Below are 57671 nucleotides of genomic sequence, written 5' to 3'. Positions count from 1 at the left end.
TGTGTATTCTTTCAATGCTTTCGGATTGGCCCATACCAGTTCCGTGATCTGTTCTTCCAGTTGCGGCACCAGCGCCTGGGATTTCGGTGCCGTCATATTGAACCAGAAAGTTTCTTTGAGGATATGATGACCGGCATCATCGTAGGTATGATATGTGGTGGTGAGTGGAGTTCCCAGGGTAACATCGGCCAGCCCTGTTTCTTCCTGTACTTCACGTAAAGCGCTCTGTGCAGGCGTTTCACCCGGGTCCATCTTGCCTTTGGGCAGATCCCATTTACCACGGCGGAACATCATCAGCACGTCTTTATCTTCGTTCTGTACCAATCCTCCTGCTGCTTTAATAAGCATGAATTTGCGCCAGAAGGCTTTTTTGAGTTGATCGATATCGTCGTGGAAATAAATACCGGCATGCACTTTTTCCTGCTTCATTTCGTGGATCATGGAATTGACGCCCGGAGAGGAGAGCTCATCCATGTAAACGGCATCATCGTGATGGGCAAAGGGAGCGATCTCATCCGTGATGGTATCGGTCAGGAATAAAGGCTTGTCGTTAAAGTATATGATAATGTGCATAAATAATTTTCGCTTTTCCCTTTTCAAATTTCAATTTCGCCGCAACCAGGAATAAATCAATATTATGGCACCGAACAAAAAAGCAGTCGCTGAAAAGTTATTACAAATTAATGCTATTAAATTAAATCTCGAGCAACCATTTACCTGGGCTTCGGGCTGGAAGAGCCCGATCTATTGCGATAATCGCAAGGCGCTGAGCTTTCCTTATATCCGCGAATTTGTAAAATCTGAAATGTGTAATGTGGTATTTGAAGAGTTCCCTGATGGTGAGCTGATGGCTGGCGTAGCCACCGCCGGTATACCCTGGGGCGCTATGGCGGCAGACCAGCTGAAACTACCTTATATTTATGTTCGACCCAAACCTAAAGAGCATGGGCTGGGCAACCAGATCGAAGGATATTTCACACCCGGACAGAAGGTGGTGGTGATCGAAGACCTGGTTTCCACCGGCAAAAGTAGTCTCCAGGTAGTTGATGTATTGAAGAATGCCGGTCTGAACATCGTTGGTATGGTAAGCATCTTTACCTACGGATTCCCTGTTGCCTCAGAAGCGTTTGCAAAAGCAGGAGTGGATTACCGCTCTCTCACCGATTACCCTACGCTGATCGAACTGGCCATTGAAAAAGGAATAGTGAGCAGGGAGCAGGAAGGTATTTTGTTAAAATGGCGCGAAGACCCTGCGAACTGGCAGGGGAAATAAGTACATTTGGAGTAAATCGAATACTGTTATGAAGAAAATCCTTTTACTTATGGTGGCCGTTCTGGGGATCACTGCAATGGGGGTGGCCCAGCAGAAAAAGGGTAGCCAGACCGTGACCATTCAGACCCCCACCGTTCAATGTCAGATGTGTAAAGAGCGCATAGAGAAATATCTCCTGCGTGAAGAGGGCGTTCAAAAAGTGAACGTGGATTATAAACATAAGAGAACGAAGGTTACTTTCCTTGCAGAACGTCAGAATATCGAGAATATCAAGACTGCCATTGCCAATATCGGCTATGATGCGGATGATGTGAAGGCTGATGAAGAAGCATATAAGAAATTGCCTAAGTGCTGCCAGAAACCGGCAGACGGGGACGATAAAAAACAGTAATTAATTTTTTCAATAAGTGAAGGGCTGACCGATTAGGTTGGCCCTTTTTGTTTGCGGAATCAATACCGTTTCAATAGAATTTTTCATTGACTTTTTAGCGCGGAATATCGTTGCTACGGACGATTCCGCGAAGGAGAAGTGGCGCCGGGAAAGCCTGGCTATGAAAAAAATCTGCTGTAATGTCAGGTCGTTTTAGAACTGTCCCTGGCTGTTAGTAAATGAAATATGGACCTGCAGCAGGTAAATTTTCAATTTAAGATCTGCGTTTTTTGAGAGCCTGACGCCATAATTTCCTGCAGGAATTCAGCAGCAGCGGGAAGGGAAATCATTGAATTATGGACGCTCAGAGGGTTCATTTTTTTATTCTTTGAACCGCTTTACGTTGATGAGGATCTGAGGTTTTTCTTCCGGCAAATTCCGAAAAGATGGACAATATTACGGTAAGGGTCAGCTGATTTTCCGAACCATGAGCCCACAGGTTTTCTGTTAAATGAAGAAAATTCCAGGCCTCGATAATCCGGTGAGGCTCTCCGGATTAAGGAAAATTATCATTCAAATTAACCCGGACCTGGTTCATTCAACCCCACATTTTTGCTTCCCTGGGCTTCAATAAATAACCGAAGCCAGAGCCCACGGAATTGGAAAAAAACGGCCGGACCGGAAAAAAAATCCGGCGGATTACTGCCGGACCAGGTCATTTAAAATGGGCTCAAAATATCAAAATCCGAGCTTTTGTTTCCCTTCATATTTGATAGGGTAATTGATAAAAATTCCACTTCTTCCAATTTTTGCACTCCCTTCCAGCCGGATCATTACCTCCTCCGAACTAAGGTTCTGGAGCAGACTGATCCCGGTATTCGCCATGTCGACAGTCAACTTTACGGGCATCATAAAAGTGTCCAGCCTCGGAATTTTCAGGGTGCTGTCGAATGTGGATTTTCCGAAATACCGGTCATTCACGAAAACGTTCACTTCGGCATTTTTCAGGGTCAGGGGATAGCCGTTCGGATTGTAATATTCCACATCAACGGCAACCGTCGATTCCTTCCATCCCATCGTTAACACTTTCACATTCCGGATACCCAGATAATCGAGAGAGGTCGGTTTTGCACATCCGAGCCAACCCAACCAGAGGAGTGGGAGCAGGAGCAACCAGGGCGCTTTTTTCATGCAGGAAACTTTATGGACCACAAAGTACCGGATTAATTTTTTCTGCCAAAAAGGAGTTGTATTTTTAGGAATTTGTTTGCTAATTCTTTTAGAAAATGCAGGGTGACAAGCAGGTAACCAGCAGGAAATTGAGCAACTAAAAATTTTAGACTTATAATTTAATTGTAAGTAACTATTTATAAATATGATTATGAAAGTTATTGATGATTTAAATCAAATATAAAACCGGGTAAAAATCCCCATAATTACAAGATTTTCGAACGAGATTAAACAAAATTTGAAATACTAGAATAATAATGAAATTAATTGTTGATTGTCAATATTTTGCACCGGTTATCTTATGGCAGGTTTCTACAAATTTGAAGCATATCGTTTTTGATTCATATGATCGCTATCAAAAAATGAGTTTTCGTAACCGGGCGGTGGTGTTGGGCTCCAATGGTCCCATCCTTCTCAGTGTTCCCCTGGTGGATGGCCGGGAACAACGGAGGCCTATGAAGGAAGTCCGGATTGCCAATGACGCGGCCTGGCAATCGCAACATTTCAAGACCCTGAAAAGCTGTTATAACCGGAGTCCCTGGTTCCAGTATTTTGAACAGGAACTGGTTGAGTTATATGAGAAAAAATTTGAATGGCTGCTGGATTGGAACCTGGCCTGCTGGCAATGGGCGGCGGCAAAAATGGATGGGGATTTTACGATGGAACTGTCATCAGGCTACCAGGAAAATTATGACCCGGCCGAATGGCTCGACCTCCGGAATAAGGTGCTTCCTCAAACCATCAATCAGGCATTCCCGGACCCTGTAAAGTATAGCCAGGTTTTTGCAGACCGCCTCGGATTTGTTCCCAATTGCTCCGTGCTGGACCTCATTTTCTGTGAAGGAAAAAATGCCCGTTGGTTACTTTCGAGGTAATAGCTTCCCTCGCATATCCTCAAATTTGTATTTGATATTATTTATATATCCAGGGGCAGGGAGGTGGTCGCTTACTCGTTTCCTGATCACTTGCATGTCAAAAGTCCTGCTGCTGTGCGGCTTCTTTTTTATTCTTTTGCCTGGGGGCAGGACTTCACCTATAAAGGGGAAAGAGTTCTGGCTCGGCTACATGGTCATCAACAAATGTATACGGCCAGTTTGCCGGAGATGGACATTTATATTACTTCTGTTGTAGGCATCAGGGTGTTGGTGGAGATCCCTGCGATGGTTATCACTATCGGAACATTTGTGGTGAATGCCAATCAGGTAACCGTGGTACCTGAAGTAATCCATGATGCTTTCCTGGACCAGGAGGGTATCAGTAACAAAGGGATCCATATCCTGGCAGAAAATCCCGTTGTTGTATATGCTCATATCTATACAGCCCAGATCGCAGGTTCAGTTTGTGCCTTCCTGTCAGTACTAATGGTCGAGAATATTATTCCGTGAACTACACCCAGAGCTGGGGATTGGGTGCGGAACAGTGCTTTAAGTAGATGGCTGCAATTATACGGGAGTTGCTGACCGGTCCATCCGATCTGCAGGAACCCGAAGAATAGTTAAGAGGATTAATTAAATGTCTACAGACTTGTTATTGATCGCTTTTTTCAGCTCAGGTTTCGCGTTTTCCATCAGTCGCTCTTCTACGATCTTTCTGCGTAAAGCGTCCTGCTCAGCACGCTTTTTGGCACGGTCGCGCTGAAAGTTTTCCAGTTTTTTCTGCCATTCGGCCTGTGCTTTTGCATACATCGCGCGTACATCTTCGGCTGAATTGAGAGCGCCTTCACAGAGGCGTTTCATGGTGATCTCCATGAAAGCCTTGTGCAGTTCCTGGCGGATCTGGTTGGCATGGAGCTCGATGCCTTTTGCTTTCAGTTCGCTTTCCAGCCTGGTCAGGTCCACTTCATTCAATGCTGTCATTGCGCGGGTAATGGCTTCCCTGGCCTCGGCCTGCAGCCTGTTGGCCTCTGTATATATTTTTGGAGTGCAGCTGTCCTGCATGTATTGATACGCGAAACTGTTACGGGGAACATAAGGTTTGATCTCTGCACTGTTGGCGGGTTCGCAGAGAACGGTGGCCTGATTGGCAAGGGTGAAATCCCTGGCATCAAGACTTGCCTGGTTGCTTACCGCAGTGATCCGGATCTGGAATTGTACCTGGTGCTGTTGTGCTGCCAATTGGCGCTGATGTTCTTCAATCAGTCGCTGTTGTTCCGCCAGCTTGCGTTCCATCATACCAGCGATCTCGATACCAGCTGCGAGGCGGAGTAGCTCCTCTGCTTCGCTGGCAGTGAGAATATGAATTGATGGAAGAGGTCCGGGTGTTGCTGCGGGTTGAACGGAAGTGTAGTTTTTTTTCTGTTTTTTAGTTGTCACTACTTTTCCGGGCGTTTCTTTTTCTTCGGGAGCAGGCTCGTAACTGGCAAACTGGGGGGTGGCATCTGTACTGAACACTACGGGATAGATCTTTTTGACGATCACATTGCCCGGGTTGTACAAACCAACGAATCCGAACAGCAAAGCCGTGAGCAGGTATGCCACCATACGATGACTAACGGGAGTGCATACCTGTTCCTGGTGTAGGATGCGTTTTACGCGATGCAGGAGCGCCGGTGTTTTACTGCCGGTGGCGGCCACGGCCAGCGTTTGTTGTGTGGCGGAGCGTTGTTGCTCCAATACCAGCAGGGAAGTGGCGTACTGTGCGGGATCGTAGCGGAACTGCAGAACCAGGTCGTCGCAGCTGTTCTCGCGTTCGCGGCGGATGGCAGCGGAGATCCATTGAGCAAATGGATTGAAAAACAATACTACGTCTACACAAGCCATTAAGATATTGATGAGGTAATCGTTGCGTTTGATATGTTTCAGTTCATGCAGCAGGATAGCTTCAGTTTGCTGGATACTGAGATGGTTCACGATGGAGATGGGCAGCAGGATCACTGGTTTCCAGAAACCCAGTGTCATGGGCGCTTCTGCGGCGGCGGAGAGCCAGAGTGCTACTTTCTTGTTGATGCCCATACGGCCGGCAGCCTGCTGAAGGAAAACGCGCAGTTCGGGCGCGGCCTTCATCATATCAGCTTTGAGTAAACGCCGTGTATAATTGTATCGATAGTAGAAACGGATGAATAACCAGGCCGCTGCAAGCAGATAGCCGATAGACAGGAAGGGGAGGGCTGATTCGATATTCCTGGAAAGATTGCCGAAGAAACCGTGATCTATTACAGGAGCTGCTGCGCCCTGGTACCAGTTGTATACAACCGGCGCGGCAGCGGCTTCGTAAAAATTCATCACCAGTGAAACCAGGAACCAGAGTGAACCTCCGGCCAGGGATAAAAGGGCAATAGTATGCCGCTGGTGGGATTGATAACGTTTTCCATTAGCAGTCAGCACTACATATAACAACCACAGCAATCCCATTTGCCACAAGCTGTCTATTAATGACCATCCCAATGCTTTGAGGAAAGCGGATTGGTAAACTTGGTTCATCCTTCTATTGTTTTTTCAGGTTGTTGATCATTTGCTGGATGGATTCCAGTTCTTCGGGAGAGGCTTTGTGATTGCCCAGCGCCTGCATCACCATGGCAGTAGGCGATCCGCCGAAAAGCGTATCGATCATTTTGCCCACCAGGTGCTTCTGGGTTTTCTCCCGGCTCACTGTTGCCTGATAAATATGCGTTTTCACGCTGTCATCTCTCTTCACCAGTCCTTTCTCATGCATGATCTGCATCAGTTTGAGGGTGGTGGTATAACCCGCTTCTTTGTATTTCAGCAGTTCCTCATGTACTTCGCGGACACTGGCTGTTCCTTTTACCCACAGCACATTCAGTATCTCCAGTTCGCTCTCTGTGGGCTTGATGGTTTTTGTATTTGCCATAACCGATAGAATGATTTGCCTCAATTTACGACATGTTTCGTAATAAAAAGTTAAGAAGCTCCTACAATTTGTACCAATATGTGGATAAACCGGAGGGAAATTCTATGAATGGCGGTATATAAAGGCCAGGTGGAATGCGGTAGGAAGTAGTGAAAAAGTAGTCTGATAGTAGTGAGATTGTAGTGAAACAGTACTGAAAACAGGCTGGATAGTACTGAGATCGTAGTGAGACAGTAGTGAGCTGGTACTAAGCGGGCAAATACGGACCATGTAAAATGTAAAAGTCCCCGTATGGAAATACAGGGACTTTTGGTATTTGGTATGATATAGTGCTTAGTTGTGAACGACAAAGATAAAATCTTCCGGGGATATTTTCAAAGTTTATCCCTTAAAATTTTTCGGATTATTTTGCCGAATAAACAACGGCATTGTCTGCAGTAGCTACAACTCCGGCCTTTGCAGTGGTTGTGTTTTCCACTTTTTTGGCGGGAGCTTTCACTTCAGGAATGCCATATCCATGGATCTGCGCCAGGGTGGGAGCCACAACCAGTGAAACGATCGACATCAGTTTGATGAGGATGTTCATGGAAGGGCCGGAAGTGTCCTTGAAAGGATCACCTACGGTATCGCCTGTTACAGATGCTTTATGTGGTTCTGATTTCTTATAATAGATCTGCCCGTTGATCTCAACGCCTTTCTCGAAAGATTTCTTGGCGTTGTCCCATGCACCACCTGCATTGTTCTGGAACATGCCCATCAGTACACCACTCACGGTAGCGCCTGCGAGGAAACCACCGAGTGCTTCAGGACCGAAAGCAAAGCCCATGATCAATGGAGAGAGGATAGCAATAGCGCCGGGCAGCATCATCTTTTTAATGGATGCGTCTGTAGAGATCGCCACGCATTTGTCGTACTCTGGTTTACCCTTTCCTTCCATGATGCCGGGGATATCGCGGAACTGGCGACGAACTTCTTCCACCATACTCATGGCTGCTTCTCCAACCGCCCTGATGGCGAGTGCGGAGAAAATGAAGGGGATCATTGCTCCCACGAACAGTGAAGCCAGTACATCGGCTTTATAAATATTGATAGCGTCCCCGAGATCATAACCATTGTTCTTGATCACACCTACATAAGCGGCGAAGAGTGCAAGAGCGGTGAGGGCTGCAGAGGCGATGGCAAAACCCTTACCAGTAGCCGCAGTTGTATTACCTACTGCATCCAGTACATCGGTTTTTTCACGCACTTCTTTGGGAAGCTCGCTCATTTCAGCGATACCGCCTGCGTTGTCTGCAATAGGTCCGAAGGCGTCGATCGCCAGCTGCATCGCAGTGGTGGCCATCATACCGGCAGCAGCGATGGCAACGCCATACAGGCCTGCACAGGCATAAGAACCATAGATACCGCCTGCCAGCACGAGGATCGGCAGGAGTGTAGACTCCATGCCAACAGCCAGACCACCGATCACGTTGGTGGCATGTCCGGTGCCCGACTGACGAACGATACTCAGCACCGGGCGTTTACCCATTGCCGTATAGTATTCAGTGATGATGCTCATGAGTGTTCCTACTGCAAGACCTACACCGATAGCGCCGAGCACACCCCATTTGGTGAACTCATATCCGCGCAGGGTCATCGTTTCAGGAAGGAGCCAGTATACCAGTCCAACAGAAGCGAGGGCGGTGAGCACGATGGATCCCCAGTTACCCATATTGAGGGCTTTCTGAACAGCGTCTGTGCTGATACCGGCTGAATCGCTGATGCGAACGAACCAGGTTCCTACAATAGAGAAGAGGATACCGATACCGGCAATCAGCATCGGAAGAAGGATGGGGCTCAGTCCACCGAATGCATCCACTGCAATGGTTTCCTGTCCCAGTACCATCGTTGCCAGTACAGTAGCCACATAGGAACCGAAGAGGTCGGCGCCCATGCCGGCAACGTCGCCCACGTTATCGCCTACGTTATCGGCGATGGTGGCGGGGTTGCGGGGATCATCTTCCGGAATGCCTGCTTCCACTTTACCTACGAGGTCGGCGCCAACGTCGGCAGCCTTGGTGTAGATCCCTCCGCCCACGCGGGCGAAGAGGGCGATGGATTCAGCACCGAGGGAGAAACCTGTGAGTACTTCGATGGCTTTCACCATGTCTGCACTGTTCACGGAAGAACCATCGGGGACCAGCAGGGCCTTTACTATAATGAAGAGACCGCCGAGGCCGAGTACAGCCAGTCCGGCTACACCCAGTCCCATCACGGAACCTCCTGTGAAGGAAACGGAGAGGGCTTTCTTCAGGCTGGTGCGGGCGGCATTGGCAGTGCGGACGTTGGCCTTGGTGGCAACGCGCATACCGATGAAACCTGCAAGGGCGCTGAAAAATGCTCCGATAATAAATGCAATGGCGATTGACCAGTGTGAGTGCGGATTGGAACTGGCCATGAAGCCAAGGAGAAGGGCTACAATCACTACAAAGTAAGCCAGGATCTTCCATTCTGCTTTGAGAAAGGCCATGGCTCCGTCAGCGATATAGGTGGAGATCTCTTTCATCCGATCACTACCGGCGTCCTGTTGGGAAACCCATTTGAATTTGACCATAGTGTACAGGAGCCCGAGAACACCCATCGCGGGAACCAGATAAATCAGTTTATCCATAAGCAATTCAATTCGTAAGTTCTGATCTTAGTTTGTTTTAAGGAGGGCAAAAATAGGGGAAAACGGCTGTATTAACCTGTGCTCCCCTATTTTTTTTGGTAGTTTCATCATTGCTTCGTACTATCCGCCGCTGGTTTCTTTTTCTTGAGTAGGTTATCGAGTAATCCTTTACCCGTCTTTTCCAGGTCTTTCTTAATATCTTGTTTCTCCCCGGAAGTATCTTTCTTACCACTCAGTTGTTTGGCCAGTTCATCTTTCAATGCGGCAGCAGCTTTTTTCTTCGCGGATTCCAGGGAGTCCTTCGCCTGTTGTTTGGCTACGGCCAGTGCGCTGTCGGCGGCGCGTTTCTTTGCTTCCACAAACTCTTCGGCCTGTGCTTTCATGTCCTGCGCCAGGCTGCCACCTGAACCTTTGAGATCGGTTTTGATGGCGGGATTGGTAATGGAGCCGCCCAGGTTCACCTTGAAGCTGATGGTTTCGTTGATGTTCACGGGAATGCCTTTGGCATTGGCCTGCGAAGCCAGGTTGTTCACCAGTTCATTGGCCTGGCTGCCCAGTTTGGCGCGGGGCACTTTGAGGTTGATCACATAATCCAGGCTTTGATCAAGGCCGTGCATACCGCCGATCTCCATATCGATATCCTTCACCTTAACATTGAAAGGTTTCACCAGCACTTTGCCATTGGCGAACTCGAAATAATTCTTGATATCTTTTACGGAAATACTTTGCAGGTCGCTCAGGTTGAGGGTGCTGGCCAGTTTATCGAGCGGACCGAATTTGCTGAGGAAGCCCTGCAGCAAAAACAGTGTACCCTCGCCCGTTAGTGAGCTGAGGTCCGGCATCATATCGCCGCCAAGTTGCCCTTTCACACTCATCTTCGACGTGAGCTTCCCGGCAATGAACTTGCCGATGGGCATCAGTTTCTGAACGGTATTGTAAGCGAAGAAAGTTTTCTGAACGTCCAGGTTTTGCACATCATAAGTAAGGGCGATATCCGGTTTCTTTTTGTTCACGCGGGTGGAGTAGGAGCCGCTGAGGCCGATGGTGCCATCCAGCGCTTCCAGTTTCACATCCTTCATGTACACGGTTTCATCGGCCAGTTGCAGGGAGCCGCTGATATTTTTATAATCCACTTTGTCATAGTGGAGGCTGTTCACTTTTGTATTGAGCGAAAATTTGATATTCTTCGGAACGAGGAAGGGATCGCCGGCTGTTGCAGGCGCGGTTGCACTGTCTTTCTTCTCCTCCGCAGCAGGCGGGGCAGTGGTACCCATGAATTTGTTGAGATCCACTTTGTCTGCATTCACATTGAGCGTTCCGGCCAGCGGTTCATCTTTCAGCGCATATCCGATGAGGTTATCGAAGCTGCCATTGGCATTGAAATTCGTTTGCATGAAATTACCCGCCAGGTTGTTCACGGTAACGTTTTTCGGATTGAAGGTGAAGAGGCTGTTGGTGATGTTCACGCCATCGGGGTAATCCTTCGATTTATAGGAAATGTTTGTCGCTTGTACGGTGCCGTTAGTCTGGATGGCATCATACTGACTTTTATCGATCATCGATTTCTTCCCTTTGAATGCTATATTGGCGTTCACCTGTCCGGCTAAGGAAGTGCCTTGCTCGAAAGTGTAGAACTGCGCTACATTGGCGAGATTGAACCCGCCTTTGAGTGTACCGTCAAATGCAGGATCGGAGGCGGGCGTCTGCAATGATAATGTGAGGTCAGCCATATCTTTTCCCACTTCCACGTGAGCGGCAGGGATCTTCACAACAGTATGGTCTGGCACACCATCAGGGTTACTAACGTCGATGCGTGCACTGGTATTCTGGATCGGCGCAGGGAAGTCGGGTGATGAATAGAATAGTTTACTGATGTCTACAAAGCCCTGCGCGGAAAATTGTCCGGGTTTCTGTTGTGTCACTACGGCCATATTTCCTTTTGCTGCGATATCCGCATTCACGAGGCCCGCGAGTTTGGTGCCATCCGGCAGTTTCACAAATTGCGTGATGCCTGCGAGATCGAGTTTGCCTTTGGCGCCGGCATCGATGTATTGATCGGTGACAGGCTTCTTCAGCAGCAGGTGGAAATCGAAAGGATCAGAGCCGAATTCGATATGCGCTTTGGGGATCTCCACTACGGCATTATCGGTTATGCCATCGGGATTGTCCACTTTCACCTGCAGGTTGATATTCTGCACCGGCTTGGGCAGATCGGGATATTGGAAAAATCCGTTTTCCACCAGGAGGTTCAGGTTATAGGCCGGCATTTGTGCGCCGCTGTAGGTGCCTTTCACGAATCCATTGAGCAGGGCCTTGCCGCTGGTCTTCACTTTAGCGAAATCATTGGCGTATACAGCGGGGATGAGGCTGAGGATGCTCTTGAATTCCGTGCCGGGCGCATTGAAGGCGATGTCCATCTTATAGGTGCTGTCGTTCACCAGCTGGAAGAATCCTTTGGCGGCGATCTTGAGGTCGTTCAATGCGATCTCTTCTGTATTGAAAGTGTATTTGCTGTTCTTGCTGTCGATCTCGATATCGAGGTCGATATTGGTTTGCGTTTTGGCAAGGTAGGGGATGCCTCCATAGGTGAAAGTGACTGCGGAGGCGTTGGTGCCGGTGCTGAGCGTGAAGAGATCGGCGGTGAAGTCGCCGGAGCCTTCGTGGTTGAGGTGATTGATTTCGGCGCTCATTCCGCTGGTGGCATCAGCGTAGTGCACATATGCATCACTGATAGCATACTTCTTCAAATTCATTTTGAAGGAAGATGGCTCTTCAGGTGTTTCAGGAGTTGCAGTTGTGGTATCCGGCAGCATGATATCCCAGTTGGCCTTTCCTTCTTTATTCACGAGGGCATGGATCCTGGGTTGATCAATGTTCACGCGGGTAACTTTGATCTGGTCTCCAAACAAACTGAAAAGATCAACGGCTGCGGAGATCTCTTTGGCGCTGATCAATGTGTCTTTACCGAAGGGCTCGGGGCCTGTAACCTGCAGGTCAGACAACGCAACGGATGCGCTGGGGAAATGCCGGAAGAAACTCAGGCTGAGGTCTGTAAAATCCACTTTGGCAGCAACATTCTTGTTGATCTGCTCTTTAACGATTTTGGCAATCTTGTCTTTGAAAAGATAAGGCGCTGCAAAAAGTATGATGAGCAGCACCAACAGAATAATTCCTGTTACCTTGAAGATCTTTTTCAACATAGGCCATATTGGGTTTAAGTGGCATTAATTGTGAACGAAGATAATAATTTAAAAATACCACGTAATATTGCCAGCGTTGGTGAACTTATCTCAATTTTATTAATATGACACCCGAGCGTTACGAGCGATTGGTATCTGTATTGAACAAACGTCAAAATGATCTTTGCGTGGTGCTGGAGAACGTATTCGATCCACATAATATATCAGCCGTGATGCGCACTTGTGATGCGGTTGGGGTTCAGGAGATCTATGTGTTGAATACGAAGATCCCGCGTCATAAGAAATTTGGCGCCCGCAGCAGCAGCAGTGCGGCCAAATGGCTCACGGTACACCAGTTCACGGATGCAGCGGCCTGTTTTGCAGCCCTTCGATCAAAATATCAGAAGATATTAACTACGCACCTGAGCAGTGATGCAGTAGATTTGTATAGTATCGATTTTGCCGCAGGCAGTGTGGCGCTGGTATTTGGGAATGAGCACAGTGGGGTGAGCGATGAGATCCGCGCACTGGCCGATGGTAATTTTGTAATACCGCAGGTGGGGATCATCAGGTCATTGAATATTTCCGTGGCCTGTGCGGTGAGCCTGTATGAGGCAAAGCGGCAGAAAGTGCTGGCGGGCCATTATGATCAGCGGAGGTATAGCGGGGAGGAACTTAATAGCCTGCTGGAAGACTGGAAGCTGCAATTGCAGGAACCTGATGCAAATACATAGAGAGTGGGCAGTCGCTCGCCTCTGGCGAGTGACTTTTATTTAGTCGCCTCCGGCGACGCGGTGTTCGCCGGAGGCGAACAATTAGAAGTCACTCGCCAGAGGCGAGCGACTGGGCACCCTCCGATAAATTTGTAGCACCCTCCGATAAATTCGTGGGCACACGCTGATAAAACTCATTATTATGAAAAGGTCCATTTTTCTTTTTCTGTTATTGCTGACTGGAATTACCTGTTTCCCGCAATCCGTAAAGAAACTGAAGATCGATCAGCTCATTTCGTATATCGATAGCAGTGACCATCCACTGGTAGTGAGCTTCTGGGCCACCTGGTGTGCACCCTGTGTAGAAGAGGTCCCCTGGCTGCAGGCAGGAGTGGAAAAATATAAAAATGAAAAAGTAGAACTGGTGCTCGTGAGCCTCGATTTCGATTCAGAATATCCAGCCGGATTACAATCTTTCATCAAAAAGAAGAACTTCATCGCCACCTTCTTCTGGCTGGACGAAAGCAACGCAGATTATTTCTGTCCCAAAGTGGATGAGAAATGGAGTGGTGGCATCCCGGCCACGCTGTTCATCAACAAAACCACCGGTTACCGCAAATTCTTCGAACGCCAGTTGACAGACAGGCAGGTGGAACCTGAAATTCGCGCACTGGTAGCATCCGCAAAATAACCAGCAATACCCAAAATATTCTCCCGGTTCTTTTTATAACGCAGATCCCTGAGCGAAAAGAGTTTCTCTCCGGAATTGTTCATTCAGTTGCATGATCCTTCTATTCAAGGCAGTATTCCGCATATGCAGCATACCAGATGATCCTGCGCCGGGTTTAATCACTAATTTGCACCAACACTCCGCGATTCTATCTTCCTATTCAAAAACTTCTTTTTCTGTTTCAAGCCTTTGTCTGTTTACATCCGCGATCGAAAGATTTTTTCACAGTTAAACCTATAATCTTCTATGCTACATGTATGTCGATCCGCTGCCGCCTTTCTGGCGATAGGCGTCGGGCTCCTGTCTGTTTCCTGTAACAAAAAATCAGATGTGCAAAAGCTGCCGGGCGAAGCTGCAGCCAATTACTGGCCTGATCAACGGTATTGCAATATCGATTCCTTCAAACTATCCAATGGAAAGTATTACCGGTTCAATTACAATTATTATGGCAACCCTGTAAGCATCCTCACCAACAGCACCAGCACCGGCGACCCCAACTGGTTCTTTTATTATGACGAACAAAGAAGGATGAACAAGTATATCCGGCTATATGATAACGGTGTTACTTTTGAAACTTACAAAAAGTTCTTCTATGACGCCAGCAACAGGGTAACACATGATTCGGCCTATAATTTCGGAGAGCTCACCAACGGAGTGCCAACTTTCTGGATGTCTTACAGCAAAACTGATTACTATTATGATTCCCTTGGACGCATCAGCCGCACCAACACTATATTCCCCCAGTCACCTGGCGATACCATGAAACAAGTGTTCAATTACGATGTGAATGGTAACCTCATCAAGCCGGGCGTTGTGTACGATAACAGGAACAATATTCACAATACCAATAACTGGTGGAGATTGATCGATAAGGATTACAGCAAGAACAACCCTTACAGGGCATCTTCCTATATCGGTTACCTGCTGCCCAGGGATATCACTACCAGTTGGGAAAGCAATTACAGGTATTTCCTCGATATCGATCTGCCTTACGCAACCATAAAGTATATCTGCGGCAACTAGGCTCCGCGTCTATGACCACTGACCACAAAATGGAATTGTACAAAACTGAACAGCCCGGATCCTGTCAGGTCCGGGCTGTTTCCAAGATTTTAAAAACGGGGCTTAACCGAGTCGCTTGATAGTGCATCCCACGGATTTGGAAGTCTTCACACTCACTTCCTTTCCGCCACTGATCTCTGTAATGGCTTCCTGCAGGTGCTTGCGGCTAACGTTCTCTGCTTTACCAGGACTATCATCGATGGCGCCATGGTACACCAGCTTTCCTGATTTATCGAAGAGGAAACATTCAGGTGTTTTAGTGGCGCCGAAAGCATTGGCCAGTTCGCTGTTCTGATCAACTGCATAGTACCAGTTGAACCCTTCTTTGGCTGCATAGGCTTTCATGGCATCGAGTGATTCTGAAGCAGAACGGTTGGCTTCATTGGCATTGAGAAATATCACGCCCACATTTTTGTCCAGTGCAAATTTGCTTACTTCATTGGCGCGTGATGCGTTGTTGATCACCACAGGGCATGTATTGCAGCTGAACATCACCAGCAGTCCATTGGATTTGCGGGCATTGTTCAGTGAAATGTCTTTGCCGGATATATCTTTCATCACTATATCACCCTTAGGCATAGCCGAACCGATGGCGAGTGGTTCGTTGCCGGATCTGAATGCCAGCATCGCCAGTGCAGGCAGCATCAGGCTGAACAGGAGTTTTCTTTTCATGACAATTTATTTATGTGTACAAAGTTTACGAAAAAATCATGGAACGGGCACGCCGCTCGTCTCGTGTTTCGCCCTTTCATCCGCCAGCGCTTTGAGGGAGTGAATGCTTACATTTAACTCGTATCCGATCAATAGCACCAGGGCATTGATATAGATCAGTATCATAGCCACAATGATGGTGCCAATAGAGCCATAGAGAGCGTTATATTTTCCGAAATTGCTCACGAAGAAACTGAATCCCAGTGTTGCCAGCAGGCTGAGGAAAGTGGCCAGGATGGAACCGGGGGAGAATAGCTTCCAGCGTTTCTGGATAGCAGGTGCGTATTTGTAAATGAATGCGATGGCATAGAACACCAGGCCGATGATGAAGATCCATCGGAACCAGGCCAGCAAGGCCGCCCATTTGGCGCCAACGCCCAGCCATCTCAATACCACGCCCTGCATGGCCAGCAGGATCAGGCAGGCCACCAGCAGGCCAAGGATGATGAAGGTGAGTTTGATGGCCGTCCAGCGGCTCTTCAGGTCGCTACGCTTTTCGAAGCCCGCATAGTTCTTGTTGAAGCTGCGCATCAGTCCCATCATACCGTTACTGGCAAAGAAGATGAGCAGGAGGAAACCGAAGGAGATGAGGCCAACCCTGGATTGATTCAGGAAGCCATCCACAAAATCGATGATGCCCTGGTTGTATTCCTGTGCAGGGATCATATCTGTGATCAGGTTGTGTAACTGTGTGGCGATGGTATCTTTCGGAATAAAAGGAAGATTGGGGATCAGCGTAAAGATGAAAAGGCAGGTGGGCGGGATGGCCATGATGAAGTTGTAGGCCACGGCGGAGGCCCGCTCGGTAAGACCCTCTTTTTTCACTTCGGAAATAAAGAAAACGATCACATCATACAAAGGCACTTTGTCGAAGCCCGGCAAAATGATATGCTTGCTCTTTTCTGTGAGGAATTTCACAGGAGGCAGGTTGAGTAAGATGCGTTCAAGTTTGGTCATGCCGCTTTGCCGGTTTTATTTTTGAGTGCCGATATCTTCTTTGGCAGCTTTTCTTTTCGCCATCACAGAGTCAAGCGCTTTCTGGAATGCTTTGGCATTCACCAGGTGCTCTGTGTAGGTTTCGCTGAAAGTATGCCTGCCGGAAAAATCGCTCTTCGCTACAAAGAAAAGATAATCGGTAACAGGCTGGTCCAGTACTGCGTCTATAGTTACCAGTGAGGGCGTACAGATCGGCCCGGGAGGCAATCCTGTTACACGATAGGTGTTGTAAGGGCTCTCTGCCGTCAAATGTTTCAGGTAGATCCTGCGCAGCGTGAAATCGCCCAGCGCAAATTTAACTGTAGGATCGGCCTGCAGTTTCAGTCCTTTCTTATACCGGTTGTAATACACGCTGGCGATATTGCCTTTCTCTTCATTGGCGTTGGTCTCTTCCTCCACGATACTGGCCAGCGTATATACCTGGCCGGGAGTGAGTCCCAGTTTGCCGGCCTTTGCTTTTCTTTCATCGTTCCAAACCTTCCTGTATTCTGCAAAGAACTTTTTGAAGATGCCGGTAGGAGTGTTGTTCCAGAAGTAGGTATAGGTATTGGGATAGATGGCGGTCATGATACTGGTGGAATCGAAGCCATATAAATTCATGGAATCGGCATTGTTCATATAGTTCATCACGGAAGCGGAATCGCATTCGAACCTGCGGCCGATCAGGGCTGCCAGGTCCTGGCGTGTGCGCAGTTTGGTGATCACGAGATTTACGGGGCTCTGTTGTCCGTTGCGCAGCATGCGTACGATATTGAAGAGGCTCATGCCTTTGCGGACCTCGTAACGGCCCGGTTTGATTTTCTGGTCAAGGTCCATACGATGGCCCAGCCACTCGAAGGAGCCCGGGTTTTTGACCAGGTTGCTGTCGCGCAACGTTTTGATCAGTTCAGAAAATGTAGCCTGTCCTGTTCTGATGTACAGGTATTTGTGTTTGTTTTCAAAAGTGGTATTGGAGGTAAAGAATCGCATACCAATCACAGCTGCGGCAAGCAGCAGTACGATAAGCAATCCCAGTATCAGTTTTTTCCACATGATGTTCCGGATTGATGCTGTAAATTAAAAAACCCTGCTGATTTCAGCAGGGTATATTGAAAAACTTGTAATAAATATTAAGGCTGTGTTGCTGGCTGTTGCATTGGAACAGTGTTGGAAGGCTGTGCAGCAGGAGGCGGAGTAGCCGCTTTGGGAGCTGCAGTAGGAGGCGCTTCAACACCACCTTTGGAAGAACCGCCGGCAATGAAAAAAGAAGAGAACAGGCAGAGCAGGCCGATTGCAACAGCCATTACCCAGGTTCCTTTTTCCAGGACGTCAGTAGTCTGTTTCACACCCATGAACTGGTTGTTAAATCCTGCGATGTTACCTGCCAGGCCACCACCTTTGGGATTCTGGATCAGGATGAACAAGCTGATCACGGCGGTCAGGATAATGATCAGCACCAGGAATAAATACATCATATCACAAAGCTTTTAATTGTTGTATACGGTCTGCAAAATAAGGGCTTTTGACCGGATTCTGCAAACTTAATTTCTCGTAAATGGCAATGGCTTTCCGGTAGTTACCCTGTTTTACCCAAACTTCCGCCATCGCTTCAGTTACAATGTCTTTGCCCTCGATACTGGTGTCTGCAATGTTCTGAATGGTTTGCTGTGTGGTATCGTCCAGTGCGGCGCCATTGATGGCTGCCGGACCAACGCGCTTCATGCTGCGCAGCCACTCGGTAAAGCTCTTCAATTGCTGTCCCAGTTTATCTTTGGCCAGTTCTTCCAGTTTGAGTTTGATACCCTGGCTTGCGAAATAATCGATGGTATGATAGGGATCGAACCCGATCTCGTTAATAACCGGTGATGAAGCTCCTGCGGCTTCTGCCAGCGCCACGGCTGATGGCGTTCCTTCCCTGTTCTCTGTTTTCTGTTCCGCAGGCTTTTGTTCTGTTTCAGTTTTGTCTTCAGCAGGCTGGCCGGCAATAGCGGCTTTGTGCTCCACAGCAGGATCGGAAATATTCATGGAAGGCGTTGCATGAGAAGCCTTGTTCTCGATGGCAGTGATATCACTTGAAGCGGGTGCTGTATGCGCAACTACCACTTTCTCTTCATCCTGCTCGGGCTCGTCGGTCATGGTAATGGCGGCTTTCAATCCTTCGAGATTGGCCTCGGGATGTTCCTGCAACTGCCAGTAAAGCCATGCAGGATTGTTGAAATATAAGCTGGTGCGAAGCGCCTGGTCATGAAATGCATCCTGGTTATCGTGGCGCATTTTTTCTGCCAGCAGGAACTGGCCGATGATCGCATAGGGATAGTCGTTCGTGAACTGTTGCAGATCGGCTTCCGCTACATCGTGCAGACTGTTCTTCTGAAAAAAATGTTGAACGATGGATTGAATATGTTGTTGCATGAACAGGGCTTGTGTATTTCGCTGTTGATTGATGATGGGCTACCAGTTGGAGAAGATCTTGTTGAAGATCTCGTCTGTCATGTTCTGAATGATGCTTTCCGTCAACTGGGCTTCCGCACTCTGAAGGCTTTGTGTGGCCGGGAACTCGAAACTGCGTGATACCGGTGACTCAAAGTTCTTGGTAGGGTCCAGGTTATTCTTGAAGATTACTGTAACGGTTACGGTTAAACGGTTTGTAGCCGCTTGTTGCTGACTGATACCGGAAGTGGTTACGGAATAATCGCTGACATAACCTCCAATATCATAATGGGCATCATCGCCCTGCACCAGCGTGAGGCGGGTCTGGTTGTTCACTTTTTGCCTCAGTTTATCTGTCAGTTGCGGACTCAGTTGCGGGTTGATGTACCTTGCTTTATTCTCGATGAAATTCACTCTTGCCGTTTTTACATCCGGCGGAATACTAACATCCTTGAAAGAATAGCATCCGCTGAAAATAGCCAGTAGCAGGCATCCTGCTGCAAGAAGGTTTACCCGCAGGGCTTTCGATACATTACTCTTTGATATCATATTCTTTCAACTTACGGTAAAGGGTCCTTTCACTGATGCCCAGATCTGTGGCGGCATCTTTTCTTTTTCCCTTATGTTTTTTAAGCGCTTTGATGATCAGTTCCTTTTCCTTGTCCATGATGTTCAGGCTCTCTTCCACTTCTTCATGATGGTGAATATCATCATCGTGATGGATCATCACCGGTTGCATGGGCCCCTGCACGGCTGCAGGCTGGGAGTGGGGGATGAGGCCGGTGGTGCTCAGCACTTCCTTGTTTTTGAGTTCGTTGATGAGCGCCTGGTTCTGCGCCGCGGCCATGCCGGGGTTCTGCAGGATCTCCACGAACATTTTCTTGAGCTCGGTCACATCTTTCTTCATATCGAAGAAGAGTTTGTACAGGATCTCCCGCTCATTGGCAAACTCATGTCCGTTGGCGGAACCGCCGCCGGGCTGAGGGCTAACCAGTACGGGTAAGCGAGAAAAGTCCCTGTCAGGCAAAAAGCGTCTGATCTCTGCGCCGGTGACCATCTTATCATTTGCCAGCACGCTCATTTGCTCTGCAATATTCTTCAGTTCGCGCACATTGCCGGGCCAGGAGTAGTTAATTAACAACTCTTTCGCCTCATCGTCCAGCTGCAGGGGAGAAGCTTTGTACTTTTCTGCAAAATCAACGGCAAACCTGCGGAAGAGCAGGCCGATGTCCTCTTTCCTGTCTCTCAATGCCGGAACACGGATGGGCACGGTGCTCAACCTGTAATAAAGGTCTTCCCTGAATCTCCCTTTCTGCGTGAATTCCAGCAGGTCTTTATTGGTGGCGGCAATCACGCGCACATCTGTTTTCTGCACTTTGGAAGAGCCCACGCGGATGAACTCACCTGTTTCCAGTACGCGCAACAAACGTGCCTGAGTGCCCAGGGGCATTTCACCGATCTCATCGAGAAAGATAGTGCCGCCATTGACAGTTTCAAAATATCCTTTGCGGGAATCCACGGCTCCTGTGAAAGAGCCCTTTTCATGCCCGAACAATTCTGAATCGATGGTGCCTTCCGGTATCGCGCCACAGTTCACCGCAATAAAGGGATTGTGCTTCCGGGCGGATAATGCATGGATCACCTGCGAAAATGCTTCTTTACCAGTACCGCTTTCTCCATTGATGAGAACGGTTAGGTCTGTATTGGCTACCGTGGCTGCCACCTGCAATGCGTAATTCAGTGCGGGTGAGTTCCCGATAATACCAAACCGGTTTTTGATTGATTGGATATCCATATTCACAACTCGTTTAGCTCCTTTCTGACAATATTACTTATACGATCTCTCCCAGCAGCGTGGCTTTGGTGCAATCTGTGACTTTAACCATCACATAATCGCCTTTGTTCACTTTATGATCGCCTTTGGGAAAAACCAACATTTTGTTCTGACTGTTCCTGCCTTTCCAGTCGTTCCCACTTTTCTTACTGTCGCCTTCGATCAGCACCTTGAACGTTTTGCCCAGGTCGCGCTGATTGCTTTCATGACTGAGCTTATTTTGTAGATGCACGATCTCTTCCAGTCTTCTCTTCTTCACGTCTTCAGGAATATCATCTTCATAGCGGCGGGCAGCAAGGGTGCCGGGCCTTTCACTGTAAAAGAACATATAGCTCAGGTCATATTTGCTGTATTCCATCAGGCTCATGGTTTCCTGGTGCTCTTCTTCGGTTTCGGTACAGAAACCTGCAATGATATCGGAGCTGATGCCACAGTCCGGTATGATGGAACGGATCCTGTCTACTTTTGCAATATACCATTCGCGGGTATAGGTGCGGTTCATCAGCTGTAACACACGTGTGGAGCCGCTTTGAACGGGAAGATGTATGTACTTGCAGATGTTCTCGTACTTCGCCATGGTATGCAGCACTTCATCTGTGATATCTTTCGGATGTGAAGTCGAGAACCGAACGCGGAGCAGTGGACTGATCAGCGCCACTTTTTCCAGCAGCTGCGCAAAGTTTACCATCGTGTCGGTGGATTCATCCACCCAATAGTAACTGTCTACATTCTGTCCCAATAAGGTCACTTCTTTATATCCTTCATCAAATAATACCTGGCATTCGTTTACGATGCTGATGGCATCCCGGCTTCTTTCCCTTCCCCTGGTGAAAGGCACCACGCAGAAGGAGCACATATTGTTACAGCCGCGCATGATGCTTACGAATGCGGAAACACCGTCGCCGCCGAGGCGCACGGGCGCAATGTCTGCATAAGTTTCTTCGCGGCTGAGCAGCACGTTCACAGCTTTCTGCCCGCCTTCTGCTTCAGTGATCAGTGAAGGCAGTGTGCGATAGGCATCGGGGCCAACTACTATATCAACCAGTTTCTCTTCTTCGAGGAATTTCGATTTGAGACGCTCTGCCATACAGCCGAGTACGCCGATCAGCGCGCCGGGCCTGTTCAGCTTCACTTTGCGGAGATCGGTCAGGCGTTTGCGAACGGTTTGTTCGGCCTTCTCGCGGATAGAACAGGTATTGATGAGAATGAGATCGGCTTCCTCGTAATTACGGGTAGCGCCGAAGCCGCCTTCCTGCAGAATGGAAGCCACCACTTCGCTGTCCGCGAAATTCATCTGGCAACCATAACTTTCTATATAAAATCTCTTGCTGAATTGTTGCACACCAGCCTGTTCAGGGGCAAAGGCTTCTCCCTGGCGGCTCTCGTCATGTTTCTTCTGGGTAATGAAATCCAACATCGCATTCTGAAATTAAAGGGGCAAAGATAGGGAAAAGTCCTGTTAAATGACAGGATGACAGTTGTTTGTCTGTATACGGGTTTGCGTTATCTTTACGCGTGTATGCCCCTAATGAGACCATTCCTAATTGTTTGCTGCTGCCTGCTCCTGGTAACCTTATCTGCCTCCGGCCAGGATAAGCAGTCGAAATCCGCGCCCGGCCTGATCACCGGCAACGTGATAGATACCCTGCAGAAAGCTGTTGCCGATGCATCTGTATCACTCCGGCCGTTCAATGATTTGCTCCCCACTCGCAATACACGTACAGACCAGAACGGAAATTTCGAGTTTGAGCGCCTCCCTTTTGGTTATTATAAATTATCCATCAGTTATATTGGTTTCCGCCCGCTGACGCTTGACAGTATCTGGATCCGCGCCGAACGCTATGATTTCAATATGAGCGATCTCACGCTCAAACCCAATACAGATACAGCTTTGGAAGAAGTAGTTGTGTATGCAGAGAAGCCCCTGATCCAGAGCCGTGATGGCAATATCACTTTCAATGCCGGCGAATCCGCGCTCAGTGCGGGCTCCAACGCTGCCGAACTGCTGAAGAGCGTTCCCCTGGTAGCCAATGACCCCGATGGTAAACTGGTGGTGAGAGGCCGTGAACCTAAAATACTGATCGACGATAAGCCCGTTGAACTGAATGCACAACAACTGGCAGACCTGCTGGAAAGTCTTCCCGGCAGTATGATCGAGAAGATCGAAGTAATGACCAACCCGCCGCCGCAGTATGCCAATGAACAGGGCGGTGTGATCAATATCGTTACCAAAAAAGGTAAAGTGGGGATGGGAGCAAGGCTTACCCTTACCGCGGGTACACGCGGTGAATACGGCGCCAGCGGCAATATCAACTACAGGAAAAAAGGACTGGCGGTGAACCTCAATATGGGATTCGCCTACAATGAATTCGACGGGTACAGCCACTCCCTGCGCGAGAACTTCAGAAAGGATTCCACCAACTACTATGCAACAGCAGGCAAGAGTTTCAACAAAGGCATCCGTCCTAACGCCAGGCTCAATATTGATTATGAGCTCGACAAATGGAACTTCTTCAATATACAGGCAACGTATAGCCAGGCCATTACCCGGAATAAATCCGATAACGAATACACCAATATCAATCGCTTTCATGAAGTATACCGGATCAGCCAGCGATCTATCGCTACTGCAGGTAGCAGTATCAGTCCGGTGATCAATTTTACGTATACGCGTAAAGGTAAGAAGCCGGGAGAGTCGCTCCGCTTTATTGCAGGCACAAATACCGCCTGGAACAACAGCGACAGAACCTTCTACGAGATCCCGCTCAACCCGGACTATTCACAAAGGGGAAAAGACAGTACACAATTACAATACAACGAAACACACAACAAGGGGTATAATGCCAGGGTGAATTACGATAAGCAACTAGCCAATAAGAAAACCTCCATCAGTACCGGCGGTTCTTATATATATAGCTTGAATGATATCAATGTGGATGTTTATGGATTACGCAGTGTACCCGTGAAAGAGCTGATGCCGAATACCAATCTCAGCAACAGTTTCGATTTTCGTCAGCGCGTCAGCAATATCCGTGTGGCGGTAAAGCAGCGGCTTTCAGAAAGCCTGTCGGTAACCGGCGGCATCACATTGGAAAATACTGATCTGCGCTTCAAGTTGAAAGACGGAGCCAGTGCAGACAACAATTACTCCACCTGGTTGCCATTCTTCAGACTGAGCAAGAAATGGGAAGAAGTGCTGAGCGTGAACCTCAGCTACCGCAAGAGTATCAGAAGGCCCGGCATCAATCATATGAACCCTACGGTGGACATTGCCGATACCAACAATATCCGCTTCGGTAATCCGGACCTGCTGCCTTCCACTTCTCATAATTTCGACCTGGTATTCGGAAGATCAACAGACAAATACTTTCTCAACCTCAGCTTCGGTTACAATAAGGTGAGCGATATCTTTACACAGTTGCGATTGCCTGCGCCGAACGATACCAACAAAACCACCACCAGCTGGTACAATATCGATGGGAGAGAAGAGTATGAGATCAGCACCTGGAATGGATACACTTTCTCCAAAGCGCTCCGCCTGAACCTGAGCGCCAGCTATACTTTCAACAAGTACAGCAGCAGGAATACCAGCTTCATCAACGGTGGCACTTTCACATCCAATTTCAATGGTAATTTTGTGCCGACCGATAAGTGGAATATCACCACCGGTATTACATACAACCGCTTTGCAAATCCGCAGGGAACTGTGCGTAGTAATCTGCGAATGAATTTCGGTGTGCAGCGAAAACTGCTGAAGAAGAAACTGGTGTTAACTTTCAATATGATCGATCCGATCGCAAAGCAGGAATACCGCAGCTTCACCACAACGCCTGCTTACAATATCGAGTCGCTGAGCAGCACCAATACCCGCAATTACAGGATCACCATCGGGTATAACTTCACACAGCTGGGTAAGAAGAAGAAACCAGTTGCGAAGAAAGCCAGCAGCTAATTGAAAAAGTGATCGACCTTGATTCCGGTCAATTTTATGGAAGATTTTTCCTTTCTGCAGTAAAATGTAAGTGGAGGCTATTTTATATTTGTGTTCTCCTTTCAACAATTAGTGATCTGGTATTATTGAACCGCCTGATTGTGTTTACTTCAAAGCTATTTGTTACGCGTCTTTTTTATTTTCCGGTCGGCGTATATCTGGTTATGAACGAGGTTGATCATCTTTTTCTCGTCAACATCAAAGTATTCGGCAATGCTGATGATCTTGCCAATACGGATCCTGGTTACGTTGTTGATATAGCCTGTGAGCGTAGCGTGATTGGTGCGGAGATGATTAATGATAGGAGTGATATCATAGTAGTCGAATATCTCTTTGAAAAGCGTGATCTCGCCTTTGTCTATCATGGAACGGATCTGCTTTAATTGCTTTTCCTTGTTCATGACGCAAATAAACTGAGAGCAGCCGGATTGATTCATATATAAGTATGTTTAGTACTTTAAAAAAGAATCTTTGGTAATCAAGTAGTAGGATATTTACTTTTTTTAGAATGAAAATGTACTTATTTTAGTACGAATAATACTGATCATTTCTTCGTACGCAAGGATTCAGATTTGCGATAATAAACTACTACTGATTCCCTGACATAAATCATTTCAAACTTCGGTTTCCGCATCGCAGCGTTAGGTCTCACTAAAATCCGATTAGTGATGCTTAATTAGATTAATGGAAAAAAGAGGGCTCTCAACTGAGAGCCCCTCTTTAAAAAATCATCTTATTTTTTACGTACACTGTCTTTCATGTGGGTAAGGCATCCTGTACGCTGGTTGAGGTTTTGAGGCAGCAGGCATCCATTTCCATGAGATGACTGTGGCGGCCATTGGCTGATACTTTGGTTAGCAGACCGGCTCTCCGGTAATTGCTTTGAACCTTTAGTGGTATTCGTGAAATACTGGGGTGTGCCTATTGGAGGTACACCCTTTTTTTGCAGGGTGCTGCCTTCGCTTACCTCTGGCGAGAGACGTATATTTGCCAGGTTGCTAAATGATGTTGTGGCGAGTATTATCTTTAAGTACTAAAGTGTGGTTGATCCCGAACCCAAAAAAGTTTTTGATGAAAGTCTTTGCCTTACTGATTCCCATCGTATTGATTTTAGACAGGAGTTATGCCCAGGAACAGGAGCTGAGACTAATGCTTCCTATCGGGCATACAGCCCATATAAGTTCTATACAATTAAGCAGGGAGCAGGAATTTCTGTTAACCGGCGCCAACGACAATACCATCAAAGTTTGGGACGCCAAAACAGGAGCCATGCGGCTCAATATCCGCATGAATGGGCAGGTAGGTTCTGCAAGGCTCAGTCACAACGAGAATTGGATCTTAGGTGTTGCGCGGGAAGACTCTGTGAGGATATTCGACAGAAGAACCGGTAAACTTCGCCTCGCCAAAAAACTATCCTGGAGTCCCGGAGGCGCTGTTTTCTCCCAAAGCGATTCTTCCATTCTGGCTTTCAGTGTATCTAATGCCGAACTTTTTGATGCATTCACCGGCAAAACCCTGCTTACCATTCCTGCACGTAACGGCAATATGATAACGGCAATATTCAGCCCTGATGAAAAACTGGTCCTTACCTGTGGAACTCATGGAGGAGTGGAGCTATGGGATGTGAAAACTAAAAAGATACGTCACCGCCTTCAAGGAAAGATGGCATACGTTAATGGCGCCATCTTCAGCAATGACGGAAGCAAGGTGGCAGTAGCTTCTGATACGGCACTCACTATCTGGAATACGGCAACAGGAAAAGTGCACCTTAATCTTAAACATGCAGACGGAGCGGTAATGACGGCCGCGTTCACCCCCGATGATAAATATATTCTTTCCGGTAACTGGCGCAATGAAACCATCATCCGGGATGCTGCTACCGGACGCGAGATCCGGAAACTTGCGCATACAGCCGATCTTATTGCCATCAGCCCCGATGGTAAATCAGTTGCATTGGGTGGGGGAGATGATAATGGCGTAGCGGTATTTGATATGGCCACCGGTAAAAAGATCACACATGTTTATCCACGGGAATCCCTTTCACAAATAATCTTCAGCAATACCGGAAAGTCATTTGTAACGGGTACGATTATGGGGCATCTGGATGCTTTTGACGCGGCAAACGGCGACTGGTTGTTAACCTTTAACGGTTATGTACATGCGAATTGGACCAGTCGCTTCAGCCCGGATGGAAATACGCTCCTTACATGCCCATACGATGGAAGCCTTAAACTTTGGGACCGCAAAAAAGGGGAACTGAAAAAAACGGTCTGGAATATCAGGGGAGGCCCTGCGTTCAGCCCGGATGGCACTAAGATCATTGCCTCCTGCTGGGACAGTACAGCAAGGATCATTGATATGGCATCGGGTGAAACCTGGATGACCATGAATGGCCATAAGAGCCTGCTGATCGATGCCTGTTTCAGCAAAGATGGCTCCAAAGCCATCACCCGGGATTATAACGGCATTGTACAATTATGGGACCTGGTAAACCGGAAATCCATTTGGAGCATTGCAGCCGGCCCGGAAGTGCGGGAAGTAGATTTCAATCCGGATGGTACACAATTTTATCTCTACCATTTCCACGGAAAATCAATTGAAGTGCGAAGCACCAAGACTGGCGATGTATTGTACACCGTGCCCGTGGATAATTGTCAGATAGATCATTTTGAATTTACTCCGGATGGTAAACTGTTCTATACTTCTACCGGATGCAGCAGTTTTGTGGGAGATGCCCTTACCGGTAAGATACTGTATACGAAAAGCCAGGGATATGGGGGACAGGAAGGCAGGCTGGAGCCAACTGGTGAACGACTCCTGCTTGTCAACAGCAAAAACATTGAACTGTGGGACTGGCGGAAGGATAGCCTGATAACCAGGGAAGAACATCCTGGAGAGAAACTCGAGAAAGCTTATTACAGCCCGGATGGTAAAACTCTTGTGGTAATATCCGAAAACGGGTATATGCAGATCCGCGATGCAGGCAATCTTCAATTGATCACTACACTGGAGGCCCATCAAGGCGGAGTGCACATGGTTGATTTTTACACTGACGGAAACCTGATGGTTAGTTGTGGCGCAGATTTCATGAGTAAGCTATGGGACCTGAAAACCGGTAGCCTGATCTATACTTTTTTTGCGCTGGGCAATGAAGATTATTTGACCCTGCTGCCTTCCCATTATTACAGGTCTACACCTACTGCTTCGAGAATGCTTTACTATACCAGCAAGGACCAGGACTGGATATCCTTCGAGCAGCTCGATCTGAAATACAATCGGCCAGACCTGGTATTGAAGGCTGCAGGTTCTGCCAACCAAAAACTGATCACAATTTTTTATGAAGCCTACCTGCGACGGCTCAGACGCCAGGGATTCGATTCGCTTACACTCCAGCGTAAGGTAACATTGCCTGTATTCGATTTCGTAAATGGAAAGGAATTCATTACTACCAAACAATATCCCTCCAAAGTGGATTTACACATAAGGGTAGAAGATAAGCACCTGCCGCTGGACCGGTTTAATATCTGGATCAATGAAGTGCCGCTCTGGCATAACAATGGCATTCCCCTGAAGCACCTGAAATCAGGAATATTGGATACTACCATTACGGTGTCACTTTCAGAAGGATTTAACCTGGTTGAAGGTTCTGCAATGAATGCAGAAGGATTGGAAAGTCTACGCAAATCAGTTGTGATCAGCAAATTTCCCGGAGAACAGAAAACAAAGTCCCGCAAATGTTATTTTGTAGGCGTTGCCATAGAACGATTTGCCGATACCAGCAACAATCTGCTCTGGAGTGTAAAGGATATCAGGGCACTTGCCGGGGCGTTAAAAGAGAAGTATGGAAGCCGGCATATTGTTATAGACACGCTGTTTAATGAGAACGTGACGCTGTCCGCCATTCATCAACTTAAGAAGAAACTGCTAAAGGCCGATATCAACGATGTTGTGGTTGTTGCCTACTCGGGCCATGGACTGTTAAGCAACGATTTTGATTATTTTTTTCCTACGTATAATGTCGATTTCAGTATGCCTGAAAAAGGCGGTATTCCATATGACACCCTCGAATCCCTGGTCAATAATATTCCGCCGCGACAAAAACTGATGATCATCGATGCCTGTCATTCAGGTGAGGTAGACAAAGAAGATATGAACATGGGAGAGGAAGGTTCAATTGCTTACCTGCCTGAATCCTACCAGTCGAAAGGTACAGCCATGGCGCCCAAAACCGTGTTCGAACTGATGCAGGAAATATTTCCCGATGTGGGCAGGAGTTCAGGCACCACCATTCTTTCTGCCTCACGCGGTACACAAACAGCCAATGAATGGGACGAAATCAAACACAGCATCTTTACGTATTCCATACTTGAGTTGTTGCAACAACAACCACACGCCTCAGTTTGGCAGTTAAAGGAATATGTTTATCGCCGGGTAACAGAACTCACCAATGGTATACAAAGACCAACCACAAGACAAGAGATGAAGAATTCGGACTGGATGATCTGGTAGAATCAAATCTACAGGCAGGCTTTAGCCACCAACCGGAAGATGTTCATTTTATCATCCAGATCTGATGTATGTGTAAGCAGGATCAGTTCATCGACCCCATAGCCTTCTGCGAATTCCTGCAGTTGCCAGCAAATTGTTTTTGGTGAACCCCAGATGGCTTTTTGCCGGTTCTCTAGCACCTGAATTTCTTCTTCGTTGGTGAATGTATATTGCTGCGCAGTTCCGGGCAATACAGGCATTTGTTTCTTTCTCTCCGATCGCAGTAATCCGAAGTCGAGCTCCCGGAGTAATCGCTGCAGATTAGTTTCATCTTCAGCGCAGATCACAAAAACTGCGATACTGGTCTTAGCATTATTTGTTTCATTCGCGGAGAAATGATCTCGGTACAACTGTATATTGGATGGCCCATCGGCGGGGTTAATGAAATGCGCATAGGAGAGGGGCAGGCCCAGTTCCGCCGCCAGCCTTGAGGTAGTTGTGCCTGAACCCAGCAGCCAGCATTCAGGAAATGCTGTCAAATGTTCTGAAGCGTTCTTTTGCTGCCGGAGCAGCAACGATAATGACAAGATTTTCTGTTTGTAAATCCCGGCATCATATGTATGTGCGGGATTCAGCAATTGCCGTATTAGTGCTGATTCGCTGCCGCCCCTTCCAATCCCGAGGTCTATACGGCCGGGATACAGGGTTTGGAGCATATTGAAATTATTCGCTACCTGCTCTACCGGATGATTGGGAAGCAAGAGCCCCCCGGCGCCAATCCGTATTGAGCTCGTCTCCGCCGCCAGCCTGGCCATCAGGATTTCCGGTGAAGCGCAGGCAAATTGTGCAGAGTCATGATGCTCTGTAACCCAGAATCGGTGATAGCCCCATTGCTCCGCCAGTTTGGCGAGCTTGATACAATCCTGCAGGGTCTGGCTGGCCGTGCTACCTGGATGCACCAGTGTTTGGTCGAGAATGGACAATTGCATACTGCTTCTTACATTTTTTGCGCAACCGGCCCAGACCCGGGCAATCCGAAATCCTTCATGAACTGTGGACGGAAATTACCTTCAGTAGCTTTATTGTAAGTGAACAGGATAGCAGTTCTTCCCTTAGTTGAAAAATTAGGGGAAGACTGATGCGGTGCAAAGCCATCGAAGAAGATCACATCACCCGGCACTGTTTCCAGCTTATCGAATGCCAGCGCCTGCGCAGCCTGAACTTCGATGGGTTGCATATAATCACTCATGATGCCCTTTTTATGTTCACCGGGAGCGATCTCGAGGCAACCATTTTCTATGGTAGCATTTTCGCAGGAAATAAAAATGGAAATGATATTGCTCATATATTTCTGCCAGATTCCACTCATGTCCTGGTGCGGTAAAAATCCGCGACCGCCTGGTTGCTTGAAGTTGATCTTGTCTGTACACAAGATGGCTTCTTCACCGAAGAGGGCGGATACCACTGATAAAAAGAAAGAGGATTGGGCTGTTCCCATCAACACAGGACTGCATTCCAGGAAATTGGATATTTTGTGCATCACTTTCCGGTTGCTGCCATCCACTGCATTTTCAAAGGTGATCAGTTCAGGATTTTGCCTGCACAGGCGTTTGATCTCCTGTTTCAAAAGTTCCATTTCCACTTCCGTGAAAACATTGCGCAGAACAAAGAAACCATCCCTGTCGTATGCCCCACGTGCTGCCCGGAGCATTTCCGGAGATAGGCTATTGTTGTCCGGTATATTAATTTTATCCATAAAAAAATTCCTGACGATTAGTTTTTTTTATTTTGATCCCCGAAATGAAAATATACCATATTCCGGAACAACCCTTCAAGGGAAGAATAAATCAGGGGTGTTTGCCCGGCGACACTTCGCTTTTTTTCGATGGCCTGCATGCGCCGGTATCCGCTGGTATACACTATCGTGATGCCGGGGCCGCCGGAGAAAGAAAGTATGGAGGCAAGGTCAAAGACCTGCACAAACTCCGGGAATCTTTACCATTTTTGTCTATTAGATATCCTCAGTTCGTAATTGTGCTGAGAAATCTGCTGTCTTCTCCATCGCTTGCTGCCACTTATTTTCCGCTCAAAGAGCAGTTTGCGGAAAAAGCATTTCTACCTTTCCTGCATATGGCTGGCACCGTTTCGCAAAAAGGAGGCAGCATCGGCTATCATCTCGACAATTACCATGTTTTCATCCTGCAGGTGGAAGGCCGCAGAACCTGGAATGTCTGGGACAAGAATGTATTAACGCAGCAAGAAAAAGCTTTCTATATCAGGGAAGATCCTGAAGAACCCATACTGCCACTTCATCAGCAAAGGCCGCCCGATCATATATTCACACTCGAACCGGGCGAATTCATTTTTATTCCGGCACTCTTCCCGCATGAAGGGACCAGTTGTATGGAAGATGGATTGTCTGTAAGCCTTTCTTACGTTTACACTGCACTCTCAGGTTTCAAACTGCTGAGACCGGCACTGTCCCGTGCGGCTGCTGCAGCGTTGCGTCATGTAGATGAACGTACCGCACCGCTGTATGAGATCATGAATCAGGTCCCATTGCAGGAAGAGGACTACAGGTTCTGGCTGGCTACTACCCTTGAAAAGATCGGCCAATCACTGCCGGCAGATATTCAGCCATTACTGTTTAAACAACTGCCCCAATTAACGGATCACTGGCTGAACGTTTTCACCGATCAGACCGGAACCAATCCAGCACGTTTTTCCAGCAACACTGAGTGAAGAGGAAACGGATTCAACGAAATGGTATTCCGGAGCACCGGTACAAAACGCGCCCTGCCGGATACATTGTTTTCAGACAATATCTTCTCTACAAATGTCCGGATGATCCTGAAAGAGAGACTGGTGCCGGGACATTTAGTGAAGCTGCGTCCGAAAGGAATAAATGCCCAGGGTTCTATTTTTCCTCCCGCCAGGAATCGCGCAGGCTGATAGCTGTCCGGCTGCTCCCAACATTGCGGGAACCGATGCGTCAGAAGGGGAGAGATATGCAAAAGATCGCCTGCCTGGAAAGACTGCCCGCATACAGAAAAATCCTCCAACACGCTGCGATGAAAAAGCCAGTTAGGCGGATAAAGTCGCAACGACTCCAATATTACCGCATACAGGTAGCCGTGAGTTACCGGGTTTGGTTTTTCGGGCCATCTGCCCAGTTCCCGGCAGAATTCCTCTTCATGGGCTGCGAGATTGGAGATGGTCCAGCCAATAGCATTACTGATATTCTTACAGGAGAAATGAATGATGCCAATCAGGCTGTCTACTTCTTCCTTGAACCTGCCGTATAATTCAATATCCGTAAGACCTGTGGGCAGGTCCTTTCCGATCTGCTTATACATTTCCAGGGCGAACTGCCGTTGATCCGTTACTGCCTGTGCAAAGAAGATACGTTCCGGTAAACCAGGTGTTCTGTTATCGTTGATTTCCGACTTGTACCATTCCACCCGGTCGCAGGCTGTGATGAACTGCTCCAGGGATGAATGCGGAATGTTCGCACCGTAACCCGATAGCATGATGGAGAGAACTGCGAGGTTGAGTTTTCGTTCATCGATTGTATGCTCTCCATCACTACTGTAAATACCAGCAACCAGAAGGCGGGGATCTAAGTTTTGTACATGCTCTTTTTTCAGTGAGTGGAGCGCCAGTGGAATTCCTGTCTCCTGTATGCTTTCCATCAACTGGCGCCAATAGAAAATTTTCGAAGGCCGGGTAACCCGTTGCGCTTCTTCCAGTAGCACAGCTCTGATAGCATTGGGGCTGCAAATAATGAATTCCCTTCTGTTGCCCGCAGATATATCGATAACAGGGGATGAACCAGATGCCAGCCGGAGGATACCGGCTGGTGATAAAATCGGTACGCTCATGAGAACTTCTCTGAGTGAATAATGAATTAGTCGCCACTGTACCAGCACTGGGTGGGCTTGTTGGTGCCCATCATACTCTGGCCTCCGGCAATATCGTCGAGGTCATCATCACTCATGGCATCGAGGCCGAAAGCCTGCGCCTGGGCGCTGATCTCTTCAACGCTGAAATTGAAACCGAGAGAAGCAGCAAACTCAGCAATCGCTTCCGGAGTCTGGAGATGAGTAAAACGGTCTTTCAGACCCTGGTCTTTTTCGAGTTCAGTCATGAACTCTCTGAATTGTGAATGGCTCATAGTGTTGTATGGGTTTTAGATAAATAAATCAGTAATTATAAATATCGTTTGTGATCTTGAGTCCTCTTTGCTTCAGGTCTATCAGATCATAATAATGATTGCGGATATCGTTGCAGTTGGGGAACTCGGCCTGCAGTGTTTTGTCTATATCATATAATTCGCCATAATCTCCTTTCTGGAAACAAAACCGGTGAATCTTGCAGGACTTGCAGGCATTCAGGTCATAATCGTATTGCTGACGGAATTCTTTAAGACCTTTGAAAGCATCCACTCCGTTCTCCCATATATTACCGGCACAGAACTCAGGTTTATGGAGATTGTCGTTATAATACACGTTACCATCGAATTTCAAAACGTAGTAAGACATAGGCACTGCCGAGGGAGTTCTTGTGTAGAGTGTATTCAGGATCTTGCCGTACCGGCTTGGACGCAGGAGATAGGCAAGATAAGGTTTACGTTCAAGGATCTCCGTTAGGATCCGGCCCAGTTCGCGGTAGCCAAAATAATCGATTTTCTCGTCTGTTTTCGGCGTGGAATCCGGAGGTGGCACATCGGCCAGGGCGCCGGTATAACGGATCACATTGTAGTTCCAGCCATAAAGGCCGAGACTGTGACAGAGCTCCAGCATTTCTTCCACATAGATCACATTCTCCTCGGTGATCACTGATTTTACGGAAACAGGAACGCCGATGGAAAGCAGGTATTTTATATTCTCTATCACTTTGTGAAAAGTGTTCTTCTGACGGTATCTTTCATGGATCTCGGCCCGCGGGCCATCCAGCGAAATACGGATATGGGCCGTTTTATTATTTTCAAAGATTTCCCGGATGAGCTTATTCTCGCGGATCTTCTGGTGAACGCCATTGGAGGTGAGCCAGATCCGGAAGCCTTTATCATGAATATATTTAAACCAGTGCTCGATCCCTTCCTTTACAAAAACTTCGCCGCCGGTAAATTGGAATGTTTTCTGGTTACGGGATTTCTGGTCAAAATGATCGGCCACCATTTTGAAATCCTCGAAGGAGATCTCCCTGATCTTCGAAAAATTATAGCCCCGGAAACAGTAGTCACAAACGATGTTGCAGCGGTTCGTTACACAGATCAGCAACTGGTCGAATTCTGTAGCGCCGAAGTCATAGCCCAATACTTTAGAACCTTTGGGTGTGATCTGCTGCTTTACTGGTCTGTCTCTTTTTTGCACATACCATTCCAGGTAATCGGGCAACAGGTAATACCGGTGGTCATTATATTCCAGGGTATTCACCCTGACGGCATCGCTGGTTTGGCAGTAATCATCGAATAAGCCCATAAGCAATTTATATAGTGTGTCAAGTTAATAAAAATCTGATGCCTGTATGTACATCAGTATATATTTATTACTCAAATAGCAATCAAGACTATTTAGTGTTCCTGCAATGCTCGGCAAGATACGCGTCGATATAGTTCTTGTATTGGTTGATCTCTTTAATATTGTCTGCTGTCTTACTCAGTTCCAAATTGTATTTTTCAACGGCTTTGTTGAGTGCCGACATCTGCTTATTCACCTCACCTTTTACCTCCTGGTAATCGCTCCAGTTGTTAATATTATCTCTGAAATTCTTGATCGCCCCCAGCAAGCTCCCCAGTCTCCCCAGGTCTGTAACCGCATGGGTAAGGATGGTAGTATGTACATCTTCAGAATACAGCGCGTCCAGCGCTTTATCGCCTTTTTTGATGGCTTCGTACACGGCCACTTTCGACACATATTTTACGCCGGCATCTTTGGCCGTTTTCAGGAGATGGCCTTGTGGAGAGGAAATATTGATCAGGTCCTCGATGGTGTTGGCGGTCATTTTCAAGGTAAGCCTAACAATTTGCCAGTTGCTGGTGGCTACTTTGGAGGTCTTGAGCAAAGTATCTTTTAGCTTTTTGATATCGGAAATCGTTTCCGCTTTTATTTTGTATTTATTACGTTGCCTGTCCCACTGGGCCACCAGTTTATTGTCGCGGTACCGGACCAGCTGTTTACAATCAATTGTCTTATTCTTATCTGCGTTCGTATTTGCATTGGCCCCTTTCCTGATAGAAACCAGTTCCAGTTTGATATTGCTGATGCGCGACCTGAACTTATCGCTGTATTGTTTATCGCCTTTGCATTTAGTGGTGAATGAATGTCCGTCGAACCAGGGACTGCCACCCGCTTTTGCTTTAGGGTTCACCGTGAGTGAAAAATTATAGGTGGATTTGTTGCCGCAGAAATCGGAATAGGTGGCCAGGAACTTCACATACAGTTTGGTGTCTGAAAGATTTTGCACCAGAACGGATGTGCCTTCCGAGCCCATTGACCAGCCGGTTGAACCGATAAAAGCGGTAATGCGCTTATCACCGGTCCCGCTCAGTTCCCACTTGAGGAATTTTCCGGTAAAGGATTGTGCAGCAACAATTGTAACGATAAAGAAAGATAAGAATGCTGCGAAAAAAGAGCGTAACAGTATTCCTGGTAAGCGGGTAGGCATCGTTATGGAGATATATGGTTTAACGCTCATAAATATATAATTGTTACTACCGGTTCATTTCAATTGACGCCTTGCAAAATTTTGAAAAGGACCTTCCGTAGTCATCAGGTCAGACGGACTGCCGGACTGGATAATCTTTCCGTTGCTGATAAAATACACCCGGTCTGCGGCCATGATGGTTTCCAGCCGGTGTGCGATCACTAATTTGGTGGCCCGGGTATTTTGAAGTGTTTGGGTAATAATGGCCTGTGAAATATTGTCCAGTGCACTGGTGGCCTCATCGAAGAGGATGATCCGCGGGTTCCCCATCAGTGCCCTGGCTATGAGCAGCCGTTGCTGCTGCCCGCCTGAAAAGCTACCACCGCCATCCGACACTACGGTGTGCAGCCCCATTGGTAATGCTTCTATCTCCTTATCCATTCCTACTTTAGCCAATGCCTCCCACACCGCCGTATAACCGGAATGGCCGCCGGAAATATTTTCATAGATACTTCCACCTGTGAGTGTACTGTTTTGCAGTACTACTCCCATATTACGACGGACGGCTTTTATGTTGAGTTGCCTGAGATCCTGTTCATCAAAATAAATGGAACCTGTTCCAGGCGTTTCAAAACCCAGGAGCAGACGGAATATGGTGGATTTGCCGGATCCGGAAGCTCCACAGAAAGCAACCATTTCTCCTTCGTTGATAACAAAGGACATCTCATCCAAAACCGGAGGCCCATCCTCGCCATATGAATAGGATACCTGGTTGAATTCAATGTGTCCGTCGAGCTTGAGTTGTTCATGGTGGCCAGGCTCTTTTTCTCCGGCTGTTCTTAGTATAGGTTCCAGTCTCCTGAACAGGGTCACTGCTTTCAAAATGCCACTGACGCTGGAACCCAGTGCAATAACGTTGGCGGCCAGTAATCCGAAGGCGGTGATAAATCCTGCAAAATCTCCCGGTCGTATGTTGTTGATCACCTGCCCGGAGAAACCATAGATCAGCAGTAGGGCGAGGCTTGGAAAAAGATAGTTCAACAATTGTATCTGTTGCTCTGCCTGCAGGGTATCCCGGGCCATTTTTCTTTCTTTAGTATAATGACCGCTCCATTGCCGCAGTACAAACAATTCTTTGCCGGCTGTTTTGATTTTGGATATGCCGGAGATGAACTGATAGATGCGGGCATTGAGGGCAGTCTTTGCCAGAAGATGCCTGCTATTGGTAAGATTCTCCCTCCTGTAAAAAACGAATAAAACGATGAGGTAGATCAGGAGGGAGGCCAGTGCCAGCAGACCCAGTCTGGTGGAGTAAAAGAACATCAGTCCGAGGTTGAACAGTAGTTGAAGGCTGCTGAAAAATGCCGTCACTACACTGCTGCTGACCATCACGCGGATCTTACCGAAGGCGAGTGATTGTTGCACCAGTTCTCCGGCACTTGTTTTTGCAAAAAAGCTGGCGGGCAGGTTCAATATCTTATTGAAGAATGCAACTTGTAGTTTGAGGTCTACCCTGGTTTCGAAGCGAAGCAGCACCAGGTTGCGGTAGATAGAGAAACAAAAAATAAGCAAACCCACCAGTAGCATTAAAATACATAACTGTACCAGCATGCTGTTGTTGGCAGAAGGGATCACGTTTCCGATCAGCGAACTGAATGCCAGGGGAAGTATCAGGTTAAGGCCACTGATGACCACCGAGCTACCGATAAAGGCCAGCAATTCTTTTCTTCTTCCTGAAAATGAAAACTGCAGCAGTGAACGGTTGGATATGTGCTCATCGCCGAGCAGGGGATAAAAAACAAAAGCTGCTTCACTGAGCGCGCTTGCGATGCCTGCATCGATTTGCTGCCGCTGGCCTGTTTCCGGATCCGCCATCCAATAAGTGCCTTGCTCCTGCAGGAGTGCACATACTTTTCCATCTTTGTTGAAGCCTACCATCGATCCCAGGTCGGATGCCCACCAGTTACCCTGCAGTCTTACCTTTCTTGCCAGTACATCCGACTGGCGGGCGATGGCCTGCAGTTGACGTGTTATGGTTTGTGCGCCATTACCGGCAATGGGTTGAAAATGCAGGCCCTGTTCCGCACCGGCCAGGTTCATGCATTGCAGCAGCAGTCCATTCCGGAGGGCATTGCCATTCCCGTTCTCTTTACCGAGAACGGAAAGCAGGTCTGATTCAATATGTGCTACAAAAGATGGCCCGGCCATATTATGTTATTATTCGGTTTCTTTCAAAAATTGCTGGTAGAGAGCACTCTCTTTCAACAATTCTTCATGAGTACCGCGGTGTTCTATAATGCCACGGTTCAAAACAATGATCTGGTCGCAGTCCCTGATAGTACTCAGTCTGTGTGCAATGATCACTAACGTAATGCCTAGCGCTTTTATATTCTGACAAATTCTGAATTCCGTTTCCGGGTCCAGGGCGCTCGTTGCTTCGTCCAGTACCAGTATGCGTGGCTTCCTGATCAGTGCCCTGGCTATTTCCATCCGCTGCCGTTCGCCACCACTGAAGTTTTTACCTCCTTCATGGAGCTGACTGAAATAGCCGCCTGGTCTCCTGGAGATCACATCATGAATTTCTGCCAGGCGGCAGGCATGAATAATTTGCTCCATGGCGATACTTTCATCCCAGAAGGTCAATACGTCTTTAACTGTGCCTGCGAATAATTCTATCTCCTGGTCCACCATACTTATGGATGCTGTACGCAATGCTTTCGGTAACTGGTCCAGTCCTTTACCATCGAACTGTACTTTACCTTTCCAGGGTTCGTACAGACCGGTGATCAGTTTTGCAAGGGTAGACTTACCGGATCCCGACAGCCCAATAAAAGCAAAACTTTGCCTGCATGGTATCTCCAGGGAAATATCATGGATGATGGGCGGCGCCATCTGGTTATAACCGAAACTGAGTGACTGCAGGCTGATATTACCAGACAGTTGATTTGTAGCTGCGGAACCTGCGAGCTGGCGGGTGTTTTCTTTCGCCGGATAATTCAGGATATCGTACAGGCTCCTGAAATAAGAGCCTAACATCGACAGTTCACTGCTGGAATCTGCTACTCTTTGTACGGGTATAAAAAATTGCTGGAACAGCACCGTGAAAGTGAGCAGCAGACCTACGGAAAGATCACCTTTCATCACTTCATATCCACCGATCAGCAGGATCAGGCCAAGGTTAACGAGTGAAAGCAGACCCGGTAGTGCACGACTAACAGTGGTGTGTAAGCGCGTTTGCTGGCTGCTGATCAGATACCTTGCATGGTAACCTGCCCATTTGCGGAAGAACTCGCTCTCGCGGGCAGACGATTTGATGGACTCGATGGCCTGTAGCCCTGTATAGGTTACGCCTGACAAGCTGCTGCTGTCTTTAACGAATCGATTATAAACCGCATTTCTTCGCAGACCCAGCCAGTAGAAGAGGCGCATCGTTACTACCGCAATCACCAGGCAAATCATGGCCAGTTTTACACTGTATACAAACATGACCCCGAGAAAGAAAAGTGATGACAGCAAGGATACAACGGTAGTGAGAAGGCTGCCTGTGAGCGACTCGGCCACAAGGCTTGCAAACTCCACGCGGGAGCTGATCTCCGCCTTGCTTCTTTGCTGAAAAAAAGACATGGGCAGGTGAAAGATCTTTACCAGCATCCGGTAAGCAAGCAGCACGCTGAGCTTTGTATTCAGCCGGCGGATAACAGCCTGCTGGACCATCATAAGCGCCGCGTTGATGAGGATGGCAGCGCCAAGACTAATCATGATGGGCACAAGCCAGAATGTATTGTTCTGAATGAGTACGAAATCGATGAATATGCGGGTGATGGAAGGAATTACCAGGGCAGGAGCCAGGGCCAGCAGCGAAGCGAATAATAGAAAATATAAAGTCTTTTTCGAGCCTCTGAGCAATTCCCAAATCTTTTGAGTGACGTTGAAAGGAGCTCCCTGTTTTTTGAAACCTTCTGCAGGCTCCAGTTGCAGCACTACACCTGAATAAGAGCCGGCAAACTCTTCCGGCGTTACCCATATTTTACCCAGGGCGGGATCGTTGAGGAATACTTTATTTTTTTCTGCGCCTTCCACAACCAGAAAGTGATTGCTCTCCCAGAAAACTATGAACGGAAAAGGCAGCGTCAATGCCTGCTGTGCAGTTTTTTTAAAACCCTGTGCTTTCAGACCAAGTGTGCGCGCCGCCACTACAATATTTTTGGCGCTGGTACCATCCCGGCTTACACCACAGATGGTTCTCAATTGTTCCAATGGCAGATGCAATCCGAAATAGGAGCAGATGATTCCCAAAGAGGCTGCGCCGCATTCCACTGCTTCCATTTGCAGCAGCACAGGTGTATTGACTCTTCCGGGGCTCATCTGGATTGCTTCATTGAAGGAAATATGAAGGAGATGGGTGAACGTTCTTCAGCTATAAAGTTTGCCTGTATCAGGGTGCCGCTCATAACATCTGACTCCGGGCCAGAGCCGGAGGTCCATTTGTATTTGCTGTATGTGCTGCTGTCTGTGGTCAGTTTAACTTCTACCATCATGGGAAGGCCATCACGGGAGAGCTCTTCCACCAGTTTGTTATTACGCAAAGTGCGGTTCATACCTGCCCCGGTGAGGGTATACTTTGAGATATAGCTAATGGATCCAAGCAGGTAGCCGTGTTCTTCAGGAGGAATGGTGGAAGGCGCAATTTGTACCGTCATGCCCGGTTGCAACTTCTTGCCTTCATTAGCGTTTACATAAACCTGTGCTATCAGTTCGTTGCGGTCGTAGTCCTGATTCTCCATCACAAGGAAGGTACTGCCTTCATTGAAAATATCTCCATTATTGAATGCCATATCTATCACCGTTCCGCTGTAGGGGCTGACGATCTGAGACTGGTTGACGAGCTGGTTCTTTTTGAACTGCAGTTCGCTTTCATAAGTACGGAGGCTGTTCCGGAATTCGAAGATCCTTGCGTGGTTATAATTGATGAGGTCTGTGATCCGCAGCAGTTCTGTTTGCCGGTTCTTTTCCAGTTCGTTTTTATCGGATTCGTAGGTTTCTGATTTGATGTTGAGTAACCTGAGTTGTCTGTCGTAATCATCAATTGCAGCTCTTAGTTGTTTGATGGACCTTTTGCGCACTGCCAGATCTGTATTATCCAGCAACCAGTTCAGACTTTTCCGGATATCACGGATCTGGGTTTCGAGTTTTTTGATATCGAAGATCAGGTCCAGTTGTTCAACGGTTGCGAGTATCTCTCCCTGTTCTACCTGCTGTCCGATCTTTACGTTGAGCTGGCTGATCCTGCCGGGGAAAGGAACTTTTATTTCGCTGATGCCGGATTCGTTGATGAGAATGCCTTTGCCTTTTACATACACCGGAACGCTGGATACGATGCTCCAGAAAATAGTGGCCAGGATGATGGCGAAAATACAGGCGATAAAAATTTTCTGCCTGGGGCGAATTAGTTGCACAGCCTGATCCACCTTATCGGGGGATTTGTGAATTTCCAGCTCTTCAGCGCTTGCCTGCTGTATGTTCATAAATATGTAGGCAATTAGTTATTGGTGATCACCCAGTTTCCTGACTGTGCGGTATTGAAGCAGTGTTTTTTTGTGGAGCGGAACTGATCAAGGCTTTCCACGATAACCTGGTGACAGCCGGCTACGCCACGCAGCTGGTATTCTTTTCCGGCGTATACGATGCCTTTATATTCATCTTCTACATACAGGTACAGGTTTTTGGAAGAATTGTTGATCACTTTCAGCAAGGGGCCGGAGGGCTTTGCTGCAGCAGATTTCGGAGCGCCTTTTGCCCGGAAGCGGGGATTGGCATTTGAAGGTGGCGGTGGAGGAGGAGGTGGGGCATAAGCTATCTGAACTATCTCGTCCTGTTGCAGGCTGTCAAGCTGATCAATAGTTTCCTTCCTGATGGAATGGTCTACAGCCATTTTGTATACCTTCCTGATTTCAGGTTTCATCATGCCCCGCCCCTTAACTTTAACCAGTAAGCAGGCAGTGGTATCCATCAGAGACCTGGCATCTATATAAGTTGATTTGAGTTGTTTTGCATTTTCCAGGCTGTCGAGATATCCCACTTTTTCCAGTAAAGTTTTGAAATCCCTGGTCATCAGGGCTGAGTCGATGGCAAATCCAATATTGCCGGATGGAATTCCGAATACTTCCAGCACAGGAGTACCCTGCAAACGTTTTGTGGCAACTTTTGCGAGCGCAGTCCGGCTTTTTTCTGAGGTAGTGGTTTCTTCCTGGGAATGGCCTGCTAAGCAAAACATCAGACCCAGGAGGAAAAGGGTCGTTTTTTTCATAAGAAACGAAAGTGATTGATGAACCAAATTAATATCTTTTCTCCAACTTTATCCCAATTATGTCTTTACACTTCCTGGAAAGTTGGCGGACCGGGGGCTGGTGTTACCAGCTGGTAAGAATAAAATCACGTTGACGTTAGGTGAAAGCTGTGTGGGCTAAACTTTACAGAAGACAGCTGCCTGATAACAGATGAAGCAGGCAACCCTTTAAGGGACGTAAATCTGCTGGTGTTAAGCGTCTGAATTGTGGGCAGGTAGCCCGGTGAGAGACAGCAGCATCCTGGGAAAATCTGACTACCAGCTCAGTTTTCCCTGGTAATAATCAAGGATCCTGGTCCTTAGCAGAAAATCATACCGGGCGATGATCAGATCGATCTTTGAATTATCCAGTTTGTTCTTCGCAATGAGATAATCAACGGAATTGCTGGCGCCATTGTTGAAACGGACCTCAGCAGCTCGGAAGTTCTCGGCATAGCTGCCCACCTGGTCTACCAGGGCCTGGTAGCGGTTAAGGGTAGCCGTCATATTGAGATGGTCCCTTTCGATATTCTGTCTCAGCTGGATCCTGGTGTTCTCGGCATAATACTCCGCCTCTTTCAGAGCGATCTTCGCCAGCGAAAGCCTGTTCCTGTTCTGAAAACCGCTCATGAAAGGAATATAAACGCCCAGCCCTACATTGGTGCCACGGTTGTTCTTGAGCTGATCGAAATAGGGGATCTTGTTATTGGAAGTATCTACGAAGATACTTTGGTAACTGGTATTGTAACCCGCGCCGAGGCTCACAGTAGGGAAGAGTCCGCCTTTTGCAGCTTTCACATCTTTCTCCGCACTTTTCTTTACCAGGTCAACGGCCTTTACCTGCGCCAGTTGTTCGAGGGCAGACTGGTACACGGCATCGGGTGTGATGGCATAGGTCATATCAAATTGTTCCAGGCCGATGCGTTCCACGGTTAAACTTTCATCATAGGTGATATTCATCAGCTGCGCCAGGCGCAGTCTTGCATTGTTGAGCTGATTTCGTGTGTTGATAAGGGATAGTTTGTTGGCAGCCAGCTGTCCTTTCAGATCAAAATAATCCGATGGTTTGATAGCGCCTTCCTCATGCATGATGGCCAGCCTGTCTACCTGCTTCTGCGTTACTTCCGTGAGTTGTTCCGTTTGCTGGAGTACATCGCTGGAGCTGAGCACATCCAGGTAGGCGAGGATCACATTGAGGGTAAGCACATCCCTGGACTGCTGCCATTCCATTCTGCCGGCATCAAACATGTATTGACGCGCCTTCAGGTTATTGAAAAGACGAAAGCCGTTGAACAATGTTACATCGGCAGACAGGGAAATATCTGCGGCGGTATTGTTCGTATTGGTATAACTGTTATTGGAGTAGTCGATAGTGCGGCCCTGACGGAGATTGTGACGTACATCGCCAATAAGGCTGGGTAGCATGGAGCCTTTGGCGCCACGCAATGATACGAAATCACGTTGTGAATTGAGGTCGGCCAGTTTCACATCCATATTGTTCTTCAGCGCCGTTTCTACGCATTGCTTCAGCGTGAGCACAGTGGGAGCGCTTTGTGCAAGGAGGTTAATATTAACAATAAGGGCAAGGCAGCATCCCGCCAGGAATTTTCCAGCTCTCATGGCTTTGATAAATTGAATGGTCTCTAAATTTTTATACGGTTATTGCTCTTGTTCAATCCTTCCATCCAGCAGGTGAATGATGCGGCTGCCATAGCCGGCATTCTTTTCGGAGTGAGTTACCTGGATAATGGTTACGCCTTCCTTATTGAGTTGTTTGAACAGGTCCATGATCTCTTCTCCCTGCTTTGAATTGAGATTGCCGGTAGGCTCATCGGCCAGCAGCAATTGCGGTTTGGCTATCAGCGCACGCGCGATGCCTACGATCTGTTGCTGTCCGCCGCTCAACTGGGTAGGGAAGAGGTCCTTCTTTCCCACGATCTGGAAACGGTCAAGCATATCGGCTACCATCGCTTTGCGTTCATTGCCTTTCACATTCTGATAGATCAGCGGTGTTTCGATATTCTCATACACGGTGAGCTCATCAATCAGGTGATAGGCCTGGAACACGAATCCAATATGTTGTTTGTAAAGAGCCGAGCGTTGTTTCTCTTTCAGACTATGTACGGGTTGCTCCATGAACAGGTATTCGCCTTCATTGAAATCGTCCAGCATACCGATGGTATGCAGGAGGGTGGATTTACCGGAACCGGATGGCCCCATGATGGAAACGAACTCGCCCTGGTTGATGGTCAGGTTCACGTCTTTCAGCAGGAAATTCGGTTTGCCGCCAACGTTCACCCATTTTGAAATATGTTTCAATGATAACATAGTAATGATTTTGTGATAATTGTGCCAGAACCTAAGATATATGATTTTCAAAATTTTACATAATTCCGGCGCAATTGTGCAGTCCGTTTACGATACAAAAACCGTCCGGTACTGATACAGTTGTTCTATTCGCTTCTCAATGATTTCACGGGATTGGCCAGGGCGGCTTTAACGGTCTGGAAACTGATGGTGAACAATGCGATGGCCAGTGCAGCGATGCCTGCAATCACAAAAGGCCAGGCATTCATGCTGATCCGGTATTCGAAATCCTGCAGCCAGTTGTTCATGGCCCACCAGGCGAGCGGACAAGCAATGAGGATGGCGATGAAAACCAGTAACAGGAATTCCCTGCTCAATAATCCGAACAGGTTGCCAAGTCCGGCTCCCAGTACTTTGCGGATACCGATCTCGCGTACGCGCTGTTCTGCTGCAAACATCGCCAGTCCAAGCAGGCCCAGACAGGAAATGATGATGGCCAGTCCGGCAAAGCAGTTGGATAATTTCTCAATCATGGTTTCACTGGCGTAAGTCTTCCTGAATTCTTCGTCAGCAAATTCATAAGTGAAGGGAAATTTTGGATTGATCTGTTTATTGATCTCTTCCATGCTTTTGAGTACCGACTGTGTTTTACTGCCTTCCACGCGCACCAGGGCATTTCCCCAGTTCACATTCTCGCGCAGGTGCATTACCATTGCATTGATGGGCTCATGCATGGTGTTGAAGTGAAAATCCTTTACCACGCCGATGATAGTACCTTTGGTGCCCCAGAAGGTAAATGGCTTTCCTACCGGATTGGTATAACCGGTTTTTTTCACGGCGGTTTCATTGAGGATGAAGCCAGCGGTATCTGTTCCGTAGGCTTTGGAAAAATCCCTTCCTTCCAGCATCGTCATTTGCATGGTCTTCACAAAATCATAACCTACACCGATCTGTGTAAAAAGTGGTTTGGAATTCGGTTCTTTTCCTTCCCAGTCCACTCCAATAGTGCTGTTACCGATAAGAACCGGGTCCTGCTCGGCCCTTGTAATACTGCTTACTCCGGGCAACTGACCCACCTGTTGTTTGAAAAGCGGATAATATTTTTCGGGCTCGCCCAGTAAGGCCACTTTTACGATGTTCTCGCGGTTATATCCCAGGTTCTTGTTCTGGATATAACGCACCTGTTGTGAAATGATGATGGTGCCGATGATCAGCAAAGATGACAGGGAGAACTGGAACACCACCAGTCCTTTCCTGAACCAGTTGGCAGATGAACTTACTTTCAGTACACCTTTCAATACCACGATGGGTTTGAAAGAAGACAGGAAGAGGGCAGGGTAGCTGCCGCTCAGCAGGCCGGTGATCAACAGCAATCCCAGGATGCAGGCCCAGAAGGTCCGGTCTGCAAACGGAAAGGCAATTTGTTTTTCTGTCAATTGATTGAATAGTGGTAAAGACAGGAAAAGCAGAATCAGCGCTACAATCATAGCAATGCCTGCCACCACGATGGCTTCACCGAGAAATTGCCGCACCAGCCCGAACCTTACGGCGCCAACCACTTTCCTCACACCGATCTCACGGGAACGCTTGATCGATCTGGCGGTGGTGAGATTCATGAAATTGATACAGGCGATCAGCAAAATGAACACAGCTATCAGGCTGAACAATCGTACATATTCGATCCTTCCCCCGGAAACCACGCCATCCCTGACATTGCCGTAGAGATAGCGATCTGAAAACTTCATCAGGTATAGTTCGACGCGCCAACCCCCGTCTTTGCCGAGATGCTGGTCCATATAGTTTTTGATCTTCGCTTCCACTTTTGCCGGATCGGCATTCTTGTGCAGCAGCAGGGTGGTTCTGGGACCATTGTTATCCCATTGTTTGATCCAGTCCTGCGTTTCCATCAGGTAATTCCAGTTGATGATATAGTCCCACTTTGCAGTGCTGTTCTTAGGCATGTTTTCATACACGGCAGTAATCTTGAAATCGCGCCTGTCGTCTGCGCGCAAAGTTTTACCGATAGCGGCCTGCGCACTGCCGAAGAAGGCCGTGGCCATCTTCCTGGAAATGGCGAGGCTAAGCGGGTCTGCCAGCGCAGATTGTGCAGTGCCTTCCAATAATGGAAAACTGTACATTTTGAAGAAATCACTGTCAGAATAACTACCGGTCATTTGCAGGATCTTATCGCCCAGTTGAAAAGTGGTCTGGTCTTCCCAGCCAATGGAAGCGCTGTATTCCACTTCCGGAAGTATCTGTTTCAGCTCGCGGGCCAATGGTCCGGGCGTACTGAAACCTCCCTGCACCTTATTATCGAAGTACTGTTTTTCGTATACCGAGAACAAACGGTCTTTGTTCACATGGAACTGGTCCATGCTCCGCTCATCCAATACCCACAACATGATCAGCAGGCTGCAGGTAAGGCCGAGGGCCAAACCGACGATATTGATGACGCTGAATACCTTGTTCCGTGTCAGGTTACGGATGGCTACGATAAAATAGTTCTTCAACATATACTTTGATTAGGATGTCAGGTATTTATGATCGTTAGTAATTCTAGTCCTGTTTGAGCACCTTCACAGTATTGCCGAGTGCGGCTTTGATAGCTTGTGTGCTCACGGTTACAATTGTGAGGAATAATGCTACACCAAAAGCTATCGCAAAGATCCACCAGGGCTGTGTTGTACGGTATTCATAATCCTGTAACCAGATGTTCATGAAATACCAGGCCAGTGGCGCTGCCAGCGCAAACGAGAACAAAATCAGTAAACAGAAATCTTTCGACAATAATTGCCAGATGCTGTAAACGGAAGCACCCAGGATCTTACGAATGCTCACTTCTCTTAGACGCTGTTCTGCAACAAATGTTGCAAGGCCGAAAATGCCGAGGCAACTGATAAGGATAGCCAGCAAGGCAAAGATGCCGGATAGCTTACCCACTCTTTCTTCAGAAGCAAATTTCTTCCCATGTACTTCATCTACAAACTTGTATTGAAAAGGCGCAGAAGGGTTGTATTTTTTGAAAATGGGTTCCATTCCGGTAATAGCCTCGGGAATACTTTTATTGTCACCCAGGCGAACGAGCATGCTGTTGGCCCAATCATAACTGAGTATATAGATGGTTGGTTCAACAGGATTGTAGGGAGAGGTCATCACAATATCCTGCACTACACCCACCACCTGGTAATTGCGTTCTCCCCATTTTACGGTTGCTCCGATAGGGGCTTTGAATTGCAGGATTTTCAACGCGGATTCATTCACGATCATGGATGCACTGTCTTGAAAGTTTCTTGAGAAATCCCTTCCCTGTAAAATTTTCCATTTTACTGTTTTTCCATAATCGTGTGTGATGCCGATGGTGCCGAAATCAGGAATATAATCCGGGTCTTTTCCCTGCCAGTTATACCCACTCTGTGTGCTGTATAAACTGGTGATGGGAGAGGAGGCGGTCGCCATATCGTCAGCAAATCCTGCCTGGCGCAATTCCTGGCGAATCACATCATAATGTTTTCTCAGTTCATCCGTATTCATATTGATCTGTACCATGCGCTGATTATCGAAGCCGGCGGGTCTGTTCCTGGCATGATCAATTTGCCTTTTTACAACAATGGTACCGATGATGAGTGTAATACTGACAGTGAATTGCAGCACCACCAATATTTTTCTTGGTAAAGCTGCAAATCTTCCTGCTTTGAATGAACCTCGAAAAACTCTTATGGGATTGAATGCAGAAAGATAGAATGCAGGGTAGCTGCCCGCGAGCAACCCTGTGAAGGCAGTAAAACCCAATATGCAGCTCCAGAACAGTGGCTTGTTCCAGGGGATGTGTATGTCTTTGGCAGCAATTTCATTGAACCAGGGCATAGCCAGGGATACCAGTATCAAAGCTATTACCAAACTGATCAGCGCCACTGTAAGGCTTTCACCCAGGAATTGAAATATCAGTTCATTTTTCTGTGAGCCGAGAGTTTTGCGGATGCCTACTTCTTTGGAGCGCTTTTCTGATCTGGCTGTTGCCAGGTTCATGAAATTGATGCAGGCAAGTAACAAAACAAAAACCCCGATGGCGCCGAATAGCCATACAAACCTGATCCTGCCGCCAGCTCTTTCACCATTTTTGAATTCACCACGCAGGTACCAATCCTTCATGGGCAGGATCATTAATGATTCTTTCCAGTTTGGGTTTTTGAAATAAGGGTTCAGCAAAGTACTGATCTTTTTGTTGATGGCATCGTGAGCATCGGGCTGGTTGAGCTGTACAAAAAGTTGGAAAGAATGATTGTCCCATTGATCCGAATAACTTTTGATCCATGGCTGCATGATCTCATAACCTTTCCAGCTCCCCAGGAAATTTACATTGTAAAAGCTGGAGCTACGTGGAAGATCTTTATACACACCTGCAACAGCTGCTTCAAAATCTTTCCCCATTCGAAAAGGTTTCCCCAATGCATCTTCATCTCCAAACAGGGATTTGGCGAGGCTTTCGTTGATCAACACTGCATGGGGATCTTTCAACGCATTGATATCTCCCTTGATCATATCCACAGTGATCATAGAAGGGAAATCTTCCTGTACCCACATACCGTCGCTATTGAGCTTTTTATCGCCAACAGCAAAAAGGCCTTGCATATGCCAGGAAGCCAGTGCAACAGCTTTAAAGTCCTGCGGGTATTTTGTACGCAGCTCATTGGCGAAAGGATAGGCATTGGCCATCATCACGTTCCTGTTGCCACTGATTTGCTGACTTACATAAACCTGTCCTAATGTATTAAAGTTCGAATGTTCCTTATCGTGATTAAGCTCATCCAGAACCCAGAGTGCAATAAGCATCACTACGGCCATTCCGAGTGAAAGGCCAGTGATATTGATGATACTGGTGACCCTGCTTCTGCGCAGTGACCTCCAGGTTGTGATCAGGTAATTGCGGAACATTTGCGGGTGATTTATAAATTAGTATTATTCGGTTCTCAATGCTTTTACGGGATTGGCAATGGCTGCTTTCACTGCCTGGAAACTGATGGTGAAAAGGCCAACCAGCAAGGCCGCTGCGCCGGCAATGGCGAAAAAATACCAGGTGATATGGATCCTGTAGGCGAAATTCTGTAACCATTTGTGCATGAAATACCAGGCTAACGGGGCAGACACCAGGAAGGCTATGGCCGCCAGCCAGATGAACTCCTTCGACAGCAGGTGCAGGATATTGCTCACACTGGCGCCCATCACTTTGCGGATACCGATCTCCTTGGTGCGTTGCATGGTGCTGTAGGCGGTAAGGCCCAGCAGACCCAGGCAGGAGATGAGAATGGCCAATGCGGCAAAATTCAGGAAGAGTTTGCCGAAGCGTTGCTCATCGCGGTATTTATGATCGAAGATTTCATCGATGAATGTATAGGAGAAGGGGAGGTTGGGAATCATCTCTTTCCATTTATTTTCGATGGCGGCAATAGTGCCGGGGATCTGTCCGCCAGCCACATTTACTGTAAGGTGATCATACCGGCCATTGGCAGATTCCGCCATGCGGAAAGTGAGGGGTTCGATCTCCTCCTGCAGACCATTGTAGTTGAAGTTCTTCATCACGCCTATGATCTGTCCTTCGCTGCCCCATTGTTTGTACTTTTTGCCAATTGCCTGTTTGGGATCGGAGTAGCCGAACTGTTTTACCGCGGCTTCGTTGACCACCATGGCCTGGGTGGTATCTGTAGGGAAATCCCTGGAGAACTGCCGGCCGGCCACCATCTGTATCTCTAACTGTGGCATATAGTCGAAATCAACAAAAATCAGGTTGAGGTTGGCCACCTGGAATTCACCTGTGGTATTCTCTATTTCGGAATAAGCGCCATTCCAACCGTCGCCAGGCACGCTGGAACCGAGTGAAACAGACTTCACACCGGGAATGCTCCTGATCTCTTCCTTGAATGTTTTCTGCAATTTGGTGCCTTCTGTTTTGATCACCAGCATCTGGTCTTTTTTGAAGCCCAGGTCCTGGTTGCGCATATAGTTGGTTTGAAAATACACCACCAGTGTGGCAATGATCAATGCAATGGATATGGTGAACTGGGCTACCACCAATCCCTTTCTCAACAGGATGCCTTTGGTCCCCGTAGCGAACCTGCCTTTCAAAACCACTATGGGTTTGAACCTTGCCAGCACCAGGGCAGGATAGAAACCGGCCAGCAGCCCGATGCCTACGGCAGCCGCAAACAGCCAGGCGGGATATTGCCAGTTGGAAAAAACACCTGTGCTGATGGTCTTACCTGCCAGGTTATTGAAAATGGGCAGTAACAGTATGGTTAACAGTAATGCCAAACCGAAAGCGATAAGGCTGATGATCAGGGATTCCCCGATGAATTGCCGGATAAGCTGGTATTTGCCGGCGCCGGCCACTTTCCGGATGCCTACTTCTTTGGCGCGTTCGGTAGAGCGGGCCGTGGTAAGGTTCACAAAATTGATGCAGGCGATCACCAGTATGAAGATGGCAACAATGGAAAAGATGTACACGTTGTTGATCTTGCCGCTCTTGCCATCATTCCGGTCTGAATAGAGGTATACATCGCGGATTGGTTTCAGGAAAAGTGTAACCCACATTTTATATTCATCCATCTCCTTACCATTCTTTCTTTTCAGGAAATCGGGGAGCTTTTTTTCCAGCGCTGCACCGGAAGTGCCGGGTTTAAGCAGCAGGTAGGCATCGGCTCCATAATTGCCCCATTGTTTGTCGAGGTTCGGATTGAGTTCGCCGGTGAGCGAGCTCATGCTAAGGATCATATGTGCAGCCACCTGCGTGTTTTCCGGAAAGTTTTTCATCACACCCGTTACAATATTGGGCCTTGCCTGATCACCAATCAGGAGGGTCTTACCCATCGGGTCTTCATTGCCGAAATATTTTTTTGCAGTTGTTTCTGTGAGTACAACAGAGAAAGGGGCTGCCAGCGCTGTATTGGGGTCTCCATTTACCAGTTGCCACCCGAAGACGCGGAAGGCGGAGGAATCAGCAATGATCACGTGGTCTTCTTTGAACTTGATATCGCCATTGCGTACAATAGAGGAAGTGTTTGCCACTCTTGCAAACTCCTCCACCTCGGGAAATTCCATTTTAAGGTTCGGTGGTACAGCCCAGGCTGGTCCATCGGCGTGTATCACTTCCGTTGGTGTTTTGATATCCGCCGATATATGATAAATCCTGTCTGCCTTCGGATGGAAATCCTCATAGCTCAGTTCAAACTTCACGAACAGGAATATCAGGAAGCAGGCCGTCATTCCGATGGTGAGCCCCATGATATTGATGAACGAAAAAGCTCTGTGCCTCCAGAGGTTGCGAAAAGCCGTTTTAAGAAGGTTTCTGAACATAATGCTTGTTTTTAAGGGAATGGCTATGGATGGGTTATTCGCTTCTCAAACTTTTAACAGGACTGGCCAGTGCGGCCTTTACCGCTTTGTAGCCAACGGTGATCCAGGCGATGCCCAGAGAAATGATTATCGCCACAATGAATATGCCGATGCTGATATGCACGCGGAACACGAAATCCTGCAACCAGTTATTCATGAGCAGCCAGGCCAGGGGCGTGGCAATCACGAAGGCAATGGTAATAAGAATGGTGAACTCTTTCGAGAACAGGTAAACGATATTGCCGGTGCTGGCGCCAAGTACTTTGCGGATGCCCACTTCCTTTGTTCTCTGAACAGCCATGAAACTCACGAGTCCGTACAAACCCAAACAGGAAATGAAAATGGCCAGCGCTGCAAAGAACTTGTAGAGCCTGCTCAGTTGTTCTTCCTGCCTGTAGAATTCAGCAATGTTCTCATCTACGAAGAAACTGCTGTATGCATATTCAGGGTAGAATTTTTCCCAGACATCCTTGATGGCTTTATTGGTTTGGGAGAAATTACTGCCGCTGAATTTTACGGCCACCTGTCCGTACCTGCTGCTCATAGAAGATATTTCAAGTGGCTTGATGGTTTCACGAAGCGAGTTGGTCTTGAAGTCCTTCACCACGCCAACAATGGGCTTCCATTCGCCACGGCCCAGCCTGATCTCTTTCCCGATCACTTCTTCAGCACTTTTTGCGCCCACATTCTTTACAAAAGTTTCATTCACCACGAACTCGGAAATGGTATCACTTTTCCTGAAAGGGCGGCCTGCCAGCAGTTCCAGCTGATAGGTTTTGAAATAATCTTCATCTGCGAATTTGTGGAAGATATCGAAAGGCTCATCATCCCCGCGGTGATCGAATGAAAAATTGGAAGATGAGTTGTTATCGGAAGAAGGAGCATCGCTGCAACGGGATACGTCCACCACACCATTCAGGTCTTTCAGCGCTGCCTTGAATGCTGCCTGTCGTGAAAGGACTGCGCTGTCAGCGCGACTGGTCAATACCAGTACAGCATCTTTCTTGAACCCGAGATCTGCATTGCGTACGAAGTTCATTTGCGAAACGGCGATGATGGTGCCGATGATCAGTACCTGGGAGATGGCAAACTGTGTGATCACCAGTCCGCGGCGGATGGAGATGCCGCCCACATTGGCGGATGTGATCTTGTTCTTCAATGCAAGTGCAGGTCTGAAGCCACTCAATACCAGCGCAGGATAGGAGCCTGCCAGCAGTGTTACGGCCATGGCGATGCCTAGCAGGAAGAGCATATTGTTCACCGTGAACAATACCGGTGTTTCTTCTATATTGATGAATGTTTTCAAATATGGCAATGCCAGTTGCGCCAGCAAGAGTGCGAGGCTCACAGAGAACACCACTATCACGGCTGTTTCGCCCATCATCTGCCAGAACAGCTGCCAGCGATTACCGCCCAGGACCTTTCTCACGCCTACTTCCCGGGAGCGGCCAATGGCCTGCGCTGTGCTGAGGTTCACGAAATTGATACAGGCCATCACAATGATCAGTATGCCAATTAACGACAAAGTGAGCAGCGAAGCTTTGCTGGTCACATGGTCCCCGAAATTGCCGCCCATACGGTCGTCAAAATGCAGCATGCTGAGTGGTTGCAGTATTGCTTTCCTGTGATCGTCTCGTTTATTCTGGGGGAAACTCTTTTTGTTGAATTCGTCTATTCGTTCCTGTAAGGTGGCTTCGCTCATATTCTCCGGACGGAGGATCATCACCTGGTGATTGCTGCTGAGTGTTCCCCAGCCTTCGCTCCAGCCATAATCTTTGATTGTTTTGAGCGTAGCGTAACTGGTGATCACACTCATCGGCATATCGGAATTCAGGGGTTGATCATCAAACACGCCGCCTACGGAGAGCACATATGAATTATCAAGCCGGATGTTTTGTCCATTGGCTTTTTCCCAACTGCCGAAATACTTTGTGGCAGTGGATTTGCTAAGAACAGCCATATTGGGGTCCCTGAGTGCTTCGGCATTGCCGCTGAGCCATTTCACATCGAATATTTTGAAGTACTCGGGTTCCATGAAGAAAGCGCCCCTGTCTTCCAGGAATTTCTTTTCGATATTGGTGCCTGCTTCCAACTGGCCGATCACGGTGAACTGGCTGCCGAAATGTGCATTGAGGGCCGCGATGGTTACATCGGGCATTTGGGTGCGCAGGGTAGCGATGGCAGGGAAGGGAGTGCCCGGATTATAATCCAGACCGGAAGCATCTTTGTCTTCTGTAACGGCCCTGTATATGCGTGAATAATTGGTATTGAATTTTTCGTAGGAGTTTTCATACCTGATCACGAGGAACAGCAATAAGCAGGCTGCTATGCCAATGGCCAGCCCGGCCACATTGATGGCGGAGTACCCCTTGTAACGGAGTACGTTCCTGACAGCGATCTTCCAGTAATTCTTTATCATGACTTGTACTTTTCGGTTATTCGGCACGCAGGCTTTTTACAGGATCGGAAAGCGCTGCGCGGATGGTTTGAAAACTGAGTGTGATCAATGCAATGATGATGGTTACTGCGCCGGTAACAACAAAGAGCCACCAGCTTATTGCAGCGCGATAGGCAAACTGCTGTAACCATTGGTGCAGGCCGATCCAGGCGATGGGAACGGCAATCAGCAATGCAATGGCCACCAGGGAAATAATGTCTTTGCTGAGCAGGCTCACAATCTGCGATACGGAAGCGCCGAGCACTTTTCGCACACCGATCTCCTTGGTTCGTTGCAGGGTGGTGAAAGTGACCAGGCCCAGCAATCCCAGGCAACTGATCAGTACTGCCAGTCCGGCTGCCCACATCAGGAGCCTGGATGTTTTTTGTTCATTATCGTAAGCATTGGCAAGGGTTTCATCAAAGAAATCTGCTTTGTATTCCAGTTCAGGATATACCGATCTGAATTCCTGTCCTGCTTTGGCGATAGCATTTTTCCAGGCAGTGCCTGTTGCATTCTGTGGATGCAGCAGCAGGTGCATTGTATTGAGCCTGTTGCCTTCATTGCCGATCACGAGCGGACGGATGGCTTCGTGCAGCGGTTTCTGGTTGAAATCTTTCAATACGCCGGCAATGGGGATCAGCCGATCATTCCAGTTCAGGTTCCTGCCAATGGCTTCTTCGGGATTTTTGAAGCCCAGCATATTGGCATAGGTCTGGTTGATGAGCATCTCGCTGAGCGTATCGCTTTCTCGTATATTCCTACCCGCTATGAGCTGAATTCCGTATACATGGATATAGTTTGAATCGCCCACTTTGATATCGATGCTGCCTTCCACATTATTTTGTCCGTCATTAAAATTGATAGTGCTGGTCCAGATACTCCTGCTGGAAGGCGGGTGGCCGCCGATGGCTACATTGGCGATTTCCGGAATGGCGCGCAGCCTGGAAGCCAGCTGTTCCCTTTTCATGGGGTTTTGCTCGTTCCAGGGCGTTCGGATGAAAACGATGGCATCCTTTCGCATGCCAATATCTTTATTGAGTGCGAATTTTACCTGTTTGCCTACCATCAGGGTGGCAATGATGAATACCTGCGCCACTACAAACTGGGAAACGGTGAGTGATTTTCTCAGGATGGCCCTTCTCGTATGTCCATTATCGGTAGCTGTATAATTTTTCAGCACCTGGATGGGCCTGAAACCCGACAATACCAGGGCGGGATAGATACCGGAGAGAAAGCTTACAACCAGTACCAGCGCTGCCAGGAAGATCCAGATATTTGCATCGCCTGTATCGGGAAAACGGATACCGGCAGGAATGAAATCCGAGAATAGTTTCAATACCAGGGGCGTGAGTATGCAACTGAGGATGGTAGCAATCAATGTCAGCAAAAGGGTTTCGCCCATGAACTGAGTGATCAGTTGCTTTTTGCTGCTGCCCATCGTTTTCCTGATTCCGATCTCTTTAGCCCTGGTGCTGCTTTGCGCAGTAGTAAGGTTTATGAAATTGATACAACCGAGCAGCAACAGGAAACCAGCAATGGCCAGGAGTCCGTACAAGGTTGGCTTGTTGCCCATGCGCTGGTTGAAATTGGGATAGCGTGCATCGAAATGCACATCAGTAAGTGGTTGCAGGGTATAGAACTGATCGTCCGAGCTTTTCACATCACGGGGAAAGTTCCGGCGGAAAAGCGCGGTCACCTGTTCAGCAATGGAAACGGAGGAAGTTCCTTCTGGGAGTTTCACCAGTATCTGTGTTGCATCAGTGGTATTGTCCCATTCCAGCCAGTCGTGAGGCTGCATATTGGGCTTTGCCAGCGTACTGTAACTCACAAAGCCGGGAAAATTGAAATCTGTTCTGTCTTCTCGTGTTTTAACCACGCCACTAACGGTAACGGTCACTGTATCTTCCAGGTAGAGTTGTTTTCCGGTAAGCTGGTGGTAGGCAATGCCGGGAAAATATTTATCCGCACTGGCAGTGGTAAGAACCAGCTGGTTGGGGGTATTGAGTGCAGCATCGGGTGTTCCGCTCACCCACTGGTATGGAAGTATTTTGAAGTATGATGGATAAGTGTAAATGAAACCTTCCTGGTTTTTGTAAACATCGCGCTTGCCGTTATCGCGCAATACAGTAACCTTGAGCATATCTGAGAGCTGGCGGTAGGGTGCTGCTTCTTCGATGCCACTTATATTGCCGGGGATGGCATTAACCAGCGGCATATTCACTCCACTATTATAAAACTTATCTTCTGCCGATGTGAAATTGGATACCACGCGATAGATACGCTGATGGTCCGGCACGGCTCGTTCAAAACCGAAATCCCAGTTCACCATCAGGTAGATCACCAGCGCTGCACTGATGCCGATTGCCAGTCCCAGCATATTCAGGACTGTAAACACTTTGTTCTTCCAGAGACTTCTAAAGGCGGTACTAAGATATGTTTTGAACATCGGGATAAGTTTTAAATGATCATTCGCTTCTCAGTGATTTGGTAGGATTGCTCATGGCCGCTTTGATGGAATTGTAGCTCACCGTAGCGAGTGCAATCAGGATGGCTCCTGCACCTGCGAGGATGAATACCCACCACTGAATGCTGATCCGGTAAGTGTAATCCTGCAGCCAGGCATGCATGGCCCACCAGGCAATAGGTGTGGCAATCACCAATGAAACCAGTACTAACGCCAGGAAGTCCCTGCTCAAAAGGGTAGTGATGCTGAGTACGGAAGCGCCCAGCACTTTTCGAACACCAATTTCCTTGATCCTGTTCTCTGCCATATAAGTAGCCAGGGCAAACAATCCCAGGCAACTGATGAAGATGGTGAGCCCTGCAAAGAGGCTGGCCAGTGTGGCGATCCTTTTTTCATCATTGAATTTCTTTTCGTATTCCGAATCCACGAAAATGAAATTGAAAGGATAGTCGGGATTGAATTTCTTGAAAATGCTTTCCATCGTTTTGAGGTTGGCTGCAGTGGTGCGGCCGGGATTGAGGCGCATGTGCAAAACATTGAACCAGCCTTTCGGTCCGGCAATCACCATTGGGAGTTTGGGGAGATAGGGGGAAGCCATGATCATATCGTTCACTACGCCTACGATGGTCCATTTCTCACCCATATCATCATAGGTTTT

General features: G+C 47.8%; 43 protein-coding genes (2 of these 43 only partly in view). 10 read left to right on the top strand and 33 right to left on the bottom strand.

Features of this window, described 5'->3' with window-relative positions; all coding sequences use genetic code 11:
- Nucleotides 1-573, bottom strand: the 5' portion of a protein-coding gene (locus D9Y29_RS05450; RefSeq protein ID WP_127125791.1) for an NUDIX hydrolase. It extends 51 nt beyond the left edge of the window; the window shows 573 of its 624 coding nt (coding positions 1-573); it begins with the start codon at nucleotides 571-573; its stop codon lies beyond the left edge, outside the window.
- A gap of 64 nt (nucleotides 574-637) precedes the next feature.
- Here D9Y29_RS05450 and pyrE point away from each other — a divergent pair, with 64 nt between their 5' ends.
- Together pyrE and D9Y29_RS05440 are read left to right on the top strand one after the other, a co-directional pair.
- Nucleotides 638-1273, top strand: coding sequence for an orotate phosphoribosyltransferase (pyrE, locus tag D9Y29_RS05445; protein WP_127125789.1), 636 nt, complete (start codon nucleotides 638-640; stop codon nucleotides 1271-1273).
- Nucleotides 1274-1301: 28 nt separating this feature from the next.
- Nucleotides 1302-1664, top strand: coding sequence for a heavy-metal-associated domain-containing protein (locus D9Y29_RS05440; protein WP_127125787.1), 363 nt, complete (start codon nucleotides 1302-1304; stop codon nucleotides 1662-1664).
- A gap of 717 nt (nucleotides 1665-2381) precedes the next feature.
- Here D9Y29_RS05440 and D9Y29_RS05435 read toward each other — a convergent pair.
- Entirely contained in the window at nucleotides 2382-2834 is a 453-nt protein-coding gene (locus D9Y29_RS05435; protein WP_127125785.1) for an LEA/WHy family protein, read from the bottom strand.
- A gap of 296 nt (nucleotides 2835-3130) precedes the next feature.
- Between D9Y29_RS05435 and D9Y29_RS05430 the strand changes: the two genes are divergently transcribed.
- Together D9Y29_RS05430 and D9Y29_RS05425 are read left to right on the top strand one after the other, a co-directional pair.
- Nucleotides 3131-3748 (top strand): WbqC family protein, encoded by a 618-nt coding sequence (locus D9Y29_RS05430; protein WP_127125783.1) that lies wholly within the window; start codon nucleotides 3131-3133, stop codon nucleotides 3746-3748.
- A gap of 228 nt (nucleotides 3749-3976) precedes the next feature.
- The gene (locus D9Y29_RS05425) at nucleotides 3977-4258 is read left to right on the top strand and encodes a hypothetical protein (protein WP_164735265.1); all 282 of its coding nucleotides are present in this window, start codon (nucleotides 3977-3979) and stop codon (nucleotides 4256-4258) included.
- Nucleotides 4259-4381: 123 nt separating this feature from the next.
- On the opposite strand, the gene D9Y29_RS05420 is transcribed toward D9Y29_RS05425, so the two are convergent.
- From D9Y29_RS05420 to D9Y29_RS05405, 4 genes are all read right to left on the bottom strand, one after another.
- Nucleotides 4382-6292, bottom strand: a complete 1911-nt coding sequence (locus tag D9Y29_RS05420) for a M56 family metallopeptidase (RefSeq protein ID WP_127125779.1) — start codon at nucleotides 6290-6292, stop codon at nucleotides 4382-4384.
- A gap of 4 nt (nucleotides 6293-6296) precedes the next feature.
- Nucleotides 6297-6680, bottom strand: coding sequence for a BlaI/MecI/CopY family transcriptional regulator (locus D9Y29_RS05415; RefSeq protein ID WP_127125777.1), 384 nt, complete (start codon nucleotides 6678-6680; stop codon nucleotides 6297-6299).
- A 403-nt stretch (nucleotides 6681-7083) separates the two neighbouring features.
- On the bottom strand, nucleotides 7084-9330 hold the full coding sequence (locus tag D9Y29_RS05410) for a sodium-translocating pyrophosphatase (protein ID WP_127125775.1): 2247 nt from the start codon (nucleotides 9328-9330) through the stop codon (nucleotides 7084-7086).
- A 107-nt stretch (nucleotides 9331-9437) separates the two neighbouring features.
- The gene (locus tag D9Y29_RS05405; protein WP_127125773.1) at nucleotides 9438-12530 is read right to left on the bottom strand and encodes an AsmA family protein; all 3093 of its coding nucleotides are present in this window, start codon (nucleotides 12528-12530) and stop codon (nucleotides 9438-9440) included.
- 104 nt (nucleotides 12531-12634) lie between these two features.
- Here D9Y29_RS05405 and D9Y29_RS05400 point away from each other — a divergent pair, with 104 nt between their 5' ends.
- The 3 genes from D9Y29_RS05400 to D9Y29_RS05390 all read left to right on the top strand — a co-directional run bounded on the left by D9Y29_RS05400 (nucleotide 12635) and on the right by D9Y29_RS05390 (nucleotide 14975).
- Nucleotides 12635-13243 carry a TrmH family RNA methyltransferase gene (locus D9Y29_RS05400; protein ID WP_127125771.1) on the top strand — a complete coding sequence of 203 codons (609 nt, stop codon included), beginning with the start codon at nucleotides 12635-12637 and terminating at the stop codon, nucleotides 13241-13243.
- A gap of 181 nt (nucleotides 13244-13424) precedes the next feature.
- A complete protein-coding gene (locus D9Y29_RS05395; RefSeq protein ID WP_127125769.1) occupies nucleotides 13425-13913 on the top strand; it encodes a TlpA disulfide reductase family protein in 489 nt (162 codons plus the stop codon).
- Between the two features lie 369 nt (nucleotides 13914-14282).
- On the top strand, nucleotides 14283-14975 hold the full coding sequence (locus D9Y29_RS05390; protein WP_127125767.1) for a hypothetical protein: 693 nt from the start codon (nucleotides 14283-14285) through the stop codon (nucleotides 14973-14975).
- A gap of 102 nt (nucleotides 14976-15077) precedes the next feature.
- Here D9Y29_RS05390 and D9Y29_RS05385 read toward each other — a convergent pair whose 3' ends face one another.
- The 8 genes from D9Y29_RS05385 to miaB all read right to left on the bottom strand — a co-directional run bounded on the left by D9Y29_RS05385 (nucleotide 15078) and on the right by miaB (nucleotide 22381).
- Complete coding sequence (locus D9Y29_RS05385) at nucleotides 15078-15686, bottom strand: thioredoxin family protein (protein WP_127125765.1); 609 nt, start codon at nucleotides 15684-15686, stop codon at nucleotides 15078-15080.
- A gap of 36 nt (nucleotides 15687-15722) precedes the next feature.
- On the bottom strand, nucleotides 15723-16682 hold the full coding sequence (locus D9Y29_RS05380) for a YihY/virulence factor BrkB family protein (protein ID WP_127125763.1): 960 nt from the start codon (nucleotides 16680-16682) through the stop codon (nucleotides 15723-15725).
- A gap of 15 nt (nucleotides 16683-16697) precedes the next feature.
- Nucleotides 16698-17753 (bottom strand): endolytic transglycosylase MltG, encoded by a 1056-nt coding sequence (gene mltG, locus D9Y29_RS05375; protein WP_127125761.1) that lies wholly within the window; start codon nucleotides 17751-17753, stop codon nucleotides 16698-16700.
- A gap of 77 nt (nucleotides 17754-17830) precedes the next feature.
- Nucleotides 17831-18175 carry a preprotein translocase subunit SecG gene (gene secG, locus D9Y29_RS05370; RefSeq protein ID WP_127125759.1) on the bottom strand — a complete coding sequence of 115 codons (345 nt, stop codon included), beginning with the start codon at nucleotides 18173-18175 and terminating at the stop codon, nucleotides 17831-17833.
- A 1-nt stretch (nucleotide 18176) separates the two neighbouring features.
- The gene (locus D9Y29_RS05365; RefSeq protein ID WP_127125758.1) at nucleotides 18177-19112 is read right to left on the bottom strand and encodes a tetratricopeptide repeat-containing protein; all 936 of its coding nucleotides are present in this window, start codon (nucleotides 19110-19112) and stop codon (nucleotides 18177-18179) included.
- Between the two features lie 39 nt (nucleotides 19113-19151).
- Nucleotides 19152-19679 carry an LPS assembly lipoprotein LptE gene (gene lptE, locus D9Y29_RS05360; protein WP_127125756.1) on the bottom strand — a complete coding sequence of 176 codons (528 nt, stop codon included), beginning with the start codon at nucleotides 19677-19679 and terminating at the stop codon, nucleotides 19152-19154.
- Nucleotides 19663-20925, bottom strand: a complete 1263-nt coding sequence (locus tag D9Y29_RS05355) for a sigma-54 interaction domain-containing protein (RefSeq protein WP_127125754.1) — start codon at nucleotides 20923-20925, stop codon at nucleotides 19663-19665. Before D9Y29_RS05355 ends, lptE begins: the two co-directional genes overlap by 17 nt.
- A 37-nt stretch (nucleotides 20926-20962) precedes the next feature.
- On the bottom strand, nucleotides 20963-22381 hold the full coding sequence (miaB, locus tag D9Y29_RS05350) for a tRNA (N6-isopentenyl adenosine(37)-C2)-methylthiotransferase MiaB (RefSeq protein ID WP_127125752.1): 1419 nt from the start codon (nucleotides 22379-22381) through the stop codon (nucleotides 20963-20965).
- A gap of 111 nt (nucleotides 22382-22492) precedes the next feature.
- Here miaB and D9Y29_RS05345 point away from each other — a divergent pair, with 111 nt between their 5' ends.
- Nucleotides 22493-24916 (top strand): TonB-dependent receptor, encoded by a 2424-nt coding sequence (locus tag D9Y29_RS05345; protein ID WP_164735264.1) that lies wholly within the window; start codon nucleotides 22493-22495, stop codon nucleotides 24914-24916.
- Between the two features lie 155 nt (nucleotides 24917-25071).
- Here the strand turns inward: D9Y29_RS05345 and D9Y29_RS05340 are convergent, their stop codons facing one another.
- Nucleotides 25072-25356 (bottom strand): hypothetical protein, encoded by a 285-nt coding sequence (locus tag D9Y29_RS05340; RefSeq protein WP_127125748.1) that lies wholly within the window; start codon nucleotides 25354-25356, stop codon nucleotides 25072-25074.
- 670 nt (nucleotides 25357-26026) lie between these two features.
- Between D9Y29_RS05340 and D9Y29_RS05335 the strand changes: the two genes are divergently transcribed.
- On the top strand, nucleotides 26027-29464 hold the full coding sequence (locus D9Y29_RS05335; RefSeq protein WP_164735263.1) for a caspase family protein: 3438 nt from the start codon (nucleotides 26027-26029) through the stop codon (nucleotides 29462-29464).
- Nucleotides 29465-29472: 8 nt separating this feature from the next.
- Here D9Y29_RS05335 and D9Y29_RS05330 read toward each other — a convergent pair whose 3' ends face one another.
- The gene (locus D9Y29_RS05330; protein ID WP_127125744.1) at nucleotides 29473-30432 is read right to left on the bottom strand and encodes an MsnO8 family LLM class oxidoreductase; all 960 of its coding nucleotides are present in this window, start codon (nucleotides 30430-30432) and stop codon (nucleotides 29473-29475) included.
- An 8-nt stretch (nucleotides 30433-30440) separates the two neighbouring features.
- Nucleotides 30441-31199: a phytanoyl-CoA dioxygenase family protein gene (locus tag D9Y29_RS05325; RefSeq protein WP_127125742.1), complete on the bottom strand. Its 759-nt coding sequence runs from the start codon at nucleotides 31197-31199 to the stop codon at nucleotides 30441-30443.
- Between the two features lie 44 nt (nucleotides 31200-31243).
- On the opposite strand from D9Y29_RS05325, the gene D9Y29_RS05320 reads away from it, so the two are divergent.
- On the top strand, nucleotides 31244-32185 hold the full coding sequence (locus tag D9Y29_RS05320; RefSeq protein WP_127125740.1) for a JmjC domain-containing protein: 942 nt from the start codon (nucleotides 31244-31246) through the stop codon (nucleotides 32183-32185).
- On the opposite strand, the gene D9Y29_RS05315 is transcribed toward D9Y29_RS05320, so the two are convergent.
- The 16 genes from D9Y29_RS05315 to D9Y29_RS05240 all read right to left on the bottom strand — a co-directional run.
- Entirely contained in the window at nucleotides 32140-33324 is a 1185-nt protein-coding gene (locus D9Y29_RS05315) for a cytochrome P450 (RefSeq protein ID WP_127125738.1), read from the bottom strand. The two genes, D9Y29_RS05320 and D9Y29_RS05315, sit on opposite strands and share 46 nt — an antisense overlap.
- A 26-nt stretch (nucleotides 33325-33350) precedes the next feature.
- Nucleotides 33351-33617: a Nif11-like leader peptide family natural product precursor gene (locus D9Y29_RS05310; RefSeq protein ID WP_127125736.1), complete on the bottom strand. Its 267-nt coding sequence runs from the start codon at nucleotides 33615-33617 to the stop codon at nucleotides 33351-33353.
- Between the two features lie 28 nt (nucleotides 33618-33645).
- Entirely contained in the window at nucleotides 33646-34926 is a 1281-nt protein-coding gene (locus tag D9Y29_RS05305) for a radical SAM protein (RefSeq protein ID WP_127125734.1), read from the bottom strand.
- Between the two features lie 88 nt (nucleotides 34927-35014).
- Complete coding sequence (locus D9Y29_RS05300; RefSeq protein WP_127125732.1) at nucleotides 35015-36142, bottom strand: hypothetical protein; 1128 nt, start codon at nucleotides 36140-36142, stop codon at nucleotides 35015-35017.
- Nucleotides 36143-36166: 24 nt separating this feature from the next.
- The gene (locus D9Y29_RS05295; protein ID WP_127125730.1) at nucleotides 36167-38299 is read right to left on the bottom strand and encodes an ATP-binding cassette domain-containing protein; all 2133 of its coding nucleotides are present in this window, start codon (nucleotides 38297-38299) and stop codon (nucleotides 36167-36169) included.
- 9 nt (nucleotides 38300-38308) lie between these two features.
- On the bottom strand, nucleotides 38309-40456 hold the full coding sequence (locus D9Y29_RS05290) for an NHLP family bacteriocin export ABC transporter peptidase/permease/ATPase subunit (RefSeq protein WP_127125728.1): 2148 nt from the start codon (nucleotides 40454-40456) through the stop codon (nucleotides 38309-38311).
- Complete coding sequence (locus D9Y29_RS05285; RefSeq protein ID WP_127125726.1) at nucleotides 40453-41616, bottom strand: NHLP bacteriocin system secretion protein; 1164 nt, start codon at nucleotides 41614-41616, stop codon at nucleotides 40453-40455. Before D9Y29_RS05285 ends, D9Y29_RS05290 begins: the two co-directional genes overlap by 4 nt.
- Nucleotides 41617-41630: 14 nt before the next feature.
- Nucleotides 41631-42398, bottom strand: coding sequence for a hypothetical protein (locus tag D9Y29_RS05280; RefSeq protein WP_127125724.1), 768 nt, complete (start codon nucleotides 42396-42398; stop codon nucleotides 41631-41633).
- 294 nt (nucleotides 42399-42692) lie between these two features.
- Complete coding sequence (locus tag D9Y29_RS05275) at nucleotides 42693-44036, bottom strand: TolC family protein (RefSeq protein WP_127125722.1); 1344 nt, start codon at nucleotides 44034-44036, stop codon at nucleotides 42693-42695.
- A gap of 39 nt (nucleotides 44037-44075) precedes the next feature.
- Entirely contained in the window at nucleotides 44076-44744 is a 669-nt protein-coding gene (locus D9Y29_RS05270; RefSeq protein ID WP_127125720.1) for an ABC transporter ATP-binding protein, read from the bottom strand.
- 125 nt (nucleotides 44745-44869) lie between these two features.
- Nucleotides 44870-47236: an ABC transporter permease gene (locus D9Y29_RS05265; protein ID WP_127125718.1), complete on the bottom strand. Its 2367-nt coding sequence runs from the start codon at nucleotides 47234-47236 to the stop codon at nucleotides 44870-44872.
- Between the two features lie 43 nt (nucleotides 47237-47279).
- Nucleotides 47280-49655 carry an ABC transporter permease gene (locus tag D9Y29_RS05260; RefSeq protein ID WP_127125716.1) on the bottom strand — a complete coding sequence of 792 codons (2376 nt, stop codon included), beginning with the start codon at nucleotides 49653-49655 and terminating at the stop codon, nucleotides 47280-47282.
- A gap of 24 nt (nucleotides 49656-49679) precedes the next feature.
- Nucleotides 49680-52070 (bottom strand): ABC transporter permease, encoded by a 2391-nt coding sequence (locus D9Y29_RS05255; RefSeq protein ID WP_127125714.1) that lies wholly within the window; start codon nucleotides 52068-52070, stop codon nucleotides 49680-49682.
- Nucleotides 52071-52104: 34 nt separating this feature from the next.
- A complete protein-coding gene (locus tag D9Y29_RS05250) occupies nucleotides 52105-54528 on the bottom strand; it encodes an FtsX-like permease family protein (protein ID WP_127125712.1) in 2424 nt (807 codons plus the stop codon).
- A gap of 16 nt (nucleotides 54529-54544) precedes the next feature.
- Nucleotides 54545-56995: an ABC transporter permease gene (locus D9Y29_RS05245; protein ID WP_127125710.1), complete on the bottom strand. Its 2451-nt coding sequence runs from the start codon at nucleotides 56993-56995 to the stop codon at nucleotides 54545-54547.
- A 19-nt stretch (nucleotides 56996-57014) separates the two neighbouring features.
- Nucleotides 57015-57671 carry the 3' portion of an ABC transporter permease gene (locus tag D9Y29_RS05240; protein WP_127125708.1) on the bottom strand. Its footprint extends 1710 nt past the window's final position, so only the last 657 of its 2367 coding nucleotides appear in the window; the start codon falls outside the window, past its right edge — the gene reads right to left on this strand; the stop codon is at nucleotides 57015-57017.

This window comes from Pseudoflavitalea rhizosphaerae (genome assembly GCF_003991355.1).
Taxonomy (GTDB): domain Bacteria; phylum Bacteroidota; class Bacteroidia; order Chitinophagales; family Chitinophagaceae; genus Pseudobacter; species Pseudobacter rhizosphaerae.
Note: the sequence above shows the minus strand (reverse complement) of the source record. Positions and strands in the feature narration are given on the sequence as shown.

Excerpts from the sequence above, each read along its gene's own strand:
- pyrE (WP_127125789.1), top strand. The coding sequence starts at position 638 with ATGGCACCGAACAAAAAAGCAGTCGCTGAAAAGTTATTACAAATTAAT.
- D9Y29_RS05440 (WP_127125787.1), top strand. The coding sequence starts at position 1,302 with ATGAAGAAAATCCTTTTACTTATGGTGGCCGTTCTGGGGATCACTGCA.
- D9Y29_RS05435 (WP_127125785.1), bottom strand. The coding sequence starts at position 2,834 with ATGAAAAAAGCGCCCTGGTTGCTCCTGCTCCCACTCCTCTGGTTGGGT.
- D9Y29_RS05430 (WP_127125783.1), top strand. The coding sequence starts at position 3,131 with ATGAAATTAATTGTTGATTGTCAATATTTTGCACCGGTTATCTTATGG.
- D9Y29_RS05425 (WP_164735265.1), top strand. The coding sequence starts at position 3,977 with ATGGACATTTATATTACTTCTGTTGTAGGCATCAGGGTGTTGGTGGAG.
- D9Y29_RS05420 (WP_127125779.1), bottom strand. The coding sequence starts at position 6,292 with ATGAACCAAGTTTACCAATCCGCTTTCCTCAAAGCATTGGGATGGTCA.
- D9Y29_RS05415 (WP_127125777.1), bottom strand. The coding sequence starts at position 6,680 with ATGGCAAATACAAAAACCATCAAGCCCACAGAGAGCGAACTGGAGATA.
- D9Y29_RS05410 (WP_127125775.1), bottom strand. The coding sequence starts at position 9,330 with ATGGATAAACTGATTTATCTGGTTCCCGCGATGGGTGTTCTCGGGCTC.
- D9Y29_RS05405 (WP_127125773.1), bottom strand. The coding sequence starts at position 12,530 with ATGTTGAAAAAGATCTTCAAGGTAACAGGAATTATTCTGTTGGTGCTG.
- D9Y29_RS05400 (WP_127125771.1), top strand. The coding sequence starts at position 12,635 with ATGACACCCGAGCGTTACGAGCGATTGGTATCTGTATTGAACAAACGT.
- D9Y29_RS05395 (WP_127125769.1), top strand. The coding sequence starts at position 13,425 with ATGAAAAGGTCCATTTTTCTTTTTCTGTTATTGCTGACTGGAATTACC.
- D9Y29_RS05385 (WP_127125765.1), bottom strand. The coding sequence starts at position 15,686 with ATGAAAAGAAAACTCCTGTTCAGCCTGATGCTGCCTGCACTGGCGATG.
- D9Y29_RS05380 (WP_127125763.1), bottom strand. The coding sequence starts at position 16,682 with ATGACCAAACTTGAACGCATCTTACTCAACCTGCCTCCTGTGAAATTC.
- mltG (WP_127125761.1), bottom strand. The coding sequence starts at position 17,753 with ATGTGGAAAAAACTGATACTGGGATTGCTTATCGTACTGCTGCTTGCC.
- secG (WP_127125759.1), bottom strand. The coding sequence starts at position 18,175 with ATGATGTATTTATTCCTGGTGCTGATCATTATCCTGACCGCCGTGATC.
- D9Y29_RS05365 (WP_127125758.1), bottom strand. The coding sequence starts at position 19,112 with ATGCAACAACATATTCAATCCATCGTTCAACATTTTTTTCAGAAGAAC.
- lptE (WP_127125756.1), bottom strand. The coding sequence starts at position 19,679 with ATGATATCAAAGAGTAATGTATCGAAAGCCCTGCGGGTAAACCTTCTT.
- D9Y29_RS05355 (WP_127125754.1), bottom strand. The coding sequence starts at position 20,925 with ATGGATATCCAATCAATCAAAAACCGGTTTGGTATTATCGGGAACTCA.
- miaB (WP_127125752.1), bottom strand. The coding sequence starts at position 22,381 with ATGTTGGATTTCATTACCCAGAAGAAACATGACGAGAGCCGCCAGGGA.
- D9Y29_RS05345 (WP_164735264.1), top strand. The coding sequence starts at position 22,493 with ATGAGACCATTCCTAATTGTTTGCTGCTGCCTGCTCCTGGTAACCTTA.
- D9Y29_RS05340 (WP_127125748.1), bottom strand. The coding sequence starts at position 25,356 with ATGAACAAGGAAAAGCAATTAAAGCAGATCCGTTCCATGATAGACAAA.
- D9Y29_RS05335 (WP_164735263.1), top strand. The coding sequence starts at position 26,027 with ATGAAAGTCTTTGCCTTACTGATTCCCATCGTATTGATTTTAGACAGG.
- D9Y29_RS05330 (WP_127125744.1), bottom strand. The coding sequence starts at position 30,432 with ATGCAATTGTCCATTCTCGACCAAACACTGGTGCATCCAGGTAGCACG.
- D9Y29_RS05325 (WP_127125742.1), bottom strand. The coding sequence starts at position 31,199 with ATGGATAAAATTAATATACCGGACAACAATAGCCTATCTCCGGAAATG.
- D9Y29_RS05320 (WP_127125740.1), top strand. The coding sequence starts at position 31,244 with ATGAAAATATACCATATTCCGGAACAACCCTTCAAGGGAAGAATAAAT.
- D9Y29_RS05315 (WP_127125738.1), bottom strand. The coding sequence starts at position 33,324 with ATGAGCGTACCGATTTTATCACCAGCCGGTATCCTCCGGCTGGCATCT.
- D9Y29_RS05310 (WP_127125736.1), bottom strand. The coding sequence starts at position 33,617 with ATGAGCCATTCACAATTCAGAGAGTTCATGACTGAACTCGAAAAAGAC.
- D9Y29_RS05305 (WP_127125734.1), bottom strand. The coding sequence starts at position 34,926 with ATGGGCTTATTCGATGATTACTGCCAAACCAGCGATGCCGTCAGGGTG.
- D9Y29_RS05300 (WP_127125732.1), bottom strand. The coding sequence starts at position 36,142 with ATGAGCGTTAAACCATATATCTCCATAACGATGCCTACCCGCTTACCA.
- D9Y29_RS05295 (WP_127125730.1), bottom strand. The coding sequence starts at position 38,299 with ATGGCCGGGCCATCTTTTGTAGCACATATTGAATCAGACCTGCTTTCC.
- D9Y29_RS05290 (WP_127125728.1), bottom strand. The coding sequence starts at position 40,456 with ATGAGCCCCGGAAGAGTCAATACACCTGTGCTGCTGCAAATGGAAGCA.
- D9Y29_RS05285 (WP_127125726.1), bottom strand. The coding sequence starts at position 41,616 with ATGAACATACAGCAGGCAAGCGCTGAAGAGCTGGAAATTCACAAATCC.
- D9Y29_RS05280 (WP_127125724.1), bottom strand. The coding sequence starts at position 42,398 with ATGAAAAAAACGACCCTTTTCCTCCTGGGTCTGATGTTTTGCTTAGCA.
- D9Y29_RS05275 (WP_127125722.1), bottom strand. The coding sequence starts at position 44,036 with ATGAGAGCTGGAAAATTCCTGGCGGGATGCTGCCTTGCCCTTATTGTT.
- D9Y29_RS05270 (WP_127125720.1), bottom strand. The coding sequence starts at position 44,744 with ATGTTATCATTGAAACATATTTCAAAATGGGTGAACGTTGGCGGCAAA.
- D9Y29_RS05265 (WP_127125718.1), bottom strand. The coding sequence starts at position 47,236 with ATGTTGAAGAACTATTTTATCGTAGCCATCCGTAACCTGACACGGAAC.
- D9Y29_RS05260 (WP_127125716.1), bottom strand. The coding sequence starts at position 49,655 with ATGTTCCGCAATTACCTGATCACAACCTGGAGGTCACTGCGCAGAAGC.
- D9Y29_RS05255 (WP_127125714.1), bottom strand. The coding sequence starts at position 52,070 with ATGTTCAGAAACCTTCTTAAAACGGCTTTTCGCAACCTCTGGAGGCAC.
- D9Y29_RS05250 (WP_127125712.1), bottom strand. The coding sequence starts at position 54,528 with ATGATAAAGAATTACTGGAAGATCGCTGTCAGGAACGTACTCCGTTAC.
- D9Y29_RS05245 (WP_127125710.1), bottom strand. The coding sequence starts at position 56,995 with ATGTTCAAAACATATCTTAGTACCGCCTTTAGAAGTCTCTGGAAGAAC.